This is a genomic window from Actinoplanes sp. NPDC026619 (assembly GCF_040638295.1).
Taxonomy (GTDB): domain Bacteria; phylum Actinomycetota; class Actinomycetes; order Mycobacteriales; family Micromonosporaceae; genus Actinoplanes.
The window spans coordinates 113871-171541 of record NZ_JBEZYA010000009.1 but is presented as its reverse complement, the minus strand read 5'-3'; the positions used below and the strand labels follow the sequence as shown (position 1 = coordinate 171541).

Here is a 57671-nt window from a genome sequence, read left to right as displayed (position 1 = left end):
CGGCGCCTGGACTCCGTAACTTTCGGAAGTTCAACGACAAAGTCCAACCCTGATTGTGTACGCCGTGAGCACCGGAACCCTCTTTCCGGTGCTCACGGCCTTTTGTGGTGCTCACAGTTACCGCTAAGTTTCCGCAACTTGTTGACACTTCGTCACGGCCGGTTCAATACTGTCGCCATCGATTCAGGTCGATGAGGGCCAGCCCCGAGGCCCTTTCCCCGTCCCCGCGGAGGAAGCGCGCAATGACCGAAACTTCCGTTCCCCGAACACGCCGGCGCGTCCTGCTCGGCATCGTCTGCGCCCTGGCGCTGGCCGCCGCCTCGGTGATCCTGCCGAGCACCGCGATGGCCGCCGTCACGACCAACCAGACCGGCACCAACAACGGCTACTTCTACTCGTTCTGGACCGACAGCCAGGGCACCGTCTCGATGAACCTCGGCTCGGCCGGCAACTACTCGACCAGTTGGAGCAACACCGGCAACTTCGTGGCCGGCAAGGGCTGGAAGCCCGGCACCCGCCGCGCGGTCACCTACTCCGGCAGCTTCAACCCCTCCGGAAACGCCTATCTGACCCTGTACGGCTGGACCCGGAACCCGCTCGTCGAGTACTACATCGTCGACAACTGGGGCACCTACCGCCCGACCGGCACCTTCATGGGCACGGTCACCAGCGACGGCGGCACCTACGACATCTACCGCACCCAGCGGGTCAACCAGCCGTCGATCGATGGCACGGCCACGTTCTACCAGTACTGGAGCGTCCGGCAGTCGAAGAAGACCGGCGGCACCATCACGGCCGGCAATCACTTCGACGCGTGGGCGGGCAAGGGCATGAACCTCGGCACCCATGACTACCAGATCCTGGCCACCGAGGGCTACCAGAGCAGCGGAAACTCCAACATCACGGTGGACAGCTCGACCTCCGGCGGCGGCACCGGGGGCGGCAGCAGCGGCTGCACCGCGACCCTCTCGGCCGGACAGTCCTGGAGCGACCGCTACAACCTCAACGTCGCGGTCACCGGCTCCAGCAACTGGACCGTGACGATGAACGTGCCGTCGCCGGAGAAGGTGCTCTCCACCTGGAACATCGCCGCCACTTACCCGAACGCCCAGACGCTGGTCGCCAAGCCGAACGGCAGCGGCAACTCGTTCGGCGTGACCATCCAGGCCAACGGCTCGTGGACCTGGCCCACCGTCTCGTGCGCGGGAGCGTGAGCGACATGCGGAAGAAACTGATCACCGGACTCGCGGTCGCCGCCCTGACCGCCGGCGGCCTCGTCGGGCTCACCCTCCCGGCCCAGGCCGCCACCTGCAACGGATACGTCGGCCTCACCTTCGACGACGGGCCGGGCACCAGCACCACGACCCTGCTCAGCCTGCTGCAGCAGAACGGGCTGCGGGCGACGTTCTTCAACGAGGGGCAATACGCCGCGCAGTACCCGTCGTACGTCGCCGCCCAGGTCAACGCGGGCATGTGGGTGGGCAACCACAGCTACACCCACCCGCACCTGATCCAGCAGAGCCAGGCGTCGATCGACTCGGAGATATCCCGTACCCAATCGGCCATCGCCAATGCCGGCGGCGGCACGCCCAAGCTGTTCCGGCCGCCCTACGGCGAGACCAACGGGACGCTGCAGGCGGTCGAGGCGAAGTACGGCCTCAAGGAGATCATCTGGGACGTCGACTCGCAGGACTGGAACAACGCGAGCGTCGACGCGATCGTGGCGGCCAACGCCCGGCTCACCAATGGCCAGGTCATCCTGATGCACGACTGGCCGGCCAACACCCGCTCGGCCATCCCGCGCATCGCCCAGGGCCTGGCGAGCCGCAACCTCTGCGCCGGCATGATCTCGACCTCGACCGGCCGGGCGGTGGCCCCGGACGGCAGCGGCGGAGGCGGGTCGACCCCGACCACCCCGCCGACCTCCGGCGGTGGCACCGGCAGCTGCACCGCCACCCTGTCGGCCGGCTCCTCGTGGAGTGACCGCTACAACCTCAATGTCGCGGTCAGCGGCTCCAGCGCGTGGACCGTCACGATGACCCTGCCCTCCCCGGAAAAGGTCCTCTCCACCTGGAACATCACCGCCAGTTACCCGAGCGCGCAGGTGCTCGTGGCCAAGCCGAACGGCAGCGGCAACAACTGGGGCGTGACGATCCAGCACAACGGCAACTGGACCTGGCCGGCCGTCTCCTGCTCGACCGCCTGACCGGGTGTCGCCGGCTGACCTGACCGGTGCCGCCGGCTGATCAGTAGGCCAGTGGCCCGAAGCAGGAGACGAACACCAGCCCGGCGACGACGTCGAGATGGGCCGGCCGCGCCAGCGACCGGCCCATCCGCGTCAGCGGCGCCCCTTCGTAGAACGTGGCGCAACTGAACCGCAGGCCACTCGCCAGAACCATCCCCGCCCCGAACAGCATGACGGTGATCGCGACGATCCCGACCACGCGGAACCCGGCCACAGGACCGCGAACGCCCCGAGATCCGGCATCTTTTGCACGGCGGAACTGTAATGCAACCTTTTGCGGGCCCGGCAACGACAAAGGAAACGGACAGGTCCAGGGGGAGGAACCGGATGCGGCCCGACACCGAGCGGGAGTACGTGGAGTACGTGACCGGAAGACTGTCTCGTTTGCACCGTCTTGCGTACATCCTCTGCTCCGACCGGCACCAGGCGGACGACATAGTGCAGGCCACACTCACCTCGCTCTACGTGGACTGGAAGCGAGCGAGCGGCGCCGACAACATCGACGCGTACGTGCATCGGATGCTGGTGCGCCGCTTCCTCGACGAGAAGCGCCGCCGGTGGTCGAAGGTGCTGCTCGGCAACTTCCTGCCCGATCAGGCCGCCCCCGCGCAGCACGCGTTCGAGGAGCGGGACGCGCTGGTCACCGCGCTGCGCGGGCTGCCGAAGGGGCAGCGGGCCGTGCTGGTGCTGCGCTACTTCGTCGACCTCTCGGTCGACGAGACGGCCGAGGCGCTCGGCTGTTCGACGGGCAATGTGAAGAGTCAGGCGTCGCGCGGGCTGGCCTCGCTGCGCGGCGTTCTCGAGGCGGGTCCGCTTCGGGTCGCGAGGGGAACGGGACAAGCGTGAACGAGGAGCGCGAACTGCGGGACCGGCTGGACGGGCTCGACGTCCCGCCGAGCCGGGTCGACCTGAACGACCTGCTCACCGCCGGCCGCAAACGGGAGAGCCGCCGCCGGACGACCCGGGCGGCCGGTGGCGCGGTCCTGGCCATCGGGGTGCTGCTGGGCGTGCCGCCGATGCTGACCGGCGCGTTCCACGACGCGATGTTCAACGTGGGCCCATCGGCGTCGACCTCGGCCTCGCCGGCCCCGGCCTCCGCGGCCCCCAAAAAGTCGGTGCCCGCCACTGCTATCGCCTGCGAGATGGCGAAGCTGCCGGTGCCTAAGGGCGCGAAGGAGATCGAAGTCACCGCGGTCGATCCGACCGGGAAATACATCCTCGGCCACTCCTACAGCAAGGGCGGCTACCACCCGATCCTGTGGACCGGCGGCAAGGCGGAGGTGCTCGACATCCCGGGGAAGTCGGTGCAGCTCACCGACGTCAACGCGGCCGGCCAGGTGGTCGGCATGATCGACATCGACAACGAGGACTACCCGTTCCTGTGGCAGAACGGCTCCTACCAGATGCTCTCGCTGCCGGCGGGCAAGTGGCACGCCTACCCGCAGCCGCAGATCAACGCGGGCGGCGAGGTCGTGCTGAACGTCGAGCCCCGCGGCAACAGCGGCGGCAAGGACAGCTTCGCGATCCTCTGGAAGGCCGGGTCGACGAAGGCGACGAAGCTCCCGCTGCCCGCCGGGGGCAACGCCTACGACCTCAACGACGACGGCACCCTGATCGGCAGCATCTACATCGACGGGTCGGCCGACGCCGGGTACGTGTGGGACCAGCAGGGCCGGGGTCACCAGCTGAAGACCGAGCCCGGCCAGACCACGGCCGCCTATCACTCCCAGGGCGACTGGGCGACCGGCGGCCTGTGGCCGGCGATGGAACCGGCGCTGTGGAACCTGCGCACCGGCGCGCTCACCCACCTGAAGACGCCGGCCGGCGCCGACCTGCCGCCCGCCCTGGACGGGGTCGGGCCCGGCGAGGCGGTCAACGCACTCGGCTGGATCGTGGCGGGCGGCTACGTGCTGCTGGCCGACGGCCCGCTGAAACTGCCCACGGCCAAGGGCCTGACCGCGACCGCCACCGCGGTCGCCGACAACGGCCTGGTCGTCGGCATGGCCCGCACCAGCCTCAACACCTACGCGGGGCCGCTCACCTGGCAGTGCTGAAAGGTCAGGCGGCGGGCAGGTCGTGCCAGGGACGCTGGCGGGCCGGCTCGGGGAAGAGTGGCGCATCCGGCTGCGCAGGGAAATCGGGGGCGGCCGGGCGCGGAATCTCCGTCGAGTCGGCATCGGACGGTCGCGGCTGCGCCCAGAGCGGCTGGCGCTCGGGCGGCGCCCAGGACAGCGCGGGCGCGGTGTGCCCGGCCAGCGCCGGGCGCACCCGCCCCGGCGGCACCCAGATCGGCGGCGCGCCCCACCAGATGATCCGCTCGGCATGCGGCTTCCGGGCGGCGCCGGCCGGAGCGGCGGCGGCAACCGCCGGAGTCGGCGCCGCCGGGAGGGCGTGCCGGGCCGGCGCGGCTTCGAGGGCGGGCAGGCCCTCGGCGGCCAGCACGGTGGAGGCGGTCGCCGGCGCGGTCGCCAGCACCACCGCCATCACCACCACGACCAGGCCGGCCCCCATCGAGGCCATCTCCCAGCCCGGGCGCACGGTGTCGCCGAGGAACGTCACGGCCACCGCCGACGGGGCGATCACCTCGGCGATCCACAGCACGGCGGTGACCGGGCCGACCGAGCCACGCTGCAACGCATCGGCGTAGAGCACCATGCCGGTGACGCCGAAGACGAGCAGCGCACCGATCAGCGGCGAGGTGACGACGGCGAGCAGACCCGAGTTCCAGCTGCCGAAGGCGCCCTCGGGGAAAGTCAGCGCCCGGCCGACCAGGGCGGCGCCGCCGAGGCACAAACCGGCGAACCCGGCCACCACGCCGGGCGGGGCGAACTTCGTGGCGGCCCAGCCGAGCAGCGCGATCGTGACCGCGGCGCCGCAGAACGCGAGCCGCAAGATGCCCGAGGTCTCCACCGTGTCCTGCGGACCGGCCGACATGGCCAGCACGGTCAGCGCGGCCACCGAGACCGCCACGGCCACCACGTCGACCCCGCGCAGATGCGATTTGAGGATGACCCGGGCGGCAACCACGGTGATCGCGAGCGAGCCGGCCAGCACCGACTCGACCAGATAGACGGCCAGCTCGCTGAGCGCGACCATCGAGCAGCCCCAGGCCAGCAGGTCGAGGAAGGTGCCCAGAAGATAGAGCGGATGCCGGAGCGTGTTGGCCATGCCGGTGCTGCGGCGGGCCCCGACGGCTTGCAGGATCGAGGCCGCCGCGAAGGCGAAAGCGCCGAAGATGGTCAGGGCCAGCGCGATCCAGCCCATGGCGGTCATCGAACCCACCTGCCATGATGACGCTGCGTATATTGAGCGGTCACAGACCGATAATATGTGGCCGCGATCGATATAGCGAGAGTCTAGAGCCAACACTGTTCAACAAGGACGGTGCGCGTCAGCGGACCTCCAGCTCGTCGGCCGGGACGACGTCCCACAGCGTGTAGGCCCGCTCGCCAAGAACGGCGAAGACCGGGCGGGTCAGCAGGAGGTCACCGACCCGTTGGGCGCGCATCGTCAGCCCCAACTCCTCGGCCTCCGGGTCGCCTTCCGGTTGGTAACGCAGCACGATGTCCCGCGCCTTCAGGTGCTCGAGAAGCTGCGCCTCGACGTGCGACGGCACCCGACCCACCAGTTCGATATCGTCCATGACCACCTGCGGCCCCGACTGCGCGTCGACCACCACGCAGAAGAGGCCGTCGGACGGTCCGAAGTACGCCGTCACCGCGCCGCGGAACCACGGCGGCGGGGCGGGCCGGCGGTACTCGGCCTTCAGGGCGTTGTCGGCTCGCACCGGGGTCAATTCGGCGGTGAAATTCCCGAGGACGGCGGCCGCCTCGGCCGGGCTCATCCCGAACCGCAGCGGCCCGACGCTGATCGACGGCAGGTACTCCCATCGCTCGCGGTCCGCGTCCGCCATAACTTCCCAGATCGTCATGCCACTCCACACCATCTCGTAGCCGGTCGAACATCTTCGCACCGCAACTGAGGGAAGCGCACGCCGTCGAGGACGGCGTGCGCTTCCGATCTCAGGTCTACCTCAGGAACGTGCCGATCACGGAACCGTCGACCGGCCCTTGAGCACGACCGGTTCCGTCGCGTTCGGGTACCAGACGTGCATCTCCTGACCCGGCTTGAGGATCGTCGGGACGAGCGTCTGACAGCCGTTCGGCGGTTTACACGGACCCTTGGGGTTGTTGATCACCACGTCGACCTTGCCGTCGCCCTTGTACAGACGCATCCACCAGGCGAACTTCGTCTCGGTGTCCTTGGCCGCCGAGAACGGACCACCCGAGATGTCCGGCGACTTGGCCAGGAAGTCGTCGATGAGGGGCGTCGACGAGTCGGCCCCACTGGTCATCTCCACGAACAGCTGGTTGCCCGAGTCGTCGAACATCTGCCCGGTGGTGATCCGCTTGGACTTGAGCGCCGTCAGCGCCCGGGTGACCCAGAGCGGGCAGCTGACGTTGTGCACCAGCACGTCGGCGCCGGCCGCCTCGACGAAGTACGTGTGCAGCTCGTCGACGGTGAGGTCGTACATGGTCGCCGCACCCGGGTAGGTGTGGACGGATTCGACCGTGACGTCCCCAGTCAGTTGGTCGCCCTTGGCCAGGTCCTCGGCGTCGACCCAGGCGCCGGCCCAGAACGGGTGATGCGGCGTGGTGTGCAGGACGCCGGTGCGACCGGCGGCATTGCGCACCGTGACGTCGGTCAGCTCGGTGTCCTGGGTGACGAACCGCTCGGTGACCCGCTCGTCCGCCTTGTGGCCGGTAACCGGGTCGGTTGCCCGCACCAGGTCGCCCGCCGCCACCTCACTGATGGGTCTCGTCCCACCCGAGGCCAGCACCACCGGCGTGTCCGCGGCGAAGCTGTGCCCGCCGCAGAGGCGGACGACCGCCTCGTACATCTCGCTTTCGATCTTGGTGATCGCGGTGGCCGAGATTCCGGAAGCCCGCAGTGCCTCGTACGCCTCGCCGAAGCCGACGCCGGTACGCATCGCGATGCGCATGGCCTTGATGGCCTTGGCCACCTTGCCCACGACTGCTGGCAGGACCCAGTCCGCCACGACCCAGGCGCAGGCGATCGCCCAGTCCTTGGCCTGACTTCCGTCGATCTTGCCGTCGTTGACCGTGACACCCTTGAAACAAGTGATGTAGTCGCTGATCAGCGAGGTGACGACGTGACCCAGGATGTCCAGGACGTCGTTGCGGTCCAGCTGGACGGTCCTGGTCTGCGGCGGATCGTTGATGGCGATGGTGCTCAGGAGGTCCTTGCTCTCCTGACCCGGGCACGATGTCTGGGACAGGTCGGGACACGTGACCAGGACCAGGTCCATCGTGCCGACCATGCGGAACGTGACCTTGGTCTCGCAGAATCCGAACGGCACGCAGGTGATCGGCGTCTGACTGATGACCTGTGGTTCCACGTGCGGTATCGCCTGAACCCCGGCCTCACCGGCCGGCGAGCTGACGGCCAGTGCGTCGCGGGCCTGGGCATCGGCATTCTGCTCGGCCAGGGCTGCGGCGTTCTGGGCGTCCTGCGCGGCCTCGAGGGCACGCTGGGCGGCCGCCTCGGCCGCGGTCGCGTCCCGCTCGGCCTGGTCGGCCGCCGCCCGGGCATCGGCTGCCGCCGCGGAAGCCTGATCGGCTGCCACGTGGGCCGCGGCGGCGTCCCGTTCGGCCTCGTCGGCAGCGTCCCAGGCAGCCTGGGCCTCGCTGTCGGCCTCGGCCGCGAACCGGGCCGCCGTGGCGGCGTCGGCCTGGGCGTTGGCGTTGTACTGCGCCGTCCGGGCCACGGACGCCGCGGCCAGGGACGCCTCCTGCGCTGCCCGCTTCGCGGACGCCGCAGCCGCCTTGACGCTGTTCTGCGCGGCGACGGCGTCGTCGGCAGCTGCCGCGGCGGCCTCGGCGGCCGCCTTGGCGTCGGCGTCGGCCTGCGCCGCGGCGGCGTGTGCCGCCTGTGCGGCACGGGCCGCCTCGGCCGCCTTCGCGTCGGCCGCGGCCGTCTGTTGCTCGGCAATGGACTTCGCATCCATGCCGACCAGCACGGCCATACCGGCCGAGGTGTCGGTCTGCGCGAACGGCGTCCCCATCGAGACCGTCTCGTCCGCCGCTGCGTACGTACGCAGCGCGGCGTCTCGGGTCGCGGCCGCCTGATCGCTCGCGGCCGTCGCCCGGCCCAGCGCGTCGGCGCTGGCTCCCAGCGACAGGTCCGCCGCCGACCGGGCCGCAGCGGCCTGGTCCCGAGCCTCCTGCGCCTTGGCGGCCGCGATGGTCGCCTGCTGCTGAGCGGCCGTCACCGCCGCCGCGGCCTCCTTCGAGGCACTGATCGCGTCGGCGGCAGCCGCCTGCGCGATCCGCAACTGCGACGCGGTGGCCGCGGCATCCGCCTCGGCCGCGTCGGCGGCGGCGTTGGCCCGGTCAGCCGCGGCCTGCGACTCGGTGGCGGCCTTGCGGGCCAGCACCGCCGCTGCGGTCGCCTCGTTGGCCGCCGACTGTGCCCGGCCGGCGGCGCTGGTCGCGGCATTGGCTGCGGCACGCGCCGCGGTGGCCGCGGCACGCGCATCGGCCGCGTCATCCTGGGAATCGTCGGCATCGGCGTACGCCTCGGCGGTCGCCGCCTGCTGCTCCAGGGTGTTGCCGGCGATCGCCGCGTTTATCGCGATGTTGCGCTGATCGGTCGCGTACCGCTCCGACTGCTCGGCGTCCTGGCGCTTGCGGGACGCGACACCAGCCTCGGTCTGAGCCGTGTTGCGCTTGGCGACGGCAATGTCGCGCTGCTGCTCGGCCCGGGTCTGCGCGGCCGCGGCGTTGTTGCGCTGCTTGTCCGCCTCGGCGCGCTTGGCCGCGGCGTTGTCGCGCTCGCTCTGTGCCACGAGCATCTTGGCGTGGGCGTCGGCGGCCTTGGTCTTGGCGACCGCCTCGGCGGCCTCGGCGTCGAGGCGATCCTGATGCGCGCGGTCGGCCGCGTCGGAGGCCTTCTGTGCCTCGCCCGCTGCCGCCAGGGCTGCCTGGTGTGCCTCGTACTGGGCGTACTCGGCCGCCTGGCGGCGGAACTTCGCCTGCACGGCGAACATCTCGGCCTGCGACTGCGCCCACAGCGCCTCGCTGGTCGAGCCGGTGGTCTTGGATGCTTGCAGGGCGGTGTTCGAGGCGGCCGCCGACGACGTGGCCGCGCCGATCAGCGCCTTCGTGACCTGTACCGACTGATGCGCGTACGTCAGCCCGCGTCCGGCCGGATATCCGGCGGCCGTGGCCTTCGCGTTGGCGGCGGTCTGGGCGTTGTCGGCGCTCGTGCCGGCCGCGGTCGCGGTCGCGACGTACTGATTGGCCTTGGTGATCTGTGCACTGATTTTGTCTTGTGCGCCCTTGATCACGGCGTTGAGCGCGGTCTGCTCGGCCGTGGTCAGCGGCGTGCCGTTGGCGAGCCGGTTCTTCTGCCAGACCAGGGCGCGCTCGGCGACCCAGGCCTGCCCGACCGACTCGATCATGGCCTCGTTGGCGCCGCGCATGGCGGTCCAGGCGGACATGTGCGCGCTGACGATCGTCTTGCGCTCGCCGGCCTGGGCGTCCCGCTCCGCGTTCCACTCGGTCTGCGCGGTGGCGACCACCTCGGTCAGCACCGAGTACGGGTCCTGCGGGTTGGTGATGTCGCAGGAGGCCCAGCGGGCCTTGATCTCCTCGACCGCGACCCGGAACTCCGGCGTGCCCTTGACCGGCGCGGTCATCGGGAAGCCGCCATATTGAAGGAACCGGCGGGCGTCGTCGGCCGAGATGCTCGCGAGGGCCTCGGTCGCCCCGATCTCGCCGTAGCCCGGCGGGGCTCCGAACGCCTGGAAGACGTGGTCCATGTAGGCCGCGTAGGCGATCAGGAACGGATCGGTCTTGACCTTCGCCGCGACCATCTCCTTGACCTTGGCGGTCGTCGCGTCGGTGGCCTCGGGGACGATGTCGAAGACCCGGTCGAAGTTGACGTGCTCCCAGAGGAAGTCGTCGGACGGGTAGCCGAACGACGGCGGGATGTTGCCCGCCCCCGACAGCGTGGCGAGCTGCGCGATCCAGGCCGCCTCCTGCGGGGCACGCTTCTCGTCGGTCAGCGGGTAGTCGGCGGTGTCCATGTCCCGCGCGGCCTCGAAGTCGTCGCTGAGGTCCTCCGGGTCACCGGAGGGCTGCAGCAGCGCCGACGCGGCGAGGGCCTGCGACCGCGGACCGCCGTGGTGCAGTTCCGCACCCATCTGGCAGGACCACTCGCGCTCCTCCTCGCCGGAGTAGGAGTGCGGGATCTGCGACCAGTTCGTCATGGCGAACCAGCCCCGGTCGGGCAGGTTGTTGACGTCCCAGTTCGGCCAGCGGATCGTGGGCTTCGCGACCGTCGACGGCGTGGCCGCGTTGAGCACGAGCGTGGTGTCGCCGGTGGCACCGACGACCGGAGTGCTGGTCGCCGCGGTCACGTGGATCGACGACGGCAGCGAGCCGGCCGGCTTGATCAGGGCCACCAGGTCGTGCCCGTCGCCGCGGATCTCGGTGAGGGACGGGACCTGGATCGTGACGTTGCCCGGGAGCGCGAGCACCCGGAAACAGACCTCGCCGTTGGTGGCGGCGCTGACGCGTACCGAAATCAGTCCGGTGGCGCAGGTGGCCTGCATGATGTTGCCGTCGCCGGAGAGGAGCTTGACGTCGTTGACCGTCGCCTGTCCCGGATAGCGGAAATCCTCGGCTAGTGACGTCGACGGGCTCTCCGCGGCCGGCGCCTCGGCATGACTCGGTGTGGCCCCGAATCCGACAGTGGCCACAGTGGACAGCATTATCAGCGCCAGTGCGGGCGCAATTCTTTTCAGCACTTCACATCTCTTTCCGAGATCGGAACCACGGCGGCCCGCCGGCCATCACGGCGCGAGCCTGCCCGGGCGGTTAGCGACTGATGCGGATGTCGTCGATGAAGCCGCGGTACCCGCCGGTATTGCCGGGCTGGTCGTAACCGATGTCGAGCTGGATGATCTGCTTGCCCTTGAAGAGCTCGCCGAGCGGGACGCTGACGTAGTTCCAGGTGTCGAGCGTCGCGTTGACGCATCGCCAGGCCGGGTGCGCGGGGACGCCGCGCTGGTCCGGGGCGAGGCTGTTACGCAGGGCCGACTCGGATCCGGTCACCACGTCTTTGAAGATCAGATCGACGGCGACGCAGGCGCTGTTGTTGCCCTTGGCCAGCCCCGCACTGCCGGTCTCGCTCTGCGGAAAGATCCAGTAGGACAACTTGGTCGCCGGCGTGACGTAGGTGTCGGCCGGAGCGAACACCTTCATGTACGCGTACGACTGGGTGGCGTTGTTGTCGAGACCGGTGTAGACGAGCTCGCCGGCGCCGGTGTGCGCGTTGGCCGCGGCGGTGCCGGTGAGCAGCTCCGGCCCGGTCACGCTGGCGGTGATGCCGCCGACGTTCTTCGAGCCGCCGCGCGAACCGCCGCCGTCGGAGACCGTGCTGGTCCACTTCGGGACGGTCTGGCCGGTCTCCACACCGGTGTTGAACGCGTCCTCGGAGATCGAGATCTCGTCGATGTAGCCGCGGTATCCGCCCGTGTTGGCCGGCTGGTCGTAACCGATCGCGAGGCGCGCGAGCCGCTTGCCGGCCCACTTGCCGATCGGCACGACCACCTGGTTCCACTTGTCCATGGTCAGCTGGCCGCAGTGCTTGGCCGGGTGGGCGCTGATGCCGCGGGTGTCGACGACCCCGGCGTCACGCAGGGCGCTGTTGTCGGTGGAGATCAGGTCGATGCCGATGCAGGTGCTGTTGTTGCCGGAGGCCAGGCCCCAGCTGCCGGCATTGCTCTGCGGGTAGACCCAGTAGCTCAGCACCGTGCCGGCCCGGACGGGCTGGCCACCCAGGTCGTACGCCTTCAGGTAGCCGTACGACTCGGTGGTGCTGTTGTCGAGGCCGGAGTAAACCAGCGCGCGCTCGCCGCCGCCCATGTCCAGCTCGGGGCTGACGAACAGCTCGGGGCCGGTCAGGTCGCAGCAGATTCCCTTGACGTTGGTGACGCCGCCGTTGTCGTCCTTGGTGTTGGTCCAGGTCGGCGTCGTCTGACCGAGCTCGGAGCCGCTCGCGAAGCCGGTCAGGTTGCCGGTCACCCAGCCCCGCACGTCGTCCAGCCGCGTCTCGTTGCCCCGCGGGTCGCCGGCCGCCTCGCCCAGGCACTGCGCCTGGTTGGCGGTGTGGTGCAGACCGGCCAGCTGATATTCACTGCCGCTCAGCCGCAGAGCCGGGCCGCCGGCGTCACCCTTGCACAGGCCGACCGCGTCGCTGCCGGTGGCCACCACATCGAAGGCGGCGGCCGTGGGCGCATCCACTTTGAACTTGGCCGACCGCAGCTTCCCGGCGTTCCAGTCGGACGCGGAGCGCCCGAAGCCGGCCAGGGTCAGTTCGTCGCCGGCGGCCGGCGCGGTCGCGGACAGCGCCACCGGGGTCACCGACGAGATCGGCGTCCGCAGCCTCGCCAGCGCGAGGTCACGTTGCGGATGGGTGAGCACCATCGTCACCGTCGACGAGGAGCTGCCCAAGGTCACCGTGGTGGTTGCCACCGGCACGCCGTTGTGCAGCGCGCCGGCGTCGGCGAAGCAGCTCGAGGCGGTCAGCACCACGCGCGGATCGACCAGCACGCCGGTGCAGTTGCGCTCATTGCTACCGATGGCGATTCGAGCGACAAATGCCAGACCACCTTGCGGTACGTCGCTTCCGCCGACCACGCCCAGCGCGGTTCCCGCTCCCCATAAAAGGGCGAATGCGGCTAAAACGGATATTAGTAGGACGCGCCAACGCGCGCGTAAAGACTGGACCATTGTTGGATCCCTTTCATCCCCGTTAACAGGGTCATCCAACATGACCGAACGTTCAGGATCAATATCTAAGATCGTGCATACGCTTTTACCTGGCCGTAATGCGGCGAGATGTCGGATAGTCCACTGTCGACAGCAGAGGCCGCTCAGGGCCGGGCGGTCACCAGGATCCGGCCCGCGTACGTTTCGGCCTGCACGGCGGCGACGTCGGCCGGGGCGATCAGGGCCGCGCCATCCATCGTGGTGGTTCCCGATTCCGCGGCCAGCCAACTGCCGGCCTGCTCGCGCGAACCGTCCGGAGCGACCACCACCAGGCGGCACTCCTCCCCCGCCGGCACGCCGGTCACGGTGGCGTGGATCCGCACCCAGCCGGTCGCGGGGCGGACCTCGGCCGCCATGGTCACGCCCGTCGCGGCGTCGGTCGCGGTCGCGGCGCGGGCGCCGTCCGCCGTCGTGCCGGGTGGCGGAGCGGGATCGAGCGTGCGCCGGCCGATCAGGGCGCCACCGCCGAGTGCCACTACCAGCAGCAGAGCGGCCGCGGCAGCGAGAAGAGATCGGTTCCGCCACGTTTGGCGGTGGCGCTCACCGCGTACCTCATCAATCGTGCGACGCAGCAGAAGGTCGCCGCCTGGCGGTGGCCCCTCCAAAAACGCTTCCGGCGGAAGCTCACCCAGCGCCTGTTCCATCTCGCGGAGGTCTTCGACCTCGCGCCGGCACGGCGCGCAGCCGTCGAGATGCGCCTGCACCGCGCCCTGCTCCGAACGATCAAGAACGCCGAGGACGTACGCGCCCAGCAGTGCCGTCTCGTGCTCGGTCACCCGGCCACCGCCTCACGCAGCCGCCGCAACGCCTGATAGCTACGCATTTTGACGTCACCGGCCGGAACGCCCAGCGACGCGGACGTCTCGGCGACGTCGCGGCCCTGGAAGTAGAGGGCGGTGAGCACGTCCCGGTGCTCGGGAGGCAGCGTCTCGACCGCGCCGAGCAGGGCGAAATCGGGCTCGCTCTTTCCGCCGGCGATCTCGCGGACCGTCGCGAACAGCCGCGCCCGGGTCAACTCGGCCAGCACCTCCGGATGCCGCCAGGCCCGCACGAGCACCGCGCGCACCACGTCCTCGCCGCGCGCATGATCGCCGGTCAGCCGCGCCGCGTAGGCCAGCAGGGCCGCACCGTGCTCGGCATAGATCCGCCGGAGCAGCACCTCGCCGGCGGCGGCGTCCCGTCGGCTCACTCCCCCACCCGCAGCACCGAGATCGTGTCGTCGTCACCGTTGGACACGTAGGCGAACCGGCCGTCCGGCGACACCCCGATCGTGCGCGGGCTCTTGCCCACCTGGACCGTCGCGGTCACCTTGCCGTTGCTCGCGTCCAGCACCGAGATCGTGTTGTCGCCCTCGTTGACCGTGTAGCCATGCTTGCTGTCGGCCGCGAACGCCACGCTCTGCGGCGCCTTGCCGACCGGGAACGGGCCGGTGCTCTTCAGCGTGTTCGCGTCGATCAGGTTCGCCGCGTTCGCCTCGAAGCCGGCGACCAGCACCCGGCGGCCGTCCGGCGAGACCGCGATGCTGTGCGGCGCCTTGGCCACCGGGATGGACCGGAGCAGCTTGTCGGACTTCATGTCGATGACCGCGACCGCGTTGGACTCGTGGTTGGCGGTGAACGCCCGCATCAGATCGCCGGAGAAGCCGACCGCGTGCGGGTTCGGCGGCACCGTGATCACGCCCTGCGACTTCTGGTCGCCGACCGCGTAGATCTCGACCCGCCCGGCGCCGTGGATCGGCACCCAGAGATTTCCGTCCGGCCCGGTCGACAGCGCGAACGGCGCGTCGCCGGTCTTCACGTAGCCGTCGACCGTCCGGCCCACCGCGTCGACCACGGCGACGCCGCTGCCGGTCTTCTTGTCGTTCTCGTACATCGACACGAAGACCTTGCGACCGTCCCGGGAGACGGCCACGAAGCGGGGCGTGTTGCGCAGCGTGATCGACGTGACCGCCCGGGTCCCGGTGTCGACCACGGACAGCACCTTCGCACTCTGGTTGGCGACGTAGACCGTGCCCCCGTCGGGCGAGACCGCCACCCCCTCGGGCTCGTTGCCGACCTTGATCGTGGCGAGCACGACCGGCTTGGCCAGGCTGGTGATCCGCCGCGCGAGCGCTTCCGTCGACAGCGTCACGGCCGGCGTTTTCGTACCGACCATCGCATTTGAGTCGGCCGATGCTTTTGGGTCAGCTGGGGCCGCGGTGGGCAGCGGACCGGCTACCGCGGCCGGGCTGCCGTTGTCGGGCCGGCCGATCAGCGCCCAGGCGACGCCGGCTCCACCCAGCACGACCAGTGCGGTCAGGCCGGCGATCAGCACCGCCCCGCCGAACCGGCGCCGTGGCGGCTGAGCCGGCAGCACGGTCACCCGCGACGGGCCGTAGGCGGCGTGATTGACCGTGGCGTTCACCGTTCGCAACTGCGCCTCGATGGTGGCCCGGGACACCGGCCCGACCGCGATCTGCCCGGTCACCCGCACCTCGGCCCACCCGGCCGGGCCGCGCACGGTGACCGAGCCGTCCAGCCATTCCGAGCGCGGCTGCCACAGGATCCGCAGTTGCCGCCCGGCGAGCATGGCGCGCAGGCCCGGCCCGGAGACCGAGACGGTGGCGCTGGCCAGCGCGAGCGGCGGCCCGTCCACCAGCACGTCGGCGACCACGCGCGGCGTGCCCGGCGCGAGCTGCCCGAAGTCGACCCGGTCGGGCCGCACCCGGATGGCGGTGCGCTCGATCGCGGCGGCCGCGGCAGCGGAGACGGCGCGGCTGTCGTCCTGGGTCAGGCGTTCCAGCGCGCTGCGCGCGGCAGCCGCCATGGCGAGATCGTCAGCGACGGCGATCCGGCTCAACTCGTCCACACCGGTCAGACGAGTCTCCCGGACCGGGCTGTCGATCTCGGTCAACACATGCGTCGGCAGGCTCAGATCACTCATAGTGTCCCCGCGATCATCATGCAGTGACGAGAGGGATCAGCGTAACCCGCGAATCAAGATTGGCATCTATCTCGCTTCCCGGATCTCCGCGCTTCCCGCGCCCGCGCGTTTAGCGCTCGATCTTGGTGAGTTGCTGTTCAGAAAGAACAAGAAGTCGCCATGATCGACATCCAGCGCCGCAATATGTCGGCAAGGGGTGGTTTGTCGGGGCCAAGTGCTACCTAGCTGCTGCGCGCGATCGCCGCGCGCAGTCGCTCCACCGCCTCGGCCCGGGCGCCGGCCAGCGACGGCTGGTCGGCGACCGTGGCGGCCTCGACCGTGGCGCTCCGAGGCAGCTCGGCGACGGCCGAGCGAATGTTCGCCAGCAGCGCCGGTCCCCACGAGCCACCGACCACGACCCGCCCCGGATCGGCCAGCGTGATCGCGGCCGCCACCACCCCAGCGACGGCCCGGCCGATCGCCTCCCGCGTGGACTCGCCCGCCGCGAGCAGGCGCTTCACGTCGATGGCGGTCGAGCCCTGCTGGCGAAGGCCGAGCTGGGCGAAGACCTCGATGAACGGGGCGGCGCGACCGTCGGGGCCCACCGTCAGCAGATGGGCAATCTCCCCCGCGAGGCCGGAACTGCCGCGCCGCACCTCGCCGTCTCCGACGATCGCGCAGCCCAGCCCTCGATCGAGGAAAAGGTAGGCGAACTCGTCGCCCGCGCTCGCCCGTTCGGCCCGGGCCGCCCAGTTGACGTCGTTGTCGACCGCAACCGGACCGGCGACGTGCGCCTCAAGGATCTCCACCGGGTCGAGCTCGCCGACCAGGAAGGGCGAGTCGGGCAGGTGCATGAGCCGCCCGGTGGCCCGGTCAACCGGATCAGCCGCGCTCACCACGGCCAGCCGCGGTCGCCCACCCAAGTCGGCATGCCATGAGGGCTCGGCCGGGTCGGGGGGCCTCGCCGGCTCCGTGTGCCAATGCGGATCGGACGCATCGGTCCGGCCCGGCGCCTCGGCATGCCGATGCGGCTCGGGCGTCCCGATGCGCTGGGGCGGTGCGCTGACCTCGGCGGCGACCTCGCGCAGGGCCTCGGCCACCCGATCCGGCCGGGCCGGGCGTTCGGCGCGGCGGACCGTGTCGCCGTAAGCGTCGACGCGCTCGGCCACCACGCCCTCGGGCGCGATGCTGACGGCCAGGGCGGTGCCGATGTCGGTGGCCAGCGAGTAATACGAACCCACTCGCCCTCGGCCGCGGCCGCCCTGGGTGCGCTCGCCGGTGTCGACCAGCAGGCCGCGCTCGGCGAGGCGGCGGACGCTCTCGCCGGCGGTCGGCTTGGAGATGCCGATGTCGGCGGCGAGCTCGGCGCGGGTGAGGCGGCGGTGCCGCATGAGAGCGCGGAGGACGTGCTCGTCGGTCAGCAACCGGACGATGTCCAGTGACGGCTTGGCTGCGTCCACGTGCCAATTCTAGTAATGACCCTTGCCTGGAAAGCGCGCGGGGCACTACCGTCAACTTTCAAGTAAGGAGAACTGACTAGAAGGAGCCGCTCCCGTGCCGACCACCACTACCGCCCTGCCGCATTGGGAGTCGACTCCCACCGACCTCCAGGCCGCGACGCGCGAGATCAAGGCAGCGCTGCGCGCCCGGATCGCCGCCTCCGGCCGCACCGTCGATGACGTGTTCGCCGTCGTCGAGCGCCGGGTCCAGGCCGCGATCGACGAGATCGTCGCTGCCCGGCGAGCCGGCGAGACCATCTGGCCGGTGATCGACTATGCCGACATCGCCGACGGCAAGGTCTCCCCCGCGGAGCTGGCAAAGCTTCGCCGACGCGGCTGCCTGGTGGTGCGCGGCCACTTCGAGCGCGAACAGGCCGTGGGGTGGGACCGCGACATCGTCGATTACGTCGAGGGCAACCACTTCTTCGAGAACTACCGCGGGCCCGGCGACGACTTCTTCGGCAGCGTCGGCTCGAAGCCCGAGATTTACCCGATCTATTGGTCGCCGGCGCAGATGCAGGCGAGGCAGAGCGACCGCATGGCGACCGTGCAGGCCTTCCTCAACGCGCAGTGGAAGCACGAGTCCGAGGGCGTGAAGTGGTTCGACCCCGACCGCGACTCGCTCTACCCCGACCGCATCCGCCGGCGCCCCGAGGGAGCCGACTCGGCCGGCCTCGGCACTCACCTCGACCCCGGCACGCTCGACCTGTGGATGACCCAGGCCTACCAGCAGGCGTTCCGGCACCTGTTCGACGGCAGCGTCGAGGCTTACGACCCGTGGGACGCCGCTTACCGCACTTCCGGCCCGCAATACCCGGGCTCGACCATGTGCTCGGCGTTCCGCACCTTCCAGGGTTGGACGGCGCTGTCCGACATGGACCATGACCAGGGCGTGCTGCACACGGTGCCGATCCCGGAGGCGATGGCCTACCTGATGCTGCGCCCGCTGCTGAGTGACGTCCCCGACGACGACATGTGCGGGGTCACCGTCAATCAGGTCTTCCCGGCCGGGCACAAGTGGCACGCCCCGCTCATGGAGGCGCTGTCCGGCATCCCCGACGTCAAGGCGGGCGACTCCGTCTGGTGGCACTGCGACATGATCCACAGCGTCGCGCCGGTGGAGGCTCAGCAGGGCTGGGGCAATGTCATGTACATCCCGGCCGCGCCGTGGTGCCCGCGCAACGAGGAATATGCGGCTTCCGTGCGCGACGCGTTCGTCAAGGGTGAGAGTCCCAGCGACTTCCCGCCCGAGCACTACGAGCGCGAGTGGCCCGACCGCTTCCAGCCCGCTGACCTCAACGAGACCGGCCGCCGGGGTCTCGGTCTGGACTGATCCGGGCCGCCACCCCGTCGAGCAGGCAGCGCAGGCCGAAGTCGAAGGCCCGGGCCGGGTCACCCGCCGCGTTGTATTCCTCGCCGGCGGCCGCGCCGACCCGGGTTGCCGTGGGCGTCGCCGCCGGGTCGAGGACCTGCTCGAGCACCGGTCCGGCCTGCTCCCACCACTGCTCGTCGGTGAGGCCGGTGCGCTGGGCGACCAGGGTGGCGGAGACCGCGCTGCGGGCGGCGCCATGCACGTAGTCGCCGATCAGTTGCACGACCAGGTCCATCTCGACGTCGTCCAGTCCGATGCCGTCGATCGCGCGCAGCTCATGGTCGTACTTCGCGATCAGGTGCGGGCCGAGCGGTGGGCGGCTGGTCGCGACCTGGAGCAGCCAGGGGTGGCGCAGGTAGAGCTGCCAGTTCTCCCGAGCGACCCGTTCCAGGCGGGTGCGCCAGTCGGCGGCGCCGTCGAAGGTCAGTGACACCTCGGCCAGGACCGTGTCGAGCATCAGGTCGATCAGCTCGGCCTTGCCGGGCACGTAGGTGTAGAGCGACATCGCGCTGACCCCGACGCGCTCGGCGACCTTGCGCATGGAGAGGGCGGCCAGGCCGTCGGTGTCGGCGATCGCGATGGCCGACGCGGCGATCTCGGCGACGGTGAAGCGCGGTTTGGGGCCGGGGCGGGTCTTCTCCCCCGGGGCCAGACCGGGGCTCAGGCCCCAGAGCAGCTCGATGCTGCGCCGGGGGTCGCCGCCGCCGGTGAAGTCGGTCGTCACCTCGAACACTTTACGGCGTACGGAGTGTGGTTATACTGGCGATGCCACGAACTCCGTACGCTGTAAAGTGATAGGAGCACGATGCGCGATCCGGCAATCGAGGCGAGCGGCCTGACCAGGCGTTTCGGCTCGACCACCGCACTCGACAACTTCGACCTGACCGTTCCGGCCGGGACCGTTCACGGGCTGCTCGGGCCCAACGGGGCCGGCAAGACCACCGCGGTGCGGATCCTCACCACGCTGTTGCGGCCCGACGCCGGGCGCGCCCGGGTGGCCGGGCACGACGTCGTTCGCGAGGCCGACCGGGTTCGGTCCCGGATCGGGCTGGTCGGCCAGCAGGCCGCTGTCGACGAGCAGCTCAGCGGCCGGCAAAATCTTGAGATGTTCGGCCGGCTGCACCACCTGGGCGCGACGACCGCCCGTCGCCGGGCCACCGAGCTGCTCGAGCGGTTCGGGCTGGCCGAGGCCGCCGACCGGGCCGCCGGGAAATACTCGGGCGGCATGCGCCGACGGCTCGATCTGGCCGCCGGTCTGCTGATCGGGCCGGCCGTGCTGTTCCTCGACGAGCCGACCGCCGGCCTCGACCCGCGCGCCCGCAACGAGGTGTGGCAGGAGATCCGGTCGCTGGTCGCCGAGGGCACGACGGTCCTGCTGACCACGCAATACCTCGAGGAGGCCGATCAGCTGGCCGAAGGCCTCGCGGTGATCGATCGCGGCCGGGTGGTCGCGGCCGGCACCGCCGACGAGCTCAAGGGTCAACTCGGCGCCGACCATCTGGAGGTGGTGGTGCGCGACGCCTCGTCACTCGCGGCAGCCGCCGAGCTGCTGGGCCGCATCGGCACCGGCGAGCCACAACTCGATCCGGACCGGCGACGAGTGAGCGTGCCGGTCCGCGACCGGGTCGCGGCGCTGGTCGAGGCGGCCAAGACGCTGCACGGCGTCGAGGACCTCACGCTGCGCCGCCCAACCCTGGACGAGGTGTTCCTGAGCCTGACCGGGGCGGGCGCGACCGGGGCGGGCGTGGCTGGGAGGGGTGCGGCGTGACGGCGTACCTCGTGGATAGCTGGACTCTCACTCGGCGGACGCTGCTGCAGTGGCGTAACCAGCCGGCTCAGCTTGCGTTGGGGCTGCTCTTTCCGGTGATGATTCTGTTGATGTTCGCCTACCTGTTCGGCGGAGCGATGCAGGTGCCGGGCGGCGGTGACTACCGCGAGTTTCTGCTGCCGGGGATGTTCGTGCTGACCATGGCGTTCGGGCTGGAGTCCACGTTCCAGGCGGTCAGCACGGATGCCGGGCGGGGCGTCACCGACCGGTTCCGCACCATGCCGATCTCGGCGGCCTCCGTGCTGACCGGGCGCAGCGTCGCCGACATGCTGAGTGCGGTGGTGGGGCTGGCCGTGCTGATCGGGTTCGGGGCGCTGGTCGGCTGGCGCTGGCACAACGGGCCGGGTGATGCGCTGCTTGCGGTTTTTTTGCTGCTTTCGCTGCGATATGCACTGCTCTGGTTCGGCATCTGGCTGGCGCTGGTGGCCGGCAAACCGGAGATGTTGATGGCGGTGCAGATTCTGGTCTGGCCGCTGGCGTTCCTGTCCAGCGTCTTCACCGCGCCGGAAACGATGCCGGGCTGGCTCGGTGCGGTCGCGGAGTGGAATCCGCTGTCGGCCACCGCGTCGGCGACCCGGGAATTGTTCGGCAATCCCGGGCACGGGGGTGAGTTCTGGCCGGCGATCGCGTGGCCGCTGTTGTTACTCGTCGTATTCGTTCCGCTCGCGGTGCGCCGATATCGGCGTTTGACCTGATCTGGCGGGTCAGGAATTCGTAGGCGACTCTCAACCAACTTTGAGAAACCGCTCCTACAGTCGAGAAATGCACAGCGAGGGCGCAGGTCCCGTGATGACGGTGCTGGCCGATGGCCCGCCGCCGCCGCCCGAGCCGGCGCAACCCCGGCGGCGCTGGAACCCGCCGCCGGGGTCCGGCCGGAAAGTGTTGATCGGAGTGCTGGCGGTCTGGGCGGTGGCGATCACCGGGTTGGTGCTCTTCCGGGGTGGCGATTCGGCCCCGGCGCCGGTGGCGACGGCGCAGCCCAAACCTTCGGCGTCCGACGCGCCGCTCACCGTTTCCGACGTCTACAAGACGGTGCTGCCGTCGGTTGTCCGGATCACCTCGACCGGCAAGTCCGGCACCGCGGCCGGCGCCAAATCGATGGCCGAGTCGTCCACCGGCACCGGTGTGATCGCCAACGCGAACGGCACGATCCTCACCGCGGCGCACGTCATCGACGGCGCGGTGGCCATCAAGATCACCTACGCGGACGGCACCACCTCGGCGGCCGAGGTCGCCACCAAGAACGACGCGCAGGATATCGCCACCCTCACCCCGGCGCAGTTGCCGGAGACGCTGGTGCCGGCCACTCTCGGCGGTGGCCTGCAGGTCGGCGACGACGTGGTGGCCATCGGCAACCCGCTCGGGCTGACCGCGAGCACCAGCAGCGGCGTCGTCTCCGGGCTCGACCGCACCATGAGCCGTGACGAGGGCGGCAACATCACCGGGCTGATCCAGTTCGACGCGGCGGTCAACCCGGGCAGTTCGGGCGGGCCACTGATCAACGACCGCGGCCAGGTCTCCGGCATCGTGGTGGCCCTCGCCAACCCGACCGAAGCGGGCACCTTCATCGGCATCGGTTTCGCCGTCCCGATCGGCGCCGCGCTCGGCGCCACCGGTCAGGGCGACGGCCGCACGCCGCCACTGTGAATGTTGAGGAGAAACGCGTGAACTGGAGCGACGCCGCGGTTCCGGCCGCGTCCGCCGGCCCGATCGAGAAGGTGCTCTACGAGGTCAAGAAGACCATCGTGGGCCAGGACGTGTTGCTGGAACGACTCATCGTGGCGCTGCTCGCACGCGGCCACATCCTGGTCGAGGGCGTGCCGGGCCTGGCCAAGACGCTCGCGGTGAAGTCGCTCGCGACGGCGGTCGGCGGCGACTTCCACCGGGTGCAGTTCACCCCCGACCTGGTGCCGGCCGACATCGTCGGCACCCGGGTCTACCACCAGCCCACCGGCGAGTTCCAGGTGCAGCTCGGGCCGGTCTTCACCAACCTGCTGCTCGCCGACGAGATCAACCGGGCGCCGGCCAAGGTGCAGAGCGCGCTGCTCGAGACGATGCAGGAGCGGCAGGTCACGATCGGCCGCGAGACGCACAAGCTGCCCACCCCGTTCCTGGTCATGGCGACGCAGAACCCGATCGAGAACGAGGGCGTCTATCCCCTGCCGGAGGCACAGGTCGACCGCTTCATGATGAAGGTCGTGGTCGGCTACCCCAGCGCCACCGAGGAATTCGTGGTGGTCGAGCGGGCGCTGGCGCCCACCCCGATCATCCAGCGCATCATCGACCCGGAAACCCTGATTCAACTGCAACAACAGGCCGATCAGGTGTACGTCGACCCGTCGCTCATCGAGTTCGCCGTTCAGCTCGCCCACGCGACTCGGGACCCGGCCCGGGCCGGCCTCACCGACCTGGCGCGCTACGTCACCTTCGGCGCCAGCCCGCGTTCGTCGATCAGCCTGGTCCTGGCCGCCCGCGCGCTCGCGTTCATCCGCGGCCGGGAATATGTGGTGCCGGACGACGTCACCGACCTGGCCTTCGACGTGCTGCGGCACCGCCTGGTCCTGTCCTACGAGGCGCTCTCCGACGAGGTGACGCCGGACATGATTCTCTCGAAGATCCTGGCGAACCTGTCGATCCCGGAGCCGGCCGGCCGGGGCCGCTGATGGTCACCAGCGCACCGGAGCGTCTGCTGCGACGCCTGGAGTGGCGGCTCGGCCGCCGGCTCGACGGCCGGTTGCAGGGCGCCTACCGCACGGTGTGGCACGGCACCGGCCTCGACTTCACCGACCTGCGCCTTTACACCCCCGAGGACGACGTCCGGCACATCGATTGGAACGTGACGGCGCGGGCCGACGAGCCGCACGTGCGGCTCTACACCGAGGACCGGGAGCTGACCGCGTGGCTGGTCATCGACCGGTCGGCGTCGATGCGTTTCGGGCGGGAAGCCGGCAAGGAGTCGACCGCGACGGAGCTGGCGGTCAGCCTCGGCCGGGTGGTGTCGCAGGGCGGTAATCGGGTCGGCGCGATCCTGTTCGACAACGACAGCCACGTGGTGATCCCGCCACGCACCGGCCGCGATCAGATCCTCCGGATCACCCGGGAGCTGCTGCGGCCCGGCAAGAACGGGAAGAAGGGCCAGACGACGGATCTGTCGAAGATGTTGGCGCTGGCCGCGACGACCACGACGCGGCGCCGCAGCCTGATCTTCGTGATGTCCGACTTCATCGGTGATCCCGGCTGGGACCGCCCGCTGGCGCGGCTGACCCATCGCCACGAGGTGGTGGTGATCCGGGTCGTCGATCCGGCCGAGCTCGACCTGCCCGACCTCGGCGTGATCCTGGTCGAGGACGCCGAGACCGGCGAGCAGCTGCTGGTCGACACGAGCGACCCGCTGCTGCGCGGCCGGCTGTCCACCCAGGTCGACGCGCGCGAGGCCGAGCTGGCCGAGGGCATGCGGAAGGCCGGGGTCGACGCCCACCGCATCACCACCGACCAGGACCTGCTGGCCGCGATGGTCGACATGGTCCGCCGCTCGGGGAGGGTTCGCCGGTGAGCTTCCTCTATCCGCTCGTGATCGCGGTGGCTGTGCTGGTCACCGGGGCGGCTGTCACGGCGTACGTAATGTTGCAGCGTCGGCGGACCGCCGCGCTGAAGGCCGCGGGTTTCGGTGCGGTGGCCGGCAGCGGGCGAGGCGCCGCGATCCGCCGCCACCTGCCGTACGCCTTGTTGCTCGCCGCCCTGCCGATCATGCTCATCGGCCTGGCCCGGCCGCAGGCCCAGGTGGCCGTGCCCCGCGTCTCCGGCACCGTGCTTCTCGCGTTCGACATCTCCAACAGCATGAAAGCTACCGACGTGCAGCCGTCCCGGCTCGCCGCGGCACAGAAGGCAGCGACCGGCTTCGTCGAGCAACAGCCCGGCTCGGTCGACGTGGGTGTGCTGGTCTTCGGCGAGCAGGCGCTGCTCACCCAGGCCCCGACCGACGACCACGCGACCGCGATCGCCGCGATCAACCGGGCCGTGGCCAGCGGCGGCACCTCGCTCGGTCAGGCGATCCTGGTCGCCCTGGGCACGATCACCGGCAAGTCGGTGACGCTCCCGCAGGACGGCGCCCAGGCGCCGAGCCTCGGCTACTGGCCGTCGGCGACCATCGTGGTGTTCTCCGACGGGGCGGACACCGGCGGACCGGACACCGAGGCGGCGGCCGAGCTCGCCGCCGCGGCCGGCGTCCGCATCCAGACCGTCGGGGTGGGCACCGCCAAGGGCGGCACCGTCGAGGTGGACGGCTACCAGTTGGCGGCCACCATGGACGAAAGCCTGCTGACCACGGTCGCGCAGGTCACCGGCGGGTCATACCATCAGGCCGCCGACGAGGCCGCGCTCGCCGACACCACCAAGTCGATCGACCTGCGCCTCACTTCGAAGAAGGAGCCGCTCGAGCTGACCGCGCCGTTCGCCGGCGCCGCCCTGCTGCTGCTCGCGCTCGGCGCGCTGCTCGGCACCCGCTGGCACGGGAGGATCGTCTGATGTCGCTCAGCTGGCCGTGGGCGCTGCTGGCGCTCCTGATAGTGCCGCTCATTCTCGCGGTGCGCTGGTGGATGAACCGGCGGCGCAAACGCTCCGCGGTGGTCGTCTCGAGTGTCGCGCTGATCCGGGCCGCGATTCCCGGCCGCAGCGCGTGGCGGCGGCGCATCCCGGTCTGGCTGTTCCTGGCCGGCCTGATCGCGCTGGCCGGCGCCATGGCCCGGCCGCAGGCGTCGATCGCGGTGCCGTCCAACAGCACGTCGATCCTGCTGGCCATCGACGTCTCCGGCTCGATGTGCAGCACCGACGTCGAGCCCAACCGGCTGACCGTGGCCACCGAGGCGGCCCGCAAGTTCATCAAGGACCAGAGCGACGGCACCCAGATCGGCCTGGTCGCGTTCTCCGGGATCGCCGGCCTGCTGGTCCCGCCGACCACCGACAAGGACGCGCTGCTCGACGCGATCGACACCCTGAAGACCGCTCGCGGCACCGCGATCGGCCAGGCCATCCTCACCTCGATCGACGCGATCGCCGAGCACAACCCGAACGTGGCGGCCACCGGCGTCGACCTCGGCGACGCGGCCCCGAACACGCTCGGCGACTACCAGCCGGACACCATCGTGGTGCTCACCGACGGCTCGAACACCACCGGCGTCGACCCGGCCACCGCGGCCGAGCAGGCGGCGGCCCGCAAGGTGCGGGTCTTCACGATCGGCTTCGGCACGACCACGCCGGCCCCGATGGTGTGCTCGGCCAGCCAGGTCAGCGGCGACGAGTTCACCGGCGGCGGTTTCCCGGGCGGCGGTGGCTTCGGCGGGCGCGGCGGTGGCGGCCGTAACCAGCAGATCGACGAGGACGCGCTGCAGAACGTCGCGGACACCACCGGCGGGCGTTACTTCCGGGCCGAGGACGCCGATCAGCTCAGCGACGTTCTCGGCGACCTGCCCAAGGAGATCGGCCTGCACAAGCAGAACGTGGAGATCACCGCCTGGTTCGTGCTGGCCGGAGCGTTGCTGGTGCTGACCGGCGTGTTCCTGTCGATGTGGTGGTCTCAGCCGAGGACGCTCGCCCAGCGGGCTCGCACTTCCGCCAAATAGGCCGGATCGCTCTGGGCCACCCGGGGGAACGAGCCGAGCCGCTCCCACGGGCGGCAGGCGTCGATCACCGCGCGGCTGTTGAAGGGCGCCGCGCCCTCGGGCAGCATCGGGTCGAGCCGGCTGCCCCGGGTGCGGCGCTGCACCTCGATGTCGTCGGCCGGATCGGTGCGGGTGGAGATCGCCCAGACCAACTGGTCGAGGTCGGCCGGGTCGATGTCGAGGTCGACCACGACGACGTAACGGTTAATGTAGGCGGCGGCCGGCAGTTGCGCGGTGAGGTGGCCGACCTGGCGGGCGTACTTCTGCTCGATGGACACGCCGACGAAGAGGCGACCGCCGCCGGCCTCGTGCGCCCACGCCTTCAGAATGCCGGGCACCCCGGTCGCGACCAGCTCGTCGTGGATCATCGCGGACTTGAGCACGGTCCGCATGTACGAGTAGTCGTGCGGCGGGCGGCTCACTGCGGGCCGGGATGGGCAGTCCGGTGTCGGGGCCGAGGACGACCGGAATGCGGTCGCCGGCGACCGCTCCGGCTTACTCCAGCTCGGCGATCGCACCCAGTGCCATCTGCGGGTCGCGGGCGGGCGCGGTCCATCCGGCCATGAGGCTCAAGGCTGCTGTTGTCGCGCTCGCCGTCCTGGCGATCACGGCCGGATGCTACGACGACCCGACCAACGACGGTGGACCCAAGGTCGACGTGGTGAAGACGCCTGACAAGGTCACCTACGCGACCGGGTTCGGCGCGGTCGGGCGGGACGCCTTCATCTGGGTGGCCCGGGACAAAGGCTTCTTCCGCGACACCGGGATGAGGTCGACATCCAGAAGGGCGCCGGCAACGTCCCCAACCTCACCATGCTCAAGTCGAACCAGGATCGGCGAGATCGAGGCAATGAAGCCGTACGCCGAGCCACTCGGCCGCCTCGACGAGAAGCGGATCGCCGCCGGCCTCAGCGAGCTGGGCATCACCGCACTGACCCCGGCCTCGGTGGCGGACCTCAACTTCTGTTCCGGAACTCCCACAGCCGGTTGTAGTTGACGTCGTTCAGGTCGCGACCCTCGTCGATGCGGGCCGCGAACGGGCGGGCCGTCGTTGCGGCCGACGCCCAGGGGGTGAGCTCGTTGAAGCCCGCGCCGATCAGGCTGTCGCGGATCACCAACTGGCCGTTCGGGGTGATGCCGGGCAGGTAACCGGTCGCGCTGGCGCCCTGGTCCCAGGCCCGGCCCAGGTATCCGGTCGGGGCCGCCTGGTAGGCCGCGTCGGCGGTGATGCGGGAATCGATGACCAGGAAGCCGTACGGATAGTTGGGCGCGGTGTTCGGCGCGAAGATGACGCCGCCGGACGCCTTGCGCGAGGACACCAGGTGGAAGTGGGTGCCGCTGAAGACGGTGGCGGCGCGGCCGAAGACGAAGTCGGTGTCGCCCTCGATGTAGCTGTCCCGCACCGACACCCGGGCGATGCTGGTGACGTCGTCGGCGTTGGCGAGGAAGGTGTCCTGCCGGGAGATCAGCCGCATGTTCTCCAACTGGGTGCGGTCGGCGTCAGTGCGCAGGGCGAGGGCCTGGTGGGTGCCGCGGTCGACGGTGTCGAGCAGGGTGTTGGTGATGGTCAGACCCTTGAGCTGCAGGTCGGTGCTCTGCGCCCAGACCACGGTGGCGCACAGCGCGGCGGTGGCGGTGGTCTTGGTCGCGCAGGCCTGGAACATCGGCCAGGCCGGGTCGCCCTCGGCATAGCGGCCGTCCGGGTTGACCAGGGCGGCCCACGCGGCGGGGGTGATGGTGGCGTCGACGGTGAACTCCAGGCGCACGTCGGCCGGGCGGCCGAGCCCGAAGATGGTCAGCGGCGGCGAGCCGGCCGGGATGAAGACGGTGCCGGTGTAGGTGCCGGGCAGGATGCCGATCCATCGGCGGGCGTCGCCGCCGGCGCGGTAGGCGGCGTTGACCGCTTCCTGCACGGTGGCGAAGCCGTGGCCGCCGACCAGGTAGTCGGGGCGGCCGGTGGCTATCGGTTTGGGGCGCCACGGTTCGACGACCGGGGCGGCGTAGAGGCCGGAGCGGCGGAAGTAGCTCTCCGGGGTGAACGGGCGGGCCTCCGCGCTGGAGAGGACCGGCCGGGTGGGGGTGCCGGGCGCGGCCACACCGCCCGGGATCGCCAGCGCCGCGGCCGCCACTGCCGTCATCATCTGCATCATCGCTATCTCCTCAGGAATGCGCTTACCTCAGGGGTTTTGACGAATCATACGATCGAAGACGGTCTATCGCAGCCGACAAATGCGACAAGTACTCTCCGTAACCCTCTGGACAAATTGATCTTGACGGGTAAGCGACAGGTTACGGAGAGCAATCACTATTGCGAACACAGAGAGTGCTGGGCAACCGCAAAGGAGTTACCAAGAAACGGTTCTTAACGTGGGCGACAGAACCGCTCCGGAAGGAAATATCATGATTCGTACCGCCGTCATGCCGATGGAAACCCCGCAGGTCTTCGTCGACTCCACCGGCCGCCGTAAGCGGGTCCTCGCGATCTTCGGCTTCCTCGTCGCGGTCTTCGCGACCCTCTACATCGCGGTGGTCGGCACCAGCGTGGTGCAGGCGGCCGACGCCGGCCTCGCGACGAAGGCCACGGTTTCCACCTCGGCAACCACGTCGGCGAGTGCGAGCGCGAACTCCACCAGCAAGTGACCGGTCAGCTCGTGTAGTCGGCGAAGAGCGAGGTGAAGGCGTACTCGTCCTGGCTGATTCCGCTGCACTTGCTGTTGACCTTGCCGTCGGTGCAGTCGCCGTTGTCGCGGTTGACCGACCAGAACCGGACGAAGCCGAGCCCCTTGGTCTTCGCCCAGGTGAGCAGGGTCTTCGCGTTGGCCACGGTGGTCGGGCCGCCGAGGCCGTTGACGCCGATCATCGGGGTGACGCCGATCATGGCGTACACCTCGGTGTCGCTCAGATCGGACCAGATGCCGGCGACGTCGGTCTTGACCGACTCGGTGGCGGTGGTCAGCGAGGTGCCCCAGTCGCCGCTGCCGGTGAAGTTCATGATCATGGCGTTGACCGTGACCTCGAGGCCGGCGTCCTTCGCGCTCTGCAGCAGCGCGATCGCCTCGTCGGTGAGGCCGACCGACATGCCGCCGACCGGCAGGGTGAAGGTGACCGCGGTGCCGCGGGCCTTCTGCACCGTGGCGAGCGCGGTGGTGATCGTCGCGGCGGTCACGGTCTGCTCGATGTCGATGTCGAGGTAGTTGCTGTCGGCGACGTCCAGCACCTTCTCGTACGCCGCGGCCAGTTCGGTGGCCGAGCAGACGTTCTCGAGATAGGTGCCGTCCTCCCCACCGGTGGCGACGATGATCTTGCCGCTCACCGCCTGGATCTTGGCGATCTCCGCGGCGATCGTGCTGTTGTCGATCGCCGTCGTGCCGCCCCAGGTGGGCGTGCAGGTCTTGGCGCTGTCGGCCACCACGAAGGCGGCCGAGAAGTCGGCCTGCCCGGTCGCGGTGTGGATCGCCGTGACGTCGGCGGTGCCGCTGACGATGTCGAGGTAGGGCGCGACGACGGGGGCGGTGACGAGGGACGCGCTGGTCGTCGCGCTGGACGGCTCCCCCGAATCGGAATCCGAGCCGGAGCAGCCGGCGAGCGCCAGAACCATCAAGGCGGCGAGAACGCGCACCCCTGGACTATCCCACCCCGGTGCTCAGAAATGTCCCCATCAAGCCGATAAGGGCGATAAGCCAGCGTCTGCGATGAGGGGAACCCAGTGTCCGTCGACACGACCGCGCCGGTAAAGAAGCGCATCCCGGTGCCCCGCCCGCGCTGGATCGTCCTGACCGTCGTGCTCGCGCTGTTCGCCGCGATCCTGCTGGTCAACGGCCTGGTCGAGGGCGAGTTCACGCAGGACGGCGCGGCCGAGGCGACGTCGAACACGGGCAACGTGCCGAGCAAGGTGCTCAACGGCGGCGGCCCGATCATCCAGACCGACGGCACCACCACGACCACGGTCAGCGTGCCGGACAACAAGATCGTGCTGACCTTCGACGACGGGCCCAGCCCGAAGTACACCCCGGAAATTCTCCAGGTCCTGGCCAAGTACGACGTACCCGCCACGTTCTTCATGATCGGCTCGGAGATCAGCCGTTACCCGGACCTGGTTCAGGACGTCAAGGACGCCGGCCACGAGATCGGCATCCACACGTTCACCCACCCCGACCTGTCCACCAAGAACGAGTGGCGGCGTGAGGTGGAGATGCAGGAGACGCAGTTCGCGTTGTCCGGCGCGGCCGACGTGACCAGCGTGATCTTCCGGCCGCCCTACTCCTCGACGGTCAAGGCGATCGATAACAACGTCTGGTCGGTGATGACGGACATGGGCAAGCGCGGCTACCTGACCGTGGTCAACGACCTGGACAGCCGGGACTGGGAGTCGGGCGCCACCATCGCCGACATCACCGAGGCGGTCCTGCCGGACGACGACGCCGGGGCGATCCTGCTGTTCCACGACGGCGGCGGGAACCGGGCCAAGACCGCGACCGCGCTGGAGACGGTCATCCCGAAGCTGAAGGAGGAGGGCTACACCTTCACCACGGTCACGGCGCTGACCGGCATGTCGACGGTGAACCCGACCGCCTCCGGCAAGGACCGCACGCTGGGCCTTGGCCTGGTCGGCGCGGTGCAGCTGGCCACCCACACCACCGTTTTCTTCTCCTGGCTCCTGCTGCTGCTCGGCGTGCTGACCGTGGTCCGGCTGATCCTGGTGATCGTCCTGGGCCGCCGGCACGCCCGCCGCCCGCGCGAGGGCGCCTGGGGCGAGCCGTACACGAAACCGGTCACCGTGCTCGTCCCGGCCTTCAACGAGAAGGAGATCATCGCCGACACCCTGCGCTCGTTGATGGCCGGCACCCATCCGATCCGGGTCGTGGTGATCGACGACGGTTCGACCGACGGCACCGCCGACATCGCCGAATCCCTGGGCTACCCGAACGTCACGGTGGTCCGGCAGCCCAACAGCGGCAAGTCGGCCGCGCTGAACACCGGCATCGCGCACGCCGACACCGAGATCGTGATCATGATGGACGGCGACACGGTCTTCGAGCCGGACACCGTACGCCTGCTGGTCCAGCCGTTCTCGACCGCCGAGATCGGCGCGGTCGCCGGCAACGCCAAGGTCGCCAACCGCACCGGCATGGTCCCCTTGTGGCAGCACATCGAGTACGTCGTCGGCTTCTCGATCGACCGCCGCGCGTACGACGTGATGCGCTGCATGTCGACCGTCCCGGGGGCCATCGGCGCCTTCCGCACCGAAGCCCTCCAGCAGGTCAACGGCCTGTCCGACGACACCCTGGCCGAGGACACCGACCTGACCATCGCGATCATCCGGGCCGGCTGGCGGGTCGTCTACGAGGAGCACGCGCGCGCCTGGACCGAGGCGCCGGCGACGATGTCGCAGCTGTGGCGCCAGCGCTACCGCTGGAGCTACGGCACCATGCAGGCGATGTGGAAGCACCGCCGGACGCTGTTCGAGCGTGGCCCGGGTGGCAAGTTCGGCCGTCGCGGGCTGCTCAACATGACCCTGTTCCAGACGCTGTTGCCGCTGCTCTCCCCGCTGATCGACGTGTTCCTGATCTACGGCCTGTTCTTCCTCGACCCGCTCCGCACGGTGCTGGCCTGGCTGGCCATGCTGCTGGTGCAGCTGGTCAGCACGATCTACGCGTTCCGGCTCGACAAGGAGTCACTCAAGCCGCTCTGGCGACTGCCGTTGCAGCAGTTCGTCTACCGGCAACTGATGTACCTCGTACTCATCCAGTCGGTTCTCGCCGCGCTCGGCGGCATCCGCCTCGGCTGGCAGAAGCTGCGGCGTACCGGTGGCCTGAATGCCCTGCTCGGAAGCCGTTTGCCGACAGGAGACGCGTAGTTCCCGCACAGGAAAACCGCTGGGCGCGCTGACTAACTTCTCCGGCATGTGCGGAATCGTGGGATATGCCGGCCGGCGGCCGGCCGTGGACATCGTGGTGGACGGATTGCGGCGGCTGGAATACCGCGGCTACGACTCGGCGGGGGTGGCGATCGTCAGTGGCGGTCGTCTCCTGACCGAGAAAAAGGCGGGCAAACTCGCCAACCTGGAAGCGGCGTTGACCATCACCGAGGGGACGACCGGCATCGGGCACACCCGCTGGGCGACCCACGGCGGTCCGACCGATCGCAACGCGCACCCGCACCTCTCGGCGGACAACCGGATCGCGGTCATCCACAACGGCATCATCGAGAACTTCGCTTCCCTGCGGGCTGAGCTGGAGGCGACCGGCATCGAGTTCGCCAGCGACACCGACACCGAGGTCGTGGCCCACCTGCTGGCCCGGGAGAACGCGCCGCTGGACGTCGCGATGCGGCACGTGGTCGCCCGTTTGGAAGGCGCCTTCACGCTCCTCGCGGTGTCGGCGGACAATCCGGACACGGTGGTCGGCGCCCGGCGCAACTCACCCCTCGTGGTCGGCCGGGGCGACGGAGAGAACTTCTTGGCCAGCGACGTGTCGGCCTTCATCGCCCACACCCGGGAAGCGATCGAGCTCGGCCAGGACCAGATCGTGGTGATCACCCCGGACTCGGTGGAGATCACCGACTTCGCCGGCGTTCCGGTCGAGGGCACCGACTTCCACATCGACTGGGACGCCGCCGCCGCCGAGAAGGGCGGCTACGAGTACTTCATGCTCAAGGAGATCGCCGAGCAGCCGCAGGCCATCGCCGACACCCTGCTCGGCCGGCTCACCGCCGACGGCATCGTGCTCGACGAGATGTGCGATCTCGCCGACATCACCAAGGTCTCCATCGTCGCCTGCGGCACCGCCTACCACTCCGGCCTGGTCGCGAAATACGCGATCGAGCACTGGACCCGGATCCCGTGCGAGGTGGAGCTGGCCAGCGAGTTCCGCTACCGCGACCCGATCCTCGACCGCTCGACGCTGGTGGTGGCGATCTCCCAGTCCGGCGAAACGATGGACACGCTGATGGCGCTGCGGCACGCGAAGGAGCAGGGCGCGCGCGTGCTGGCCATCTGCAACACCAACGGCTCGACCATCCCGCGCGAATCCGACGCGGTGCTCTACACGCACGGCGGCCCGGAGATCGCGGTGGCCAGCACCAAGGCCTTCCTGACCCAGCTGGTCGCCTGCTATCTGCTCGGCCTCTATCTCGCGCAGGTGCGCGGCATCATGTACGCCGATGAGGTCGGCGAGGTCGTCCGGCAACTCCAGCAGACCCCCGACCAGCTGCGCGAACTGCTCGACCGGATGGACTCGGTGCGCAAGCTGTCCCGCGACCTCGCCTCGGCCACCGAGGTGCTGTTCATCGGGCGGCACGTCGGCTACCCGGTGGCGCTCGAGGGCGCGCTCAAACTCAAGGAGCTCGCCTACATGCACGCCGAGGGCTTCGCGGCCGGCGAGCTCAAGCACGGCCCGATCGCCCTGATCGACGAGGGCACCCCGGTGATCTGCGTGGTGCCCTCATCCCCCACCCGCGACAAGGTCATTTCAAACATTCAGGAGGTACGGGCCCGGGGCGCGCGGACCATCGTCATCGCCGAGGACGGCGACGAGGCGATCGGGGCGTACGCCGACGAAGTGATCCGCGTGCCGCGGGTGCCCACCCTGCTGGCCCCGCTGATGACCACGGTGCCGCTGCAGATCCTGGCCTGCGAGATCGCCGCGGCTCGCGGATACGACGTGGACCAGCCCCGCAACCTGGCCAAATCGGTCACCGTCGAGTGATCCACGCGCCGATCATCAGCGGCCACAGCATCGGGCGGCCGGGGTGGCCGGCAGCGTCGCCGGCCATCGCGGCCAGCGCCGCCTCGGCTGCCTCGGCCGTGATGACGCCGTGGGCCAGCCCGGCCGGCAGGACGCTGCGGAACGTGGCATCGAGCATCACTCGCCCCGCCCCCAGGGTTTCCAGGTAGCCGGCCACGTCGGTGCCGTCCGGCGCGCCCAGCCCGGCCTGCTCCAGGTAGGCCGGCAACGCCAGCCCGGCCCGGGTGTTGCAGCCGACCGACTCGAACATGGCGATCAGCAACCGGGTCACCTCCGCGACGCTGGGCAGCGACGGCTCCACGTCGGCGGCGCTCAGGTGGTAGTCCTGCAGCACCAGACTGCCGCCCGGCGCCACCGCCTCCCAGAGCCGGCGCACCACGGCCACCCGGTCGGGCGTGTGGAAGAGCAAAAGCCGGGCCAGGACGATGTCGTACGGGCCACCCGGCACCGGCTCGTCCGCATTGAGATCGTGCGTGAGCACCCGGCAGCCCGGCAACGCCTCGGCGGTGGTGGCGGCCAGGGCGGCGTCCGAGTCGATCCCGGTGACGTGGCCCCCGCGCAACGCCATCAGGCGCATCGTCTCGCCCGGACCACACCCGGCATCCAGACAGCGGGCGCCGGTCGTGAAGCCGATCCGGTCCAGCAGGCGACCGGTGGCGGTCTCCCACATGCGAGCCTGGGCTCGCAAACGCTCGTACTCCTCCGGTGTCCGCCGGAGGGCGTATTCGGCAGTTGTCATGAGTCGATGCTGGGCGCGGCGCGACATTCGCGAATCGTGGATCCGACCACGAGGTTTCGTGGCCGCCCCCGGGGGCCTACCGTCGGGGCATGGCTGGCGTGCTGCTCCAGCGCGACGCCGAGATGGCCGTCCTCGACCACCGGCTCGGCTCACTGCGCGCCGGCACCGGCCGGTTGATCCTCGTCGAGGGTCCGGCCGGCATCGGCAAATCCAGCCTGATCACGGCCGCGTCGCGGGCGGCCGCCGCGACCGGCGTGCGGGTGCTGCGAGCCTGGGGCGGGCCGCTCGAGCACGACGCCGGCTGGGGCATCGCCCGGCAACTGTTCGCCCCGCTGCGCGACAGTGCGGAGTGGAACGAGCTGGCCGTCGGCGCGGCGGCGCTCGCCCGCCACGCGCTGGACGCCGACGGCACCGAGCCGGCCGCAGGCGGCGAGGCCATGCACGCCGCCGTGCACGGGCTGGTCTGGCTCGCCTGCGGCCTGGCCGAGCGCGGGCCGACCCTGCTCGTCATCGACGACGCGCACTGGGCCGACGCCCCCTCGCTGCGCTGGCTCCTCCACCTGGCCCGGCAGATCGCCGAGCACCGGCTCGGCATCCTGTGCGTGGTGCGCTCCGGCGAGCCCGCGTCCGCGCCCGGCATGCTCGCCGACCTGCTCGCCGCCTCACCCGAGCCACCGATCCGCCCGGCGCCGCTGGGCCCGGCCGCGGTCGCGGCGGTCCTCGATCAACGGCTGCCCGGCGCGGCGCCCGGCTTCGCGTCCTCCTGTCACGCCGCCACCGGCGGCAACCCGTTCCTGCTCGGCGCCCTCCTCGATCACCTGCGCGCCGAGGGCGTCGACCCGACCGCCGCGGTGGCGGCCCGGCTCAGCTCGTTCGGCCCCGAGCAGGTGGCGCGGACCATCGAGCGACAACTGTCCCGCCTGCCGGCCGGCGCGGGCGAGTTGGCCCGGGCCTTTGCCGTCCTCGGCCGGGACGCGCCCCTGCGGCAGGCCGCCGAACTCGCCGGCCTGCCGCTCTCCGCCGCCGCCCGACTCGCCGACTGCCTGCGCTCGGCCGGCCTGCTGGGCGCGCGCGAGCTGACCCATCCGCTGGTGGCCGGCGCGCTCTACCAGGGGTTGCCGGCCGGCGAGCGGTCGCTGTGGCATGGCCGGGCGGCCGCGATCCTGGCCCGCGAACGCGCCGACCCGGAAGCGGTCGCACTGCACCTGCTGCGCAGCGAACCGGCCCGCGACGCCGGCACCGTGGCCACGCTCCGCGCCGCCGCCGAGCGGGCCGGCCGGCGGGGCGCCCCGGAAAGCGCGGCGGCCTTCCTCCGGCGGGCCCTCGCCGAGCCGCCGCCCGACCGCGCCGACGAGGCCGACGTGCACTGCCGCCTCGGCCTGGTCGCCGCGGCCCAGGCCGACCCCGGCTCCCCCACCCTGCTCGACGCCGCCGTCGAACAGGCCGCCGACGCCGGCCAGCGAGCCCGCATCGCGCTTGCCGCCGGCCGCGCTCTCGGCCTGGCCGGCTACTTCGACGACGCAGTCCGCCTGTGCCGCCAAGGCCTCGACCAGCCAACCGATCGCACACCGGCGGGCGGTGCTGAACCGGGGGTGCTGAGCCGGCTCGAGGCGGAGCTGGTGGCCAACGTGTGCATGCGCGCGGCCGGAGTGCCGGAGGCCCATGAACGCCTGCGCCGTGCGCTGCCCTCCGAATTGGCGGTGTGGCGGGTCTGCCGGGCCTGGGAAGCGCTGTGCGACGGGCGGGACGCCGACGAGCCGCGCGCGCTGCTGGCGACACCGCTGCCGGTCGAGGACGGCGATTCGATCCTGGGCACGTTCGCGACCTTTTCGCTGGTCGTCTACGGCGAGTTCGAGGCGGCCCGGGACCGCTGCACCGATCTGATCGAGCTGGCCCGGCCGCGCGGCTGGCGGATCGCGCTGGCCCACGGCAGTTTCCTGCGTGCCCTGGCGTTGATCCAGAGCGGGCAGATCCGGGACGCTGCCGCCGATGCCCGGCTCGCCTACGACTTCAAGCGGATCAACAGCCCGCCGCCGGCGCTGGTCTGGTCGATCATGCCGCTGGTCGAGGCCTTGACCGAACTGGACGAACCGGCCGAGGCCGACGAGGTGCTGCGGACCCTCGGCGATCTGCCGGAGGGCGCGATCACCACCGGCCTGATGCTGGAGCGCCGGGCCCGGCTGCGGCTGGCGCAGCACCGCCCGGCTGACGCCCACGCCGACCTGACCGCGGCCGCCGCCACCTGGAAACAGCTCGATCTCCGGCACCCCGGGATGGCGGCCTGGCGGGTGGACGACTGCCGGGCGCTGACCGCCCTGGGTGAGCCGGAAGCGGCCCGGCAACTCGCCGAGGAACACCTCGCGCTGGCCGACCGGCTCGGCCTGCCCGGTCCGCGAGCCGCCGGGCTGCGGGCGCTGGCCGCCACCGGCGACCCGATCGAGCCCCTGGTGAAGGCGGCCGCGCTCACCGAGAAGTCGCCCTACCTGCTGGAACACACCCGCGTGCTGGTCGACCTCGGCGCCGCGCTGCGCCGGGCCAACCACCGGGCCGCCGCCCGCGAGCCGCTCGGCCGGGCGCTGTCCCTCGCCGACCGGGGCGGCATGCGACTGCTGGCCCGCCGCTGCCGCGAGGAGTTGCGCGCGGCCGGGGCGCGGCCACGCCGCGCACCCGACTCGCTGACGGCCGCCGAGCACCGGGTCGCCGAGCTGGCCGCCCGCGGCTTGAGCAACCGCGAGATAGCCCAGCAGCTCTACGTCACCCGGCGAACCGTCGAGACCCACCTCACCCACGTCTTCCAGAAGCTCGGCGGCACCCGCGCCGACCTGCGCAACCTCGTGGTGTGACCGGTTCAGAGGCTGTGGGCGGTGATGTCGCCGTAGGCCGTGGTTGCGCGGATCTCGAGCTGCGCCTCGCCGGTGTTGCGCAGCTCGTTGATGATGCGGCCGTAGGACGTGCCGGCGTCCATCGTGGCCGACACCCCGGCGGCCGCGCGGATGGTTACGTCTCCGGCTTCGGTGCGGAGCACTACCGGGCCGCGGGTGGCCTCGGCGACGTTGATGTCGCCCTTCTGGACGCTGATCTCGGCCGGGCCGTCGAGGCGGCCGATCAGGACGTTGCCGACGTGTGCGGTGAGGCGCAGGCTGGCGGCCTCGTCGACCTTGATCTCGCCGTGCGCGCCCTCGAAGGTGACGTCGCCGAGGCGGCCGACGGCCCGGAACTCGGCGGCGCCCGCAGTGGCCTCGATGCGGGAGCCGGTCGGCAGCTGGATCGTCACCTCGATCGATCCGGATGGGCCGAGGAGTTGGTTCTCGGTCGGGACCGCGATTCTCAGGACGCCGTCGGCGTACGCAATCGTGGTTTGCTCGGCCGCTTTTTCGTCCCGGGCCTTGCCGGCGTCGGCCGGCCGGACCTCGACCGTGGTGTCGGGGCGGTCAGCGGCGATGATCCGAACCCGGCCGGCCGGAACGGCGAGGACGGCGGCGATCGGGGTGCGGGTGTCGAACTTCTGCATCAGGTTTCTCATGCCGGAAACGCTACGTTGCGTTTCTACTTCTCTCAATCCGCTCATTGCACTGTTGCGGCATAGCAGCAGTTCAGATGCCACATATTGTTGCAATGGCCTCCAGCTCAATGCAACGCCGAAGGGAAGGAACGTTGCAATGGATGAGGGTGAACGCTAGCCTCGTACCGAGACGAAGGAGGGTCTGATGCCGGGAGGCCGACTCACCCAGCAGGAACGCCACCAGATCGCGCTGGGGCTGGGCGACGGCCTCGCCTATGCCGAGATCGCCCGGCGCCTCGACCGGCCGACCTCGACGATCACCCGCGAGGTGATGCGCAACGGCGGGCCCACCGGCTACCGCTCCGACCTGGCCCACCGCGCCACCGAACGGCGCGCCCACCGGAGCCGGCAGTCCGCCCAGGTCCCGGCGCCGGCGCATGGTCGCGACCCGGGGGCGCTGGAGGAGTACGCGGAGGCGCTCACCGCCGCCCTCATGCAGGCCGGCACACCCCGGATGATGTCCCGGGTCCTGGTCAGCCTCTACACCACCGATTCGGGCAGCCTCACCGCCGCCGAGCTCGTCCAGCGCCTCCAGGTCAGCCCGGCCTCGATCTCCAAGGCGATCGCCTACCTCGAGGATCAGGCCCTGGTGCGCCGGGAACGCGACGAGCGCCGGCGCGAGCGCTACATCGTCGACGACGACGTGTGGTACCAGGCGATGATCGCCAGCGCCCGGGCCAACGACCAGCTCATCGCGACCGCGCGCCAGGGCGTCGGCGTCCTCGGCGCCGGCACCCCGGCCGCGACCCGGCTGGAAAACATCGCCCGCTTCCTCGACTTCGTCAGTGAGAACCTCGCGCGCGCCGCCGAGCAGGCACGCGAGGTGCTGCACACCAAACCGCCGGCCTGAGGATCAGGGCGCCTCGCCCGGCGCGATCGCGAGCAGCGCGACGATCGCGAGACCACGCTGGGCGAAGTCGTTGGTCGCAAAATCACCGGACGGAATCTCCTGTACGCCGTCAACCGTCACCGGCGCCGGCCACGGTTTCCCGGCCGCGTCGTTGAGGAACAGGTCCCAGCCGCGCTTGCGGACGACCGCATCGCCGGTCTGCTCGCCGGCCCACGCGGTCACCCGGGAGTAGATCGTCGCGAAGACCTGCGGGTTGAAGTCGAAGCCGAAGTGCGCGATCTTCTCGGCCGACGGCGCCTGCACGTAGCGGGCGAAGTCCAGCAAGGTCGCCTCGAAAGCGGGCACGTCCACCAGATCCAGCGCCTCCCACAGGATCTGCTCGCCGCCGAAGGCCATTGCCAGGTTGTAGCCGCCGGTGTAGTCGCCCTTGCTGAGATTGGTCAGATGCCCGGTGGCCGGGTCGAAGCCGACCGCGCCGCCCGCCTCGCCGGTGAACAGTCCGGCCGGGAACGCCGCGATGTCGGTCATCCCGGTGACGATCTTGTCGCGCCACCGCACGTCACCCGTCCGTTCCCACTCGGTGAGCCAGTTGCTGACCAGGGCGTACCAGTCCGGGCCGATGCGCAGGCGGGTCGGCGCGAGCGCCTGTGGCGGCAGCACCTCGCGCAGCGGCTCCACCGTGAGCAGCGTCTTGTCGGCGCGTAGCGAATAGCGGATCAGGTCGCCGAGCAGCTCGTCCGTGGTCAGATAGAACGAGAACCGCCGGGTGAACGACTCCCCGATCCGAGCCTCCTTCGCGCCGTCGCCCCAGTTCGACACGTTGTGCCGGGAGCCGAGTCCGGCGAACCGTCCGGTGTGGTGTGTGTCGACCTCGCTGACGTGCCGGGTCATGGCTCGCGCCAGCCGGAAGGTCCCGGGCTTGCCGGAGCGCAGGAACGCGTACCAGAGCAGCAGGTCGGATCCCAGCTCACCGTTGTCCCAGGCGTAGCCGCCGACGTCGTAACGCCACTCGTGCCGGTCGGCGTCGTAGGTGTGCATGACGTCGCCGTAGTGCCAGTAGCCGTACCACTGGCGCTGATCGACCTGGCCGGCGTAGAACGCGATCTCCCGGTCCAGTGCGTCCTCCAGCGTCGCCCGGGCTCCGGTGCTGCGGTCGGGCAGGCTCCAGCGCCCGAAGACCCCGGCCGCGTGGAGCCACTCCGGGGCCGCGACCAGCTGCGGGGTTGCGGTGAGCGCGGCCTCCAGCGCCGCGATTCGACTTCGAGCAGGCGTACGGTCGAAAGCCCACAGAAGCATCTCGGTCGACCCGACGATCCCCTCCGGTGTGCTGAACCCCTCCTGCACGTCCTCGTAGGCGAGATCCAGCCCGTGCGCCACCGTGTCGTAGTGCCGCAGGTCCATCGGCGGCCCGTCCGGCGCCCACGACCAGAGCGTCACCTGCGCGGTCGCGCCGGCCGCACCGCGGATGTCGAGCGCCCGCGGGAACCGCTGCCAGAAGTCGGTCAGGCCGAACCCAAGCCCGCCGGAGATCCCGCCGACGTACCCGAAACCCGAGGCCCGGCGGCCCCGTCCGGCATGACGCAGCCAACTGCCGGCCGCGGACGTACGCTTCGCGACCGTGAAGTGCTCGGCGGACTCCTGCGCGAGCCGGAAGTCGTTCCACTCGGCCAGCGCGGTGTAAGCGCTGCTGACCTGGGTGTTCCACTGCTCCCGCGGCGGGGTGGCGGAGCCTGCGACCTGGGCGGCGTTGACCGCGGCCCCCGGATCGCGGCGCAGGCCGGTGAGCACCCGGACCGGCTCGCCCCACACCCCGCCGCCGGTCACACCGAAGCGGACGTGCCGGTCGTACGTCTCGTCGGTCATCGGCACGTCGAAGCGCAGGCCGAGGCCGCGGATGAAGTCCCGCTCCTGGTCGGCGTCCCAGATGAAGCTGTGCACCAGGCGGACCGCCTCGCCACTCGACAGGTACACCCGCAGCGTCCAGGGCAGGATCTTCCGGTTGCCGCGGCGGTACGTGCCGGTCAGCTTCACCACGGCGCGGACCGGGCCGGGCTGCTCGACCGTGGCCTGCTCGATCACGCCACGGTAGGACGACCGGGCCGGGGCGCCGGTCTCGTCGTCGGGGCGGTCCTGGATGTCCAGGACGAGGCGGCCGGCGGTCGCGGTGACGCGCTCGGCCCGGCGGATCTCCGGGAGCACGACGTCGCCACGGGTGGCCAGACGGAGCTCGACCGTGCCGTTCGCGAGGATCAGGTCGCTGCCGTCACGGCGTACCGTAACCGGGTCCTGGGGTGTCGCCGGCGTGCCCGGCGCGAGAGTGAAACGCTCCGCCGAGGCGCCGCCGATGGCGTGCCCGGTCCATTTGAGAGTGCCGTCCGGCCAGTAGGCGAGCGGCCACGACTGGACCGGGACCTCGGTGCCGTCGGCCGTGGTGAGCGCCAGTTTCGTGCCCTTCGCCAGCCGGCCCCGCGGCCACGGGACGCCCCAGGCGCTGCCGGTGGTCTCGGCCGGGGCGCCGTCGAGCCAGTGCAGTTCGGCGGTGGTCGTGGCGTCGGCCTCGGCTCTGGTCAGCGGCAGAGCCATCCCGGCGGTGGCGCCGAGGGTGCTGGCGAGCAGGGTGCGGCGGCTCAGTGGCGGAGTCATGAGGCTACCGGTACGCGCTTGCCGCAATCCATGTCAATCAATGCCAGACGATCACTCGGCATCCTGAGGAAAGCGCTTACCACACGATCCGGACAGCCCCTTTGATCTGTTCGGGGTGGATTTCACGTATGGTCGCTTGCCGATCCCCACCATCCCAAGGCACCGACATGACCAGTCCCGAAGAGGACGACACCGAGCGGCCCGACCCCGTCCTGGTCCGGCCGTACGTCAACACCACTCCCGCTCCCCGCGACCCCGCCGACGCCCTCACGGTGATCCAGCCCGCGGTGGTCGACGACGACACCGCGATCATCGACCCGGTGCCGGCCGCCCCGGCCCGGCGTCGCGGCATCGGCCGCATCCTGGCGCTGCGCATGCTCGCGCTGTTCGGCGCCCTGGTGCTCGCCCTGGCCGTGGCCGGCATCCTGATCTTCGCGCCGAAACACTCCACGGCGCAGCCGAGCACGGCCCTGCCGGTCTTCACCCCCGGCCAGCCGGGAAGCCCGGCCGCGGCCCCGGCCCACCGGTCCGCGTCGGCCTCGCCCTCCTCGTCGTCCTCCGCCCCGAGCCCGTCGGCCAGCGCATCCGCCTCGATCTCGCTGAGCGCGCCACCACCGTCCGCCCCCACCTCCGCCTCGGTGACGCCGACCCCGCCCGCGGCCGACCGCACCGGCGCGGTGACCGCGGCGAGCGGCCGATGCCTGGCGCTGGGCGGCCTGCTCGGCCTCGACGGCAGCCCGATCACGGTGAGCAGCTGCGCCACCATCGACTACCAGACCTTCACCCTGGCCACCGACGGCACGCTGCGGGTGAACGGCAAATGCGCCCAGGCAACAGGCGACGGCACGGTACGCATCGCCGCCTGCACCGGCCAGGCAAGCGCCCAGTGGCGAACCGCCGCCGCCGGCGCCCTGGTCAACCCGGCCACCGCCCAGTGCCTGACCGACCCCGGTTCACCAGGCGCAACCACAAAGGCAACGGCCTGCACGGGCGCCGCCAACCAAACCTGGCACCTCCCATAGCCGAACACCGCGCACACCGCGCACACCGCGCACACCGCGCACACCGCGCCCATCCGCGATCTTGGAAATTTGCCGCGAGCAACCTGCACCAAGTCACCAAGATCGCGTAGCTGGCACCCCGCACCACGCACCCCGCACCGCGCTCCAGTCGCGATCTTGGAGATCTGCCGCGCGGAACCTGCGCCAAGTCACCAAGATCGCCTGAACCCCGTCCCGCACAACGTTCCAACCGCGATCTTGGAGAGTTGGTGCGCGGAACCCGCGCCAAGTCACCAAGATCGCCTGCGCCCGCCCCGCGCCGCACTCCAACCGCGATCTTGGAAAGTTGGTGCGCGGAGCCCGCACCAAGTCACCAAGATCGCCTGCACCCCGCCCCGCACCGCACCACGCTCCAACCGCGATCTTGGAGATTTGGTGCTCCTGCGGCGCGCGAATTCGCCAAGATCGGGTAGTTGGCTTGCCCGAATGGACATTGACTTCCATCGTTGTAAACGCGACGCTGACGGCAGAGAGAGCGCTCTCGACACGGGCCGCGCCGCATTCCCCGACCCGCCTCCGCCGCGGCCGGCGCCGGACGCCATCCCCCTTGCGGCGTCGAAGCCGGAGGCCATCCCCGAGGGATGTGTTCCGTGAAGAAAATCCTCATCACGGCCGGTGCGCTGGTGCTCGTGCTGGCCGGCACCGTCGTGCTCGCGCGCGGCGCCGACGCCGCCCAGACCAGTCTGCGGGCGGCCGATCCGAGTGTGCTGCGCGTCGGCGGCACGTACGTCTCGGTGCAGTCGACGGGCGGCGGGATCGCCGTACGCCAAGCGGGCTCGACCGATGCTCTTGCCTCAGCCACCGCCCGGGTGGTCTGGACCGACAGCCGCAGCCGCGGCGAGGTCTGGGCGCCGGAGATCGTCACCGACGGCGGGCGGTTCTACATCTACTTCTCGGCCGGCGGCGGGTCGGCGCACCGGATGTTCGTGATCAGCTCGGCCGCCGCCGACAGCGGCTACGGCGGCGAGACCCAGCTGGCGCTGCCGGACAACAAGTGGGCGATCGACGGGACGATGTTCACGTTCAACTCGCAGCGCTGGTTCGTCTGGTCGGGCTGGGCGGGGGACACCAACGTCGAGCAGAACCTCTACATCGCACGGATGGCGAATCCGGCCACGCCGACCGGCGCGCGTTATGTGATCTCGCAGCCGCGGGAGAGCTGGGAGCGAGTGGTCGGCAACCCGTTCATCAACGAGGCGCCGGAGGCGATCAAGGATCCGAACGGGCAGTTGCACGTCGTGTACTCGGCGAACGGCAGTTGGAGCGACCAGTATTGCCTGGCCGATCTACGACTCAGAAACGGCGGCGATCCGACCTACGTGTGGGACTGGTACAAGTCGAACGGGTGCCTGTTCGGCTCGAACCGGGCCACGATGATGGCCGGCTGGGATCCGACGGTGAACGTCAACGGGCCGGGGCACCACACGTTCGTGCTGCTCAACGGCGACATCGCCACGTCGCCGCCGGCCGGGCCGCGGTTCCCGCTGATGTTCCACGCGGTGCCGAAGGGCACGCCGTACTCGTGGAGCAACCGCTACTGGTACACCGGCACGTTCTGCTGGTGGGGCAGCACCACGTATCGAAGAGGGACGGCCGCCGACACCGGATTCAGCCTGAAGTTCTTTGAGTAAGGCCTTTCCTGAGCTAAGTTACATCCACCATTGTCGATCCGTCTCGCGGCTTCGTGGGAACGCGGGCACGGAGGAGGTCCCCCATGCGCCGTCCCACGCTCGCCGTCCTCACCGTCGCGGCCGTCGCCATCGTGGCGACGGCCACGGCCGCCCAGGCCGCCACCACCTACGTGGTGGCCGCCGACGGGTCCGGCAACTACACCACCATCCAGGCCGCGCTGGCCAAAGCCGTCTCCGGCGACACCATCTCGGTCAAGGCCGGCACCTACCAGGGCCAGGTCAACATCGCCAGCGGCAAGTCCGGCATCACGATCAAGGGCGCCACCGGCACCGCGACCGACGTCGTGATCACCGGGAAGGTGCCGCAGTCGACCGGCGGGGCCACCGGCAGCGCGACCGTGCTCAACCTGGCGGCCAACACCACGATCACCGGGGTGACCATCGCCAACACGTACGGCATAGGCAGTCAGGCTCTTGCTCTTTATGCCGGCGCCGATCGCCAGGTCTATCGCAACGTGCGGCTGCTCGGCCACCAGGACACGTTCCTGAGCTGGGGTGGGACCGGCAGCAAGCAGGTGCGGCAGTACGTCTACAAGAGCTACATCGAGGGCGACGTCGACTTCATCTACGGCAACGGTGCGCTGGTCATCGACAGCACCACGATCAAGTCGCTGGACCGCGGGAGCAGCAACAACGGCTACATCACCGCGGCCGCGACGAACGCCTCCAACACGTACGGGATCCTGATCACCCGGTCCACCCTGCAGGGCCCGGCGGCGCAGACCGTGGCGCTCGGCCGCTGCTGGCACGCGGGTAACGCGACCGACGCGATCGGCCAGGTGCTGGTGCGTGACTCGTCGCTCGGCAGCCACATCCGGCAGGCCGGCGCGTGGCAGGACATGAGCGGCTTCTCGTGGAAGACGTGCCGCTTCAACGAGTACAACAACAGTGGCGCCGGCGTCACCCAGGGCACCAGCGACCGCCCGCAGATGAGCGCGTCGACGGCGGCCAACTACACCTCGCAGAAGTATTTGGCCGGCGCCGACGGCTGGAACCCGGTCCAGTAATACTCAGATCTCCAGGACCCGTTCGATGTTGCGCAACTGGTGCCGGGCCATGGCGAGATTGGCCCGGTCCTTGTAAAGCGCGAGATAGAGAAACAGCCCGTGACCGGAGCGCGCGGTCAGCGGGCGGATCAGGTGATATTGCGAGTCGAGCGTCACCAGAACGTCCTCGATCGACTCGTCCAGGCCGAGCATCTCCATGGTGCGGATCTTGGCCCGGATCACATCGGTATTGGCGGCCGCGGCGGTGATGAGGTCGAAATCCTTGTTGCCGCCGACGGTCCCCAGCGCCATTCCGCTGGTGTGATCGACGAGCGCGACCCCGATAGCGCCGCTGATCTGCATCGCGTCCTTGAGTGCCACGTCCATCTCTGCCATGCGATCGACGATGCCGCTCCGCCGCCGCGGAGAGCCGGACATGATGTCCGTCGAATTGAAGACTTCTGCAACTACTCATCACTGCATGTGCGTAACCATCCGGCCCGTGCGGCGTTGAGGCCGCATGTCGGTGCCGCTGTACCAGGCGAAGGCGGAGATGTTCCGCATGCTCGGTCACCCCGTGCGCATCCGGGTGCTGGAGCTGCTGCAGGCCGGCCCGCGCCCGGTCCGCGACCTGCTCGCCGAGATCGACGTGGAGCCGTCAAATCTCTCCCAGCAGCTTGCGCTGCTGCGCCGGGCCGGCATCGTGGTCAGCTTCCGCGAGGGCGGCCTGGTGGTGTACGCCCTGAGCACCCCCGCCGTGGCCGACCTGCTCGCCGTCGGCCGCCGGATCCTCGGCGAGGTGCTGACCGACCGGGATGGCCTGCTGGCCGAGCTGAAGGCCCGCGACCAGTCATCTTGTCGATGGCGTCAAGTTGCGGGTAGCTTCTTGACCATGGAGTCAAGTAACAGCGAGCCGGAGCCGGTTTCCGTCGAGCCCGAGCCCGTCGCCGCCCCGTTGATCATGTTGGAGTCGGCCGACGACGCCGGCGTTTGCGCTGCTGACGGGACGTGTGACTGATGGCCGCCAGCGTTTTCGGCCGCGCCGCCGAGCCGGTCGTGATCGACGTCTGGAGCGACGTCGTCTGCCCGTTCTGCTACCTCGGGCACGCCATCCTCGATGAGGCGATCGAGCAGTTCCCGCACGGCTCGGCCGTGCAGGTTCGCTACCACAGCTTCCAGCTCAACCCGGCCTTCCCGGTCGGCAAGGCCACGCTCGCCGACGACTATCTCGCCGAGAACCACCGCATGCCCAAGGCCCAGATCGAGGCCTCGCACGCGCAGTTGGCCGCCCGCGGCGCCCAGGCCGGCCTCGACTACCGGTTCGAGTCCACCCAGATGATCAACACGCTGGACGCGCACCGGATGATCCACCTGGCCAAGGCCCACGGGCAGGAGGGCGTCATGGTCGAGCGGCTGTTCCAGGCCGAGTTCACCGACGGCCTCAACCTCGCCGACCACACGGTGCTGGCCGACCTCGCCGCCGCGCTGGGTCTCGACCGGGCCGAGGCGGCTGCGGCGCTGGCGACCAAGGCGTACGAGAAGGAGATCCGCGCCGACCTCGAGCAGGCTCGCCAGCTGGGGATCAGCGGGGTGCCGTTCTTCGTCTTCGACAACAAGCGGGCGATCTCCGGCGCGCAGCCGATCGAGACCTTCCGCAAGGCGCTGGACGTGACGTGGCAGGACCGGGCGACCCAGCCGGCATGACACTTCGAGCCGACGCGCGGCGCAACGTCGAGGGCATCCGGCGGGCCGCCCTCGACGTCTTCCGCACCGGCGGCCTGACCACCCCGATGGATGAGGTGGCCCGGGCCGCAGGCGTCAGCAAAGGCACCATCTATCACCGTTTCGGCAGTCGCCGGGGCCTGATCGACGCGGTCGTCGACGAGCTGGTGGCCGAGCGGATCCGGGCCATCGTCGAGGAGGTCGAGGCCCTCGACGAGCCGCTGCCCCGGCTCGAGCTCTACCTGCGCCGCATCTGGCTGCTCCAGTTCGACGAGCCGGCCGCCAACGACGTCCTGATGCGGGCGCTGCCCGACTCCGAGCCGCTGAGCATGCTGTGCGACCACGCCTGCGAGTTCGCCCGTGGCCTTCTGCGTGACGCGCAGGCGGCCGGCGCGATCCGCGCCGACCTCACCCCGGAAGACCTGACTCATCTGATTCTCGAGCGGGGCGCGATCGTACGGGCGTGCCCGCACCAGTCCCGAGCCGACTACGAACGTCGCCTGGGCTTCGTCTTGCGCGGGCTCTCCTAAACGGCGATCGAGCCCGCCGCCTCCAGGCCAAGCCACTCGGCCAGGGACTCGATCTCGCGGACCACCTCGGTCTCGTCGAACGGCTCGTCCTCGTGGATCGCGTCCACCCGCAGCACCCCGGCCTTGCGGTCGGCGGTGGCGTCGACCTTGCCGACCAGACGGTCGCCGTCGAGGATCGGCAGCGCCCAGTAACCCCAGCGGCGCTTGGCCACCGGTTTGTACATCTCCAGTTGGTAGTCGAACTCGAACAGGTCGACCATCCGCTTACGGTCGTAGACGAGACGGTCCAGCGGGGACAGCAGCGCCACCCGGCCCTCGAACGGCTGGTCCAGCTGAGCCGGATCGACCCGCCATTTGCCGCGCACCCCGTCGATGACCGCCTCCTCCCCCGCCTCGCCCACGCCGTTCGGCTCGATCATGGTTTCCGCCGCGCGGGCGCGGGCGATGCCCAGGGCGCCGAGCCGCCGCTCGTTCCGGAGCAGGCGCGCCTCTTCCAACGGCACCGCGGTCATCGCCGGGTAGACCCGCTCGGCCAGGTCGAACTGCCGCTCGCCGCGAAGGCGCGAGGACACCGCCACCTCGCCGCGGGCGATCATGATCTCGAGCATCTGCAGCACGTTGCGGTCGTTGGTCCAGCCGGTCGACTTCCACGGCACGACGCAGGTGTCCGGCAATTGTTTCGCCGCGGTCGGCCCCTGCGCCTCCAGCCGGCGGAGGATGTCGCGGTGGCAGGCGTCGTTCGCCCGCACCCACTCCAGCATCGCCGCCCGCCAGGACGAGTCGCCCGGCCAGGCCGCCATCTCGGCGAGATGGAGCGCCATGTCGCCGGCCGGCCGGATCAGGCCCCGCAGGTCGAGCAGCTCGCGCGACTCCAACGCCCGGGTCAGGTCGGCCGGCGAATAGGCCGGGCCGAGCCGGCTCCAGGCGATGTGGTGCGCGTTGGGCGCGACCGCCGCGGTCTGGTCGTGTTGCAGCAGCGTCAGCCCGTGCACCAGATCGAGCAGCCCGTCCGGCCGGGCCGCGTCGAGCAACTGCGCCCGCACCGCGATCCGCCGCGCTTCCGCCCGGGAAAGTCGATGAACACCCACGCCCAGACGTTAGTCGTGTTCCGGTTCGGCCAGGGGGTCGGCGCCGGCCAGGAAGGCGGCCACCTGGGCGTGCAGGCGGGTCGCGCCGATCGCCGCCGACCAGCGGGCCACCTCGGTGGCGAGGGCCCGGGCGCCGGCCTCGTCGCCCGCCTTCCGATGCAGCGCCGCGAGCAGGAACTGCTGGGACAGCGTGCCGGGCACCGCGCCCGCGGCCGCGCCCAGCTCGGTGGCCCGCTCCCAGCGGCGCCGGGCGCTCTCGTAGTCGCCGTCGTCGTGGTCGTGGTCGCCGAGATGCCGCAGCGCCTCCCGGGCCAGCAGGTCGTCGCCGGCGGCCGCGGCCAATGCTGCCTCGTAGTGCGCCGGCGCCACGTCCCGCTCGGCCCGCAGGTTGTCCGCGATCCACCCGAGGTACATCTCCGACCAGCCGCGCTGCGTCTCGGTGCCGGCCCGCTCCCGCAGGGCCACCGCCTGCCGGCCGATCTCGGCGATGGCCGCCGGATCCTTGCCCCACGGGCCCAGCCGCAGTTCGTCGCCCTCGTGCAGCAGCCGGGAGTAGTCGTACCGCACCCGGAGGGACTCCGCCTCCCAGCCGGATTGCCCGGCGCAGGCGGCGATCCGCTTACCCGCCTCATCGGAGTCGGCGAACCACTCCGCCGCCAGCGCCACCTCCGCCGCCGCCCGATCGAGTGCCGCCCGATCGAGTGCCGACCGATCGAGTACCGACCGATCGAGTGCCGCCCGATCGGGCGTGGCCGCCGCGTCCAGCAGCGCCAGGCCCTGCTGCCATCGCCCGGCGTTGGCCAGCTCCCGGGCCGCTGCCACCAATGCGTCCACCGCGATCGTTGCCCCGTTGTCAGTCATGGCCGGGACGGTAGTTTTCCGAAAAACTATCCACAAGAAAACTACCCAGGGGGACCGAGTGCGCGACTCAGTGGACCGTCATGTCGAGCTCTGGCAGCACGAGCACGACTGGCTCGACCCGCTCACCGAGGCGATCTTCGCGCGGCTGCACACCCTGACCCGCTATGCCGCGCAGTACCGCCGGGAGACCCTCGCCGAGGGCGGCCTCAAGCTGTGGCAGTTCAAGATCCTGCTGAACCTGCGCCGGCTCGGCCCGCCCTACGCGGCCAGCCCGTCCCAGCTCGCCGACCTGCTCGGGCTGACCCGCGGGGCGCTGTCCAACCGCCTCGCCAGTGTCGAGGCGGCCGGCCTGATCACCCGCACCCACCCGGGTGGCGACCGGCGCCGGGTCGAGGTGCGGCTCACCGACGCCGGGTACGCGGCGTTCGAGCGGCACGCCGGCACCGAGAGCCGAGGCGAGAACCGGCTCCTCGAACCGCTGACCATCGAGGAGCGGAAGGTACTCGCCGATCTGCTCCGCAAGCTTCTGGTCGACGCTGAGTCATGACGACCCTGTCCACATAGCGCCATGGCGCTTGTGCGGCACGTTCAGGCCTTTGGCAGCCGAGCTCGTGTCCTCAAAATTTGAACCGCCCGCCCCACACGACACGGGAGGACCGTCATGATCCCGCTGTGCGACTACGGTCAGAGCCAGCCGCGCTTCGCCGCCTGGAAAGCCAGGCCGGCCCGGCTGTCCACGCCCGCCACGAGCATCAGGCGGTCGAGGCGGCGCTGCACGGTCCGCTTACTCACCTGGAGGTGGGTGGCGATCGACTTGTCCGGCATGCCCGCCACCAGCAGCGACAGCAGCAACCGGTCCGGCTGGTCGGTCGACTCCCCGACCACCGGCGTCGCCCGCTCCCAGTAGCTCTCGAACAACGCGACCAGGGCGTCGAGCAGCTCGGAGGCGCGGATCAGCGCGGCGGTCGGCTGCCCGCCGCCGCGCACGGCGTCCGGGACGAGCGGGCAGATCGCCAGGTTGCGGTCGGCGATGGCCAGGCGGACCGGAAGAACCGGCAGCGTACGCGCCTGCTCGCCCAGACTCACCGCGTCGACGATGCTCGCCAACTCGCCGGGCGTCTCGAGCAGCGCCCGCTCGTAGATCGCGCGATAGCGCACGCCGCGCGTCAGCGCCGGCGTCTCCTCGGCGTTCTCCGGGCCCTCCATGGCGATCGGGTTGGCCCGGCAGAACCAGAGGATCTCCTCCTTGGCCGAATCCTGCATCTCGCGCAGCCGCTCGCGCAGCGCGGGCGCGCCGACCACGATCTCCATCAGGTGCTCGGAGCTGCGCCAGCGGGTGTTGCTGCGATATTCCTCGCTGAGCGTGGCCACCATGTGCCGCGCCGACTCGAGGTGTTCCTGCTCGCGCAGGAGCACCTCGCCGAGCGCGACGTCGGGTGGCAGCGCACGGTAGTCCGGACCGGCCGTCACGAGCCCGCGCCGGTGCAGGGCTTCGAGCAGGGCACGAGCCTGCTCCGGCCCGACCGCGGCCCGCTCCGCGAACTCGTGCACGCCGGCGCCCGCCATCCGCACCAGCAGGCGGTAGGCCTGTTCCTCGGAGGTCGGCAGCAGATCCACCGGCACACTGTAAGACGATCTGCCTAAGGAGTGGGACCCACGACCGTCAATTTCCCAGGCAGACCGTGCGCAGCGGCGGGAAGCCGTTGAAGCTGACCGACGCATAGGTCGCGGTGTAGGCGCCGGTGCCGTGGATCTGCACGCGGTCGCCCGGGCGCAGCGCCAGGGGCAGTTCGTAGTGCGCCTTCTGATAGAGGATGTCGACGCTGTCGCAGGTCGGGCCGGCCAGCACGACCGGGGCCACCGGGGCGCCGTCGTGCGGCGTGGTCAGGCGATATTCGATGGCTTCGTCCTCGGTCTCGGCCAGCCCGCCGAACCGGCCCACGTCCAGATAGACCCAGCGCGGCTCGTCGGCGTACGACTTGCGGGAGACCAGCACCACCTCGGTGTGCAGCACGCCGGCCGGGGCGGCGATGTAGCGGCCCGGCTCGATCATCAGGGCCGGCCGGACCGGGAAGTGACTCGCCACGGCGGCGTCGATGGCCGCGGCATACTTCTCGATCGGGGCCACCTCGGTCTGATAGTCGACCGGGAAGCCGCCGCCGCAGTTGAGCAGGCGCAGCGTGATCCCGTCGGCCGCCAGCCGCTCGAAGATGGCCGCCGCCTGGGCGATGCTCGGCTCCCATCGTCCCGGGTCGAGCTGTTGCGAGCCGACGTGGAAGCAGATGCCGGCCGGGTCGAGGCCGTGCGCCGCCGCGTAGCGGATCAGGTCGACCGCCATCTCCGGCGCGCAGCCGAACTTGCGGCTCAACGGCCATCGCGCGCCCTTGCTGGAGGCGAGCACCCGGCAGACGACCGCCGATCCGGGCGCGTGCTCGGCGAGCTTCTCCAACTCGCCGAGGCTGTCGAAGGCGAAGGTCCGGACACCCATCCGGTACGCGTACGCGATGTCCTCGGCCTTCTTGATGGTGTTGCCGAAGGACAGGGTGGACGGATGCGCGCCCGCCCGCAGGGCCAGGTCGACCTCGTTGCGGCTGGCCACATCGAAGTGGCAGCCGGCCTCGACCAGCTGGATGAGCAGGGTCGGTTCGGGGTTCGCCTTGACGGCGTAGTAAACCGGCGTGCCGGGGAACGCGGCGGCGATCCGCTGGTACTGCGCGATGGCGATCGAGACGTCAACCAACAGGTAGGGCGTGTCCATATCTCTCCCCCTCTTGGCGCCGCAGTTTACCGATCGAAAATTGTCGTACCCCCGGTCTAGCGTCGCCGTCATGACCACGCTGGAGAACCGCCCCAACAGCGCCCTGCTGGTGATCGACGTGCAGAACGACGTGGTGGCGAGCGCCCACGACCGCGACCGCATCGTCGCCAACATCTCCGACCTGGTCGCCCTCGCGCGCAACGCGGGCGTCGAGGTCATCTGGGTCCAGCACAGCAGCGACGACATGCCGATCGACTCCGAAGGCTGGCAATACGTGCCCGAGCTCAGGCGGGCCGGCACCGAGCCCCTGATCCACAAGCGCTGGCCGGATTCTTTCGAGGAGACCACGCTCGAGGAGGTCCTGGCCGCCCGCGAGGCCGGCCACCTCTACGTCTCCGGCGCCCAGACCGACGAGTGCATCCGCTCCACCCTGCACGGCGCGATCACCCGGGGCTACGACGTGACCCTGGTGGCCGACGCCCACACGACCGAGGACCTGTCGGAATACGGCGCGCCCGCCCCCGACAAGGTGATCGCGCACACCAACCTCTACTGGAAATTCCACCGGGCCCCGGGCCGGAGCGGCGGCACGGCCAATACCGCAGAGGTGACCTTCAAGAGCTGAAACCTGGCCGAGAAAGCCGCCACACGCTGGGATTTTCCCGGAAACTCGGGTGAAACACGCCCTGGTTAGCGTCGTGCCCTCTCCAGGGAAAGCGAGCTTCAGCGTGACCTCATATATAAATCGGCGTTCCCTGCTTCGCGGTGGCGCCGGCCTGGCTCTCTTCGGGGCCAGCTCGGTCCTTCTCGCCGCCTGTGGTGACGACGACTCCTCCTCGCCGTCGTCGTCGGCGTCCGGTGGCGCGAAGAGCTTCGGGGCTCTCAACTACCAGCTGTCCTGGGTGAAGAACGTGGAGTTCGCGGGCGCCTACATCGCGGACACCAAGGGCTATTACACGGCCGCCGGTTTCACTTCGGTCAACCTGATGGCCGGCGGTCCGAACGTCAGCCAGGACGCCGTGGTCGCGTCCGGCAAGGCGCTGCTGGGGATCTCGTCGCCGGACATCACCGCGGCGGCCATCCTCAAGGGGGCCGACCTGGTGATCGTCGGTGCCCAATACCAGAAGAACCCGTTCTGCATCATGAGCCTGGCGTCGGCGCCGATCAATTCGCCGCAGGAGATGATCGGCAAGAAGATCGGTGTGCAGGCCACCAACGAGCCGGTGTGGAACGCGTTCCTCAAGGCCAACAACATCGACCCGAGCAAGGTCACCAAGGTGCCGGCCCAGTTCGACCCGTCGCCGCTGGTGTCCAAGGAGGTCGACGGCTGGTTCTCGTTCTTCACCAACGAGCCCAACCTGCTCAAGACCAAGGGCGTCGACACCGCGGTGATGCTGCTCAACGACCACGGCTACCCGATGGTCTCCGAGGTCTACGTGGTGAAGAAGTCCACGCTCACCTCCGACCGCGACAAGCTGAAGGCCGCCATCATCGGCGACATCAAGGGCTGGACCGACTCGGTCGCCGACCCGAAGGTGGGCGCCAACCTGGCCGCCACCAAGTACGGCAAGGACCTGGGCCTCGACGAGGCCGAGCAGGTGCTCGAGTCGACCGCGCAGAACACCGTGGTCTCGACCGACGACACCAAGAAGAACGGCCTCTTCACCATCACCGACGAGCTGATCGACGAGACGATCAAGACGCTGGCGCTGGGTGGCACCACGATCACCAAGGACAAGCTGTTCGACATGTCGCTCATCACCGAGATCTACACGGAGAACCCGAGCCTCAAGGGGACGTCCTGACCGAGGAGGGCCGGGGGATCGTGCTGCGGGAGCTCACCAAGCAGTTCACGATCCGCCGGTCCACCGTCACCGCCCTCGATCGCGTCGATCTGGACACCCCGGCCGGCGCGTTCGTCGCGCTGCTCGGCCCCTCCGGCTGCGGCAAGTCGACAATCCTGCGCATCCTCGCCGACCTGGAGCAACCCACGTCCGGCGAGGCGTTCGTGCACGGCGAGGAACCGGCCGCCACCCGCCGCAACCACCACCTGGGCATCGCGTTCCAGGACGCGGCGCTGCTGCCGTGGCGGTCGGTGGTCGCCAACATCCGGCTGCCGCTGGAGGTCAGCGGGGTCAAGGTGGACGACCGGACCATCGCCGACCTGATCAAGCTGGTCGGCCTGGAGGGCTTCGAGCAGGCCCGCCCCGCGCAGCTGTCCGGCGGCATGCGCCAGCGGGTGGCGATCGCCCGCGCGCTGGTGGTCGAGCCGCGCATCCTGCTGCTGGACGAGCCGTTCGGCGCACTCGACGAGATGACCCGGCAGCGGCTCAACCTGGAGCTGCAGCGCATCTGGACCGAGCGGGCCACCACCACGCTGCTGGTCACCCACTCGATCGCGGAGGCCGTCTTCCTGGCCGACACGGTCGCGGTGATGAGCGCCCGGCCGGGCCGGATCGTCGCCCAGGTGGAGATCGACCTGCCCCGGCCGCGGACCCCGGAGATGATGCGCACCGCCCGCTTCCACGAGTTGGAGGACCAGCTGAGCGCGCTGCTCTTCGGCAGTGACGCGGAGAAGGAAGACGACAAGGAAAAGGTCGGATGACCAGACCCCGGTGGCTCTACGGCACCGTCGGCCTGCTCGCCCTGCTGATCGTCTGGGAGATCGTCGGCCGCACGGTGTTCGCGGACAGCCGCGCCGTCCCGCCGCCCACCAAGATCCTCAGCCAGCTCGGGCATGACGGCTGGTCGTTCTACTGGCCCAACATCAAGGCCACCCTGAGCGAAGCCGGCCAGGGCTGGTTGTGGGGCAACGCCATCGCGATCGTGCTGGCCCTGTTCCTGGTGCAGTTCCCGGTGATCGAGCGGGCCGGCATGCAGCTGGCGCTGGTGAGCTACTGCCTCCCGGTGATCGCCATCGGCCCGGTGCTGGCCATTCTGTTCAACGGCGACACCTCCAAGGTCATCCTGGCGGCCATCTCGGTCATCTTCACCACCCTGGTGGGCATGCTGGTCGGCCTGCGCAGCGCCGACCGGACCAGCCTCGACCTGGTCCGCGCCTACGGCGGCGGCAAGTGGTCCCAGCTGTGGAAGATCCGCCTCCGCGCGTCGCTGCCGAGCCTCTTCGCGGGCCTGCGCATCGCCGCCCCCGCCGCCATGCTCGGCGCGATCATCGGCGAGTACCTGGGCGCCGAGTCCGGCCTAGGAGTAGCAATGATCAACTCTCAGCAGAGCTTCGCGGTCGAACGGACCTGGGGCATCGCCCTGATCGCGACCGCGCTGTCCGGCGCGGCTTACGCCCTGACCGCCCTGGTGGGCCGCACCCTCACCCCGTGGGCGGCGAAATGACCACCGGCCGGCGCGCACTGCTCCGCCTGGTCAAGGGGGTCGGCGGCGCCGTCCTCTCGATCGCCGTCATCTGCGGCGTCTGGCAACTGCTGGTCAAGGGCTTCCACCTCGACCCGTTCCTGACCCGCGGCCCGCTGGACGTCTGGAAATACCTGACCGACCCGACCCACGGCCCCGAGCGCACACTGCTCTGGGAGGCCAGCAAGGTCACCGCCCTGGACGCGGCGATCGGCCTGCTCGGCGGCACCGTGGCCGCGCTGGTCACCGCCCTGGCCTTCGCCCTGTGGCGGCCGGTCGAGCAGACGCTGCTGCCGATCGCGATGGCCCTGCGAGCCGTCCCGCTGGTCGCGATGACCCCGCTGATCGCCCTGATCTTCGGCCGCGGCCTGCTGGCGGTCACGGTGATCGCCGGGATCGTCACGTTCTTCCCGGTCCTGGTGAACGTCTCGCTGGCCCTGCGCGCGGTCCCCCGCTCCTCGATGGACCTGATGCACGCCTACGGCGCCTCCCCCTACGCCACCCTGCTGCGCGTCCAGCTCCCCGGCGCACTGCCGGCGCTGTTCGCCGCGATGCGCGTGGCGGCGCCGCTGGCCCTGGTCGGCGCTCTGCTGGCCGAGTGGCTGGCCACCGGCAAGGGCCTCGGCTACATGATGCTGGCGTCGGTGACGACGTTCGAACTGGACCGCATGTGGACCGGCGTCACCATCGTCACGGTCGCCTCGATCCTGCTCTACACCCTGATCAGCGTGATCGAGCAGCTGACGCTCACCCGTTACGCCCCCGAGCAGCAGGCGCGGGCCCTCTGATCGGTCGCGGTCAGGTCCACCCGATCGGATTGCCGGTCGTCAGCGCGGCCGCACCGAGCCGCCGCAGCACGGCCACCAGGCGGAAGTCCGCCGCCGAGCGCGGCCGGACCCGCACCGCGAGCCGTTGCGGCGGCACCGGCAGAAAGCCGGCGACCGGCGTCGTCGCCAGGCGGACCTGGCGCCCGTCGCCGGTCAGCTCCAACTCGCCGCCGGGCAGCACCCGCTGCTCGAACCGCATCGCCCGGAACAGCGTGACCGGCGGCTCCGCACGATCGACGACGAAGAAACCGGCCGGGTCGACCCCGAAGTCGTAGCGCCCCCACGAGAACACACCGTGATGGCGCTTGAGGTAGCCATACAGCGCGTCACCGGTGGCCTCGTCGACCAGCACGATCTCGTCGGCGAGCCGGGCCGAACTCTCGAAGAAGTCGAGCTCGGCCAGGACCGCGGGCACCGCCGCGGCGGGAATGCAGCCGTCGTTGGTCTTCGGCAGGTGCCGCAGCAGCACCGGAAAGTTCGCCGCGCCCGCCCCCACCAGGGCCTCCGCGAGATAATGCACCGCGGCCCAGGCGCCGATCTGCTCGTCGAGAAACTCCATGTCCGGATGCGAACACCCGTTCCGCAGCCAGTCCTCGACGGCGCCGTGCTCGTCCGCATTGTCGCGACTCCACGGCACCAGCAGCCCGAGCCGCCCGCTCTCGTCGAAGCCGATCGGCCCGATCCCCGGCGGCGCCACCGCCACCCCGTCCCGCCAGCAGCGGCAATGCACAAAAGCGCTGACCCCCACGACCGAAAACCTATCGCAGCAGTACGGCTGAGGCCGCCCCGCAAAACAACGGCAGTTCCGCCGCGCACGCCCGGCCGGTTGCATGGCCGAGCCGATCACGCCGCTACCGGCCCGGCGACAAGGTCGGGTCTCG

The 57671-nt window shown here is 70.4% G+C and carries 52 protein-coding genes and 1 pseudogene (1 of these 53 only partly in view); 31 read left to right on the top strand and 22 right to left on the bottom strand.

The features are described from left to right. The 3 genes from AB0E90_RS21310 to AB0E90_RS21300 all read left to right on the top strand — a co-directional run. On the top strand, positions 1-19 hold the 3' end of the coding sequence (locus AB0E90_RS21310) for an alpha-L-arabinofuranosidase B (RefSeq protein WP_360408023.1). 1511 nt of this gene lie to the left of the window's left edge; only the last 19 of its 1530 coding nucleotides appear in the window; the start codon falls outside the window, past its left edge; it ends in the stop codon at positions 17-19. A 223-nt stretch (positions 20-242) separates the two neighbouring features. Further along, positions 243-1214, top strand: a complete 972-nt coding sequence (locus tag AB0E90_RS21305; protein WP_360408020.1) for a glycoside hydrolase family 11 protein — start codon at positions 243-245, stop codon at positions 1212-1214. A gap of 5 nt (positions 1215-1219) precedes the next feature. Continuing rightward, a complete protein-coding gene (locus AB0E90_RS21300; protein ID WP_360408017.1) occupies positions 1220-2206 on the top strand; it encodes a polysaccharide deacetylase family protein in 987 nt (328 codons plus the stop codon). Between the two features lie 40 nt (positions 2207-2246). Here the strand turns inward: AB0E90_RS21300 and AB0E90_RS21295 are convergent, their stop codons facing one another. After that, complete coding sequence (locus AB0E90_RS21295; RefSeq protein ID WP_360408014.1) at positions 2247-2444, bottom strand: hypothetical protein; 198 nt, start codon at positions 2442-2444, stop codon at positions 2247-2249. 128 nt (positions 2445-2572) lie between these two features. Here AB0E90_RS21295 and AB0E90_RS21290 point away from each other — a divergent pair, with 128 nt between their 5' ends. Then, on the top strand, positions 2573-3091 hold the full coding sequence (locus AB0E90_RS21290) for a SigE family RNA polymerase sigma factor (RefSeq protein ID WP_360408011.1): 519 nt from the start codon (positions 2573-2575) through the stop codon (positions 3089-3091). Next, positions 3088-4299 carry a hypothetical protein gene (locus AB0E90_RS21285; RefSeq protein ID WP_360408008.1) on the top strand — a complete coding sequence of 404 codons (1212 nt, stop codon included), beginning with the start codon at positions 3088-3090 and terminating at the stop codon, positions 4297-4299. Before AB0E90_RS21290 ends, AB0E90_RS21285 begins: the two co-directional genes overlap by 4 nt. Positions 4300-4303: 4 nt before the next feature. On the opposite strand, the gene AB0E90_RS21280 is transcribed toward AB0E90_RS21285, so the two are convergent. From AB0E90_RS21280 to AB0E90_RS21245, 8 genes are all read right to left on the bottom strand, one after another. Further along, positions 4304-5518 carry a hypothetical protein gene (locus tag AB0E90_RS21280; protein ID WP_360408005.1) on the bottom strand — a complete coding sequence of 405 codons (1215 nt, stop codon included), beginning with the start codon at positions 5516-5518 and terminating at the stop codon, positions 4304-4306. 118 nt (positions 5519-5636) lie between these two features. Further along, positions 5637-6176 (bottom strand): hypothetical protein, encoded by a 540-nt coding sequence (locus AB0E90_RS21275; RefSeq protein WP_360408002.1) that lies wholly within the window; start codon positions 6174-6176, stop codon positions 5637-5639. 117 nt (positions 6177-6293) lie between these two features. Continuing rightward, positions 6294-11030 carry a DddA-like double-stranded DNA deaminase toxin gene (locus tag AB0E90_RS21270; RefSeq protein ID WP_360407999.1) on the bottom strand — a complete coding sequence of 1579 codons (4737 nt, stop codon included), beginning with the start codon at positions 11028-11030 and terminating at the stop codon, positions 6294-6296. 118 nt (positions 11031-11148) lie between these two features. Further along, positions 11149-13065, bottom strand: coding sequence for a S1 family peptidase (locus AB0E90_RS21265; RefSeq protein WP_360407996.1), 1917 nt, complete (start codon positions 13063-13065; stop codon positions 11149-11151). 143 nt (positions 13066-13208) lie between these two features. Next, positions 13209-13880 (bottom strand): zf-HC2 domain-containing protein, encoded by a 672-nt coding sequence (locus tag AB0E90_RS21260; RefSeq protein ID WP_360407993.1) that lies wholly within the window; start codon positions 13878-13880, stop codon positions 13209-13211. Continuing rightward, the gene (locus AB0E90_RS21255) at positions 13877-14293 is read right to left on the bottom strand and encodes a sigma factor-like helix-turn-helix DNA-binding protein (RefSeq protein ID WP_360407990.1); all 417 of its coding nucleotides are present in this window, start codon (positions 14291-14293) and stop codon (positions 13877-13879) included. Before AB0E90_RS21255 ends, AB0E90_RS21260 begins: the two co-directional genes overlap by 4 nt. Beyond that, positions 14290-16026: a YncE family protein gene (locus AB0E90_RS21250; protein WP_360407987.1), complete on the bottom strand. Its 1737-nt coding sequence runs from the start codon at positions 16024-16026 to the stop codon at positions 14290-14292. Before AB0E90_RS21250 ends, AB0E90_RS21255 begins: the two co-directional genes overlap by 4 nt. 221 nt (positions 16027-16247) lie before the next feature. Beyond that, positions 16248-17465 carry an ROK family transcriptional regulator gene (locus AB0E90_RS21245; RefSeq protein WP_360407984.1) on the bottom strand — a complete coding sequence of 406 codons (1218 nt, stop codon included), beginning with the start codon at positions 17463-17465 and terminating at the stop codon, positions 16248-16250. A 94-nt stretch (positions 17466-17559) separates the two neighbouring features. On the opposite strand from AB0E90_RS21245, the gene AB0E90_RS21240 reads away from it, so the two are divergent. Continuing rightward, positions 17560-18837 carry a DUF1479 domain-containing protein gene (locus tag AB0E90_RS21240; protein WP_360407981.1) on the top strand — a complete coding sequence of 426 codons (1278 nt, stop codon included), beginning with the start codon at positions 17560-17562 and terminating at the stop codon, positions 18835-18837. Here AB0E90_RS21240 and AB0E90_RS21235 read toward each other — a convergent pair. Continuing rightward, positions 18800-19600: a TetR/AcrR family transcriptional regulator gene (locus tag AB0E90_RS21235; protein ID WP_360407978.1), complete on the bottom strand. Its 801-nt coding sequence runs from the start codon at positions 19598-19600 to the stop codon at positions 18800-18802. The genes AB0E90_RS21240 and AB0E90_RS21235 overlap by 38 nt on opposite strands. Positions 19601-19681: 81 nt before the next feature. Between AB0E90_RS21235 and AB0E90_RS21230 the strand changes: the two genes are divergently transcribed. From AB0E90_RS21230 to AB0E90_RS21200, 7 genes are all read left to right on the top strand, one after another. Continuing rightward, positions 19682-20644, top strand: coding sequence for an ATP-binding cassette domain-containing protein (locus AB0E90_RS21230; protein WP_360407975.1), 963 nt, complete (start codon positions 19682-19684; stop codon positions 20642-20644). A gap of 11 nt (positions 20645-20655) precedes the next feature. Next, positions 20656-21399, top strand: coding sequence for an ABC transporter permease (locus AB0E90_RS21225; RefSeq protein WP_360407972.1), 744 nt, complete (start codon positions 20656-20658; stop codon positions 21397-21399). A 67-nt stretch (positions 21400-21466) separates the two neighbouring features. Beyond that, positions 21467-22351 carry a trypsin-like peptidase domain-containing protein gene (locus tag AB0E90_RS21220; protein WP_360407969.1) on the top strand — a complete coding sequence of 295 codons (885 nt, stop codon included), beginning with the start codon at positions 21467-21469 and terminating at the stop codon, positions 22349-22351. Positions 22352-22368: 17 nt separating this feature from the next. Continuing rightward, entirely contained in the window at positions 22369-23367 is a 999-nt protein-coding gene (locus tag AB0E90_RS21215; protein ID WP_360407966.1) for a MoxR family ATPase, read from the top strand. Then, entirely contained in the window at positions 23367-24257 is an 891-nt protein-coding gene (locus tag AB0E90_RS21210; RefSeq protein ID WP_360407963.1) for a DUF58 domain-containing protein, read from the top strand. The genes AB0E90_RS21215 and AB0E90_RS21210 overlap by 1 nt, the downstream gene beginning before the upstream one ends. Continuing rightward, positions 24254-25228 carry a VWA domain-containing protein gene (locus tag AB0E90_RS21205; RefSeq protein WP_360407960.1) on the top strand — a complete coding sequence of 325 codons (975 nt, stop codon included), beginning with the start codon at positions 24254-24256 and terminating at the stop codon, positions 25226-25228. The genes AB0E90_RS21210 and AB0E90_RS21205 overlap by 4 nt, the downstream gene beginning before the upstream one ends. Beyond that, positions 25228-26322, top strand: a complete 1095-nt coding sequence (locus tag AB0E90_RS21200) for a VWA domain-containing protein (RefSeq protein ID WP_360407957.1) — start codon at positions 25228-25230, stop codon at positions 26320-26322. The genes AB0E90_RS21205 and AB0E90_RS21200 overlap by 1 nt, the downstream gene beginning before the upstream one ends. Here the strand turns inward: AB0E90_RS21200 and AB0E90_RS21195 are convergent. Continuing rightward, positions 26277-26783, bottom strand: coding sequence for a hypothetical protein (locus AB0E90_RS21195; protein WP_360407954.1), 507 nt, complete (start codon positions 26781-26783; stop codon positions 26277-26279). The genes AB0E90_RS21200 and AB0E90_RS21195 overlap by 46 nt on opposite strands. A gap of 140 nt (positions 26784-26923) precedes the next feature. Here AB0E90_RS21195 and AB0E90_RS21190 point away from each other — a divergent pair, with 140 nt between their 5' ends. Next, positions 26924-27358 (top strand): hypothetical protein, encoded by a 435-nt coding sequence (locus AB0E90_RS21190; RefSeq protein WP_360408517.1) that lies wholly within the window; start codon positions 26924-26926, stop codon positions 27356-27358. On the opposite strand, the gene AB0E90_RS21185 is transcribed toward AB0E90_RS21190, so the two are convergent. Next, positions 27318-28511 carry a putative acyl-CoA thioester hydrolase gene (locus AB0E90_RS21185; RefSeq protein WP_360407951.1) on the bottom strand — a complete coding sequence of 398 codons (1194 nt, stop codon included), beginning with the start codon at positions 28509-28511 and terminating at the stop codon, positions 27318-27320. The genes AB0E90_RS21190 and AB0E90_RS21185 overlap by 41 nt on opposite strands. Before the next feature lie 250 nt (positions 28512-28761). On the opposite strand from AB0E90_RS21185, the gene AB0E90_RS21180 reads away from it, so the two are divergent. Then, on the top strand, positions 28762-29001 hold the full coding sequence (locus tag AB0E90_RS21180; protein ID WP_360407948.1) for a hypothetical protein: 240 nt from the start codon (positions 28762-28764) through the stop codon (positions 28999-29001). Between the two features lie 4 nt (positions 29002-29005). Here the strand turns inward: AB0E90_RS21180 and AB0E90_RS21175 are convergent, their stop codons facing one another. Next, positions 29006-29980, bottom strand: coding sequence for a glycosyl hydrolase (locus AB0E90_RS21175; protein ID WP_360407945.1), 975 nt, complete (start codon positions 29978-29980; stop codon positions 29006-29008). Between the two features lie 87 nt (positions 29981-30067). Here AB0E90_RS21175 and AB0E90_RS21170 point away from each other — a divergent pair, with 87 nt between their 5' ends. After that, a complete protein-coding gene (locus AB0E90_RS21170) occupies positions 30068-32218 on the top strand; it encodes a bifunctional polysaccharide deacetylase/glycosyltransferase family 2 protein (protein ID WP_360407942.1) in 2151 nt (716 codons plus the stop codon). A 46-nt stretch (positions 32219-32264) separates the two neighbouring features. Further along, positions 32265-34067 (top strand): glutamine--fructose-6-phosphate transaminase (isomerizing), encoded by a 1803-nt coding sequence (gene glmS / locus AB0E90_RS21165; RefSeq protein WP_360407939.1) that lies wholly within the window; start codon positions 32265-32267, stop codon positions 34065-34067. Here glmS and AB0E90_RS21160 read toward each other — a convergent pair. Then, complete coding sequence (locus AB0E90_RS21160; RefSeq protein WP_360407936.1) at positions 34054-34845, bottom strand: class I SAM-dependent methyltransferase; 792 nt, start codon at positions 34843-34845, stop codon at positions 34054-34056. The two genes, glmS and AB0E90_RS21160, sit on opposite strands and share 14 nt — an antisense overlap. An 89-nt stretch (positions 34846-34934) precedes the next feature. Between AB0E90_RS21160 and AB0E90_RS21155 the strand changes: the two genes are divergently transcribed. Next, a complete protein-coding gene (locus AB0E90_RS21155) occupies positions 34935-37688 on the top strand; it encodes an AAA family ATPase (RefSeq protein ID WP_360407933.1) in 2754 nt (917 codons plus the stop codon). Between the two features lie 5 nt (positions 37689-37693). Here AB0E90_RS21155 and AB0E90_RS21150 read toward each other — a convergent pair whose 3' ends face one another. After that, the gene (locus tag AB0E90_RS21150; protein ID WP_360407930.1) at positions 37694-38368 is read right to left on the bottom strand and encodes a DUF4097 family beta strand repeat-containing protein; all 675 of its coding nucleotides are present in this window, start codon (positions 38366-38368) and stop codon (positions 37694-37696) included. Between the two features lie 184 nt (positions 38369-38552). Here AB0E90_RS21150 and AB0E90_RS21145 point away from each other — a divergent pair, with 184 nt between their 5' ends. Beyond that, positions 38553-39257: a helix-turn-helix domain-containing protein gene (locus AB0E90_RS21145; RefSeq protein ID WP_360407927.1), complete on the top strand. Its 705-nt coding sequence runs from the start codon at positions 38553-38555 to the stop codon at positions 39255-39257. A 3-nt stretch (positions 39258-39260) separates the two neighbouring features. On the opposite strand, the gene AB0E90_RS21140 is transcribed toward AB0E90_RS21145, so the two are convergent. Further along, complete coding sequence (locus tag AB0E90_RS21140; RefSeq protein ID WP_360407924.1) at positions 39261-41900, bottom strand: hypothetical protein; 2640 nt, start codon at positions 41898-41900, stop codon at positions 39261-39263. Positions 41901-42067: 167 nt separating this feature from the next. Between AB0E90_RS21140 and AB0E90_RS21135 the strand changes: the two genes are divergently transcribed. The 3 genes from AB0E90_RS21135 (at position 42068) to AB0E90_RS21125 (ending at position 45659) form a co-directional block, all read left to right on the top strand. Further along, on the top strand, positions 42068-42922 hold the full coding sequence (locus tag AB0E90_RS21135) for an RICIN domain-containing protein (RefSeq protein WP_360407921.1): 855 nt from the start codon (positions 42068-42070) through the stop codon (positions 42920-42922). A gap of 629 nt (positions 42923-43551) precedes the next feature. Further along, positions 43552-44592 (top strand): glycoside hydrolase family 43 protein, encoded by a 1041-nt coding sequence (locus AB0E90_RS21130; protein WP_360407918.1) that lies wholly within the window; start codon positions 43552-43554, stop codon positions 44590-44592. An 83-nt stretch (positions 44593-44675) separates the two neighbouring features. Continuing rightward, on the top strand, positions 44676-45659 hold the full coding sequence (locus AB0E90_RS21125) for a pectinesterase family protein (protein ID WP_360407915.1): 984 nt from the start codon (positions 44676-44678) through the stop codon (positions 45657-45659). A 3-nt stretch (positions 45660-45662) separates the two neighbouring features. On the opposite strand, the gene AB0E90_RS21120 is transcribed toward AB0E90_RS21125, so the two are convergent. Beyond that, positions 45663-46034, bottom strand: a complete 372-nt coding sequence (locus tag AB0E90_RS21120; protein ID WP_360407912.1) for a hypothetical protein — start codon at positions 46032-46034, stop codon at positions 45663-45665. A 124-nt stretch (positions 46035-46158) separates the two neighbouring features. On the opposite strand from AB0E90_RS21120, the pseudogene AB0E90_RS21115 reads away from it, so the two are divergent. The 3 genes and pseudogenes from AB0E90_RS21115 to AB0E90_RS21105 form a co-directional block, all read left to right on the top strand. After that, a pseudogene (locus tag AB0E90_RS21115) lies at positions 46159-46479 on the top strand (metalloregulator ArsR/SmtB family transcription factor); the annotation flags it as partial. A gap of 176 nt (positions 46480-46655) precedes the next feature. After that, entirely contained in the window at positions 46656-47342 is a 687-nt protein-coding gene (locus AB0E90_RS21110) for a DsbA family oxidoreductase (RefSeq protein WP_360407909.1), read from the top strand. Next, the gene (locus AB0E90_RS21105) at positions 47339-47890 is read left to right on the top strand and encodes a helix-turn-helix domain-containing protein (RefSeq protein ID WP_360407906.1); all 552 of its coding nucleotides are present in this window, start codon (positions 47339-47341) and stop codon (positions 47888-47890) included. Before AB0E90_RS21110 ends, AB0E90_RS21105 begins: the two co-directional genes overlap by 4 nt. Here the strand turns inward: AB0E90_RS21105 and AB0E90_RS21100 are convergent. Beyond that, a complete protein-coding gene (locus AB0E90_RS21100) occupies positions 47887-48978 on the bottom strand; it encodes a crosslink repair DNA glycosylase YcaQ family protein (RefSeq protein WP_360407903.1) in 1092 nt (363 codons plus the stop codon). The two genes, AB0E90_RS21105 and AB0E90_RS21100, sit on opposite strands and share 4 nt — an antisense overlap. A 9-nt stretch (positions 48979-48987) precedes the next feature. Further along, the gene (locus AB0E90_RS21095; RefSeq protein ID WP_360407900.1) at positions 48988-49839 is read right to left on the bottom strand and encodes a hypothetical protein; all 852 of its coding nucleotides are present in this window, start codon (positions 49837-49839) and stop codon (positions 48988-48990) included. 58 nt (positions 49840-49897) lie between these two features. Here AB0E90_RS21095 and AB0E90_RS21090 point away from each other — a divergent pair, with 58 nt between their 5' ends. Then, positions 49898-50386, top strand: coding sequence for a MarR family transcriptional regulator (locus AB0E90_RS21090; RefSeq protein WP_360407897.1), 489 nt, complete (start codon positions 49898-49900; stop codon positions 50384-50386). Between the two features lie 137 nt (positions 50387-50523). On the opposite strand, the gene AB0E90_RS21085 is transcribed toward AB0E90_RS21090, so the two are convergent. Further along, the gene (locus AB0E90_RS21085; protein WP_360407894.1) at positions 50524-51456 is read right to left on the bottom strand and encodes a helix-turn-helix domain-containing protein; all 933 of its coding nucleotides are present in this window, start codon (positions 51454-51456) and stop codon (positions 50524-50526) included. 46 nt (positions 51457-51502) lie between these two features. Beyond that, positions 51503-52597, bottom strand: coding sequence for a type III PLP-dependent enzyme (locus tag AB0E90_RS21080; RefSeq protein WP_360407891.1), 1095 nt, complete (start codon positions 52595-52597; stop codon positions 51503-51505). Positions 52598-52667: 70 nt separating this feature from the next. On the opposite strand from AB0E90_RS21080, the gene AB0E90_RS21075 reads away from it, so the two are divergent. The 5 genes from AB0E90_RS21075 (at position 52668) to AB0E90_RS21055 (ending at position 56751) form a co-directional block, all read left to right on the top strand. Further along, positions 52668-53222 carry an isochorismatase family protein gene (locus tag AB0E90_RS21075; protein ID WP_360407888.1) on the top strand — a complete coding sequence of 185 codons (555 nt, stop codon included), beginning with the start codon at positions 52668-52670 and terminating at the stop codon, positions 53220-53222. Positions 53223-53325: 103 nt separating this feature from the next. Beyond that, positions 53326-54402, top strand: coding sequence for an ABC transporter substrate-binding protein (locus tag AB0E90_RS21070; RefSeq protein ID WP_360407885.1), 1077 nt, complete (start codon positions 53326-53328; stop codon positions 54400-54402). A 20-nt stretch (positions 54403-54422) separates the two neighbouring features. After that, on the top strand, positions 54423-55202 hold the full coding sequence (locus tag AB0E90_RS21065) for an ABC transporter ATP-binding protein (protein WP_360407882.1): 780 nt from the start codon (positions 54423-54425) through the stop codon (positions 55200-55202). Beyond that, positions 55199-55945, top strand: a complete 747-nt coding sequence (locus AB0E90_RS21060; RefSeq protein ID WP_360407879.1) for an ABC transporter permease subunit — start codon at positions 55199-55201, stop codon at positions 55943-55945. Before AB0E90_RS21065 ends, AB0E90_RS21060 begins: the two co-directional genes overlap by 4 nt. Then, the gene (locus tag AB0E90_RS21055; RefSeq protein WP_360407876.1) at positions 55930-56751 is read left to right on the top strand and encodes an ABC transporter permease; all 822 of its coding nucleotides are present in this window, start codon (positions 55930-55932) and stop codon (positions 56749-56751) included. The genes AB0E90_RS21060 and AB0E90_RS21055 overlap by 16 nt, the downstream gene beginning before the upstream one ends. A gap of 10 nt (positions 56752-56761) precedes the next feature. Here the strand turns inward: AB0E90_RS21055 and AB0E90_RS21050 are convergent, their stop codons facing one another. Continuing rightward, entirely contained in the window at positions 56762-57538 is a 777-nt protein-coding gene (locus tag AB0E90_RS21050; RefSeq protein ID WP_360407873.1) for a hypothetical protein, read from the bottom strand. Positions 57539-57671: the final 133 nt, after the last annotated feature.

Excerpts from the sequence above, each read along its gene's own strand:
- AB0E90_RS21155 (WP_360407933.1), top strand. The coding sequence starts at position 34,935 with ATGGCTGGCGTGCTGCTCCAGCGCGACGCCGAGATGGCCGTCCTCGAC.
- AB0E90_RS21150 (WP_360407930.1), bottom strand. The coding sequence starts at position 38,368 with ATGAGAAACCTGATGCAGAAGTTCGACACCCGCACCCCGATCGCCGCC.
- AB0E90_RS21105 (WP_360407906.1), top strand. The coding sequence starts at position 47,339 with ATGACACTTCGAGCCGACGCGCGGCGCAACGTCGAGGGCATCCGGCGG.
- AB0E90_RS21250 (WP_360407987.1), bottom strand. The coding sequence starts at position 16,026 with ATGAGTGATCTGAGCCTGCCGACGCATGTGTTGACCGAGATCGACAGC.
- AB0E90_RS21135 (WP_360407921.1), top strand. The coding sequence starts at position 42,068 with ATGACCAGTCCCGAAGAGGACGACACCGAGCGGCCCGACCCCGTCCTG.
- AB0E90_RS21080 (WP_360407891.1), bottom strand. The coding sequence starts at position 52,597 with ATGGACACGCCCTACCTGTTGGTTGACGTCTCGATCGCCATCGCGCAG.
- AB0E90_RS21180 (WP_360407948.1), top strand. The coding sequence starts at position 28,762 with ATGATTCGTACCGCCGTCATGCCGATGGAAACCCCGCAGGTCTTCGTC.
- AB0E90_RS21095 (WP_360407900.1), bottom strand. The coding sequence starts at position 49,839 with ATGACTGACAACGGGGCAACGATCGCGGTGGACGCATTGGTGGCAGCG.
- AB0E90_RS21145 (WP_360407927.1), top strand. The coding sequence starts at position 38,553 with ATGCCGGGAGGCCGACTCACCCAGCAGGAACGCCACCAGATCGCGCTG.
- AB0E90_RS21185 (WP_360407951.1), bottom strand. The coding sequence starts at position 28,511 with ATGATGCAGATGATGACGGCAGTGGCGGCCGCGGCGCTGGCGATCCCG.
- AB0E90_RS21265 (WP_360407996.1), bottom strand. The coding sequence starts at position 13,065 with ATGGTCCAGTCTTTACGCGCGCGTTGGCGCGTCCTACTAATATCCGTT.
- AB0E90_RS21210 (WP_360407963.1), top strand. The coding sequence starts at position 23,367 with ATGGTCACCAGCGCACCGGAGCGTCTGCTGCGACGCCTGGAGTGGCGG.
- glmS (WP_360407939.1), top strand. The coding sequence starts at position 32,265 with ATGTGCGGAATCGTGGGATATGCCGGCCGGCGGCCGGCCGTGGACATC.
- AB0E90_RS21300 (WP_360408017.1), top strand. The coding sequence starts at position 1,220 with ATGCGGAAGAAACTGATCACCGGACTCGCGGTCGCCGCCCTGACCGCC.
- AB0E90_RS21200 (WP_360407957.1), top strand. The coding sequence starts at position 25,228 with ATGTCGCTCAGCTGGCCGTGGGCGCTGCTGGCGCTCCTGATAGTGCCG.
- AB0E90_RS21280 (WP_360408005.1), bottom strand. The coding sequence starts at position 5,518 with ATGACCGCCATGGGCTGGATCGCGCTGGCCCTGACCATCTTCGGCGCT.
- AB0E90_RS21290 (WP_360408011.1), top strand. The coding sequence starts at position 2,573 with ATGCGGCCCGACACCGAGCGGGAGTACGTGGAGTACGTGACCGGAAGA.
- AB0E90_RS21305 (WP_360408020.1), top strand. The coding sequence starts at position 243 with ATGACCGAAACTTCCGTTCCCCGAACACGCCGGCGCGTCCTGCTCGGC.
- AB0E90_RS21275 (WP_360408002.1), bottom strand. The coding sequence starts at position 6,176 with ATGACGATCTGGGAAGTTATGGCGGACGCGGACCGCGAGCGATGGGAG.
- AB0E90_RS21125 (WP_360407915.1), top strand. The coding sequence starts at position 44,676 with ATGCGCCGTCCCACGCTCGCCGTCCTCACCGTCGCGGCCGTCGCCATC.
- AB0E90_RS21190 (WP_360408517.1), top strand. The coding sequence starts at position 26,924 with ATGAGGCTCAAGGCTGCTGTTGTCGCGCTCGCCGTCCTGGCGATCACG.
- AB0E90_RS21220 (WP_360407969.1), top strand. The coding sequence starts at position 21,467 with ATGCACAGCGAGGGCGCAGGTCCCGTGATGACGGTGCTGGCCGATGGC.
- AB0E90_RS21110 (WP_360407909.1), top strand. The coding sequence starts at position 46,656 with ATGGCCGCCAGCGTTTTCGGCCGCGCCGCCGAGCCGGTCGTGATCGAC.
- AB0E90_RS21160 (WP_360407936.1), bottom strand. The coding sequence starts at position 34,845 with ATGACAACTGCCGAATACGCCCTCCGGCGGACACCGGAGGAGTACGAG.
- AB0E90_RS21230 (WP_360407975.1), top strand. The coding sequence starts at position 19,682 with ATGCGCGATCCGGCAATCGAGGCGAGCGGCCTGACCAGGCGTTTCGGC.
- AB0E90_RS21140 (WP_360407924.1), bottom strand. The coding sequence starts at position 41,900 with ATGACTCCGCCACTGAGCCGCCGCACCCTGCTCGCCAGCACCCTCGGC.
- AB0E90_RS21120 (WP_360407912.1), bottom strand. The coding sequence starts at position 46,034 with ATGGCAGAGATGGACGTGGCACTCAAGGACGCGATGCAGATCAGCGGC.
- AB0E90_RS21075 (WP_360407888.1), top strand. The coding sequence starts at position 52,668 with ATGACCACGCTGGAGAACCGCCCCAACAGCGCCCTGCTGGTGATCGAC.
- AB0E90_RS21060 (WP_360407879.1), top strand. The coding sequence starts at position 55,199 with ATGACCAGACCCCGGTGGCTCTACGGCACCGTCGGCCTGCTCGCCCTG.